At 64.2% G+C, this 57,671-nt stretch carries 50 protein-coding genes and 1 pseudogene (1 of these 51 running past the window's edge); 33 read left to right on the forward strand and 18 right to left on the reverse strand.

Annotation, left to right across the window (positions count from 1 at the left end):
• Positions 1-367: 367 nt before the first annotated feature.
• On the reverse strand, positions 368-1,174 hold the full coding sequence (locus ABFD92_10985) for a LamG domain-containing protein (protein ID MEN6505057.1): 807 nt from the start codon (positions 1,172-1,174) through the stop codon (positions 368-370).
• 114 nt (positions 1,175-1,288) lie between these two features.
• On the opposite strand from ABFD92_10985, the gene ABFD92_10990 reads away from it, so the two are divergent.
• Positions 1,289-2,428: a substrate-binding domain-containing protein gene (locus ABFD92_10990; protein MEN6505058.1), complete on the forward strand. Its 1,140-nt coding sequence runs from the start codon at positions 1,289-1,291 to the stop codon at positions 2,426-2,428.
• A gap of 283 nt (positions 2,429-2,711) precedes the next feature.
• Here the strand turns inward: ABFD92_10990 and ABFD92_10995 are convergent, their stop codons facing one another.
• Positions 2,712-3,854, reverse strand: coding sequence for a hypothetical protein (locus ABFD92_10995; protein MEN6505059.1), 1,143 nt, complete (start codon positions 3,852-3,854; stop codon positions 2,712-2,714).
• A gap of 120 nt (positions 3,855-3,974) precedes the next feature.
• Here ABFD92_10995 and ABFD92_11000 point away from each other — a divergent pair, with 120 nt between their 5' ends.
• From ABFD92_11000 to ABFD92_11020, 5 genes are all read left to right on the forward strand, one after another.
• On the forward strand, positions 3,975-4,205 hold the full coding sequence (locus ABFD92_11000) for a hypothetical protein (protein MEN6505060.1): 231 nt from the start codon (positions 3,975-3,977) through the stop codon (positions 4,203-4,205).
• Between the two features lie 297 nt (positions 4,206-4,502).
• Positions 4,503-5,642 carry a Re/Si-specific NAD(P)(+) transhydrogenase subunit alpha gene (locus tag ABFD92_11005; GenBank protein ID MEN6505061.1) on the forward strand — a complete coding sequence of 380 codons (1,140 nt, stop codon included), beginning with the start codon at positions 4,503-4,505 and terminating at the stop codon, positions 5,640-5,642.
• Positions 5,639-5,971, forward strand: a complete 333-nt coding sequence (locus ABFD92_11010) for an NAD(P) transhydrogenase subunit alpha (GenBank protein ID MEN6505062.1) — start codon at positions 5,639-5,641, stop codon at positions 5,969-5,971. Before ABFD92_11005 ends, ABFD92_11010 begins: the two co-directional genes overlap by 4 nt.
• A 5-nt stretch (positions 5,972-5,976) precedes the next feature.
• Complete coding sequence (locus tag ABFD92_11015; GenBank protein ID MEN6505063.1) at positions 5,977-7,368, forward strand: NAD(P)(+) transhydrogenase (Re/Si-specific) subunit beta; 1,392 nt, start codon at positions 5,977-5,979, stop codon at positions 7,366-7,368.
• A gap of 268 nt (positions 7,369-7,636) precedes the next feature.
• On the forward strand, positions 7,637-8,563 hold the full coding sequence (locus tag ABFD92_11020; GenBank protein ID MEN6505064.1) for an NAD(P)H-binding protein: 927 nt from the start codon (positions 7,637-7,639) through the stop codon (positions 8,561-8,563).
• A gap of 313 nt (positions 8,564-8,876) precedes the next feature.
• Here ABFD92_11020 and ABFD92_11025 read toward each other — a convergent pair whose 3' ends face one another.
• A complete protein-coding gene (locus ABFD92_11025; GenBank protein MEN6505065.1) occupies positions 8,877-9,872 on the reverse strand; it encodes a reverse transcriptase family protein in 996 nt (331 codons plus the stop codon).
• A gap of 422 nt (positions 9,873-10,294) precedes the next feature.
• Here ABFD92_11025 and ABFD92_11030 point away from each other — a divergent pair, with 422 nt between their 5' ends.
• From ABFD92_11030 to ABFD92_11045, 4 genes are all read left to right on the forward strand, one after another.
• The gene (locus tag ABFD92_11030; GenBank protein ID MEN6505066.1) at positions 10,295-10,651 is read left to right on the forward strand and encodes a ferritin-like domain-containing protein; all 357 of its coding nucleotides are present in this window, start codon (positions 10,295-10,297) and stop codon (positions 10,649-10,651) included.
• A gap of 13 nt (positions 10,652-10,664) precedes the next feature.
• Complete coding sequence (locus tag ABFD92_11035) at positions 10,665-11,471, forward strand: family 1 encapsulin nanocompartment shell protein (GenBank protein MEN6505067.1); 807 nt, start codon at positions 10,665-10,667, stop codon at positions 11,469-11,471.
• Between the two features lie 91 nt (positions 11,472-11,562).
• Positions 11,563-12,306, forward strand: a complete 744-nt coding sequence (locus ABFD92_11040) for a class I SAM-dependent methyltransferase (GenBank protein MEN6505068.1) — start codon at positions 11,563-11,565, stop codon at positions 12,304-12,306.
• Between the two features lie 111 nt (positions 12,307-12,417).
• Positions 12,418-12,645 (forward strand): hypothetical protein, encoded by a 228-nt coding sequence (locus ABFD92_11045; protein ID MEN6505069.1) that lies wholly within the window; start codon positions 12,418-12,420, stop codon positions 12,643-12,645.
• Positions 12,646-12,649: 4 nt separating this feature from the next.
• Here ABFD92_11045 and ABFD92_11050 read toward each other — a convergent pair whose 3' ends face one another.
• A complete protein-coding gene (locus tag ABFD92_11050) occupies positions 12,650-14,161 on the reverse strand; it encodes an alpha-L-fucosidase (GenBank protein MEN6505070.1) in 1,512 nt (503 codons plus the stop codon).
• 138 nt (positions 14,162-14,299) lie between these two features.
• On the opposite strand from ABFD92_11050, the gene ABFD92_11055 reads away from it, so the two are divergent.
• The gene (locus ABFD92_11055; GenBank protein MEN6505071.1) at positions 14,300-14,770 is read left to right on the forward strand and encodes a hypothetical protein; all 471 of its coding nucleotides are present in this window, start codon (positions 14,300-14,302) and stop codon (positions 14,768-14,770) included.
• 137 nt (positions 14,771-14,907) lie between these two features.
• Here the strand turns inward: ABFD92_11055 and ABFD92_11060 are convergent, their stop codons facing one another.
• From ABFD92_11060 to ABFD92_11070, 3 genes are all read right to left on the reverse strand, one after another.
• Positions 14,908-15,426, reverse strand: a complete 519-nt coding sequence (locus tag ABFD92_11060; GenBank protein MEN6505072.1) for a DUF1287 domain-containing protein — start codon at positions 15,424-15,426, stop codon at positions 14,908-14,910.
• 212 nt (positions 15,427-15,638) lie between these two features.
• Positions 15,639-17,093, reverse strand: a complete 1,455-nt coding sequence (gltX, locus tag ABFD92_11065; protein ID MEN6505073.1) for a glutamate--tRNA ligase — start codon at positions 17,091-17,093, stop codon at positions 15,639-15,641.
• Between the two features lie 20 nt (positions 17,094-17,113).
• The gene (locus tag ABFD92_11070) at positions 17,114-17,995 is read right to left on the reverse strand and encodes a hypothetical protein (GenBank protein MEN6505074.1); all 882 of its coding nucleotides are present in this window, start codon (positions 17,993-17,995) and stop codon (positions 17,114-17,116) included.
• A 157-nt stretch (positions 17,996-18,152) separates the two neighbouring features.
• On the opposite strand from ABFD92_11070, the gene ABFD92_11075 reads away from it, so the two are divergent.
• From ABFD92_11075 to ABFD92_11085, 3 genes are all read left to right on the forward strand, one after another.
• Positions 18,153-19,844 carry a glutamine--tRNA ligase/YqeY domain fusion protein gene (locus ABFD92_11075; protein ID MEN6505075.1) on the forward strand — a complete coding sequence of 564 codons (1,692 nt, stop codon included), beginning with the start codon at positions 18,153-18,155 and terminating at the stop codon, positions 19,842-19,844.
• Position 19,845: 1 nt separating this feature from the next.
• On the forward strand, positions 19,846-20,565 hold the full coding sequence (locus ABFD92_11080) for a DUF4339 domain-containing protein (protein ID MEN6505076.1): 720 nt from the start codon (positions 19,846-19,848) through the stop codon (positions 20,563-20,565).
• Positions 20,566-20,732: 167 nt separating this feature from the next.
• Entirely contained in the window at positions 20,733-20,948 is a 216-nt protein-coding gene (locus tag ABFD92_11085; GenBank protein MEN6505077.1) for a hypothetical protein, read from the forward strand.
• Positions 20,949-21,007: 59 nt separating this feature from the next.
• On the opposite strand, the gene ABFD92_11090 is transcribed toward ABFD92_11085, so the two are convergent.
• Both ABFD92_11090 and ABFD92_11095 read right to left on the reverse strand, forming a co-directional pair.
• On the reverse strand, positions 21,008-21,454 hold the full coding sequence (locus ABFD92_11090; protein MEN6505078.1) for a hypothetical protein: 447 nt from the start codon (positions 21,452-21,454) through the stop codon (positions 21,008-21,010).
• A 169-nt stretch (positions 21,455-21,623) separates the two neighbouring features.
• Complete coding sequence (locus ABFD92_11095) at positions 21,624-21,935, reverse strand: DUF1232 domain-containing protein (protein ID MEN6505079.1); 312 nt, start codon at positions 21,933-21,935, stop codon at positions 21,624-21,626.
• A 135-nt stretch (positions 21,936-22,070) separates the two neighbouring features.
• Here ABFD92_11095 and ABFD92_11100 point away from each other — a divergent pair, with 135 nt between their 5' ends.
• Positions 22,071-23,909, forward strand: a complete 1,839-nt coding sequence (locus ABFD92_11100) for a trehalase family glycosidase (protein MEN6505080.1) — start codon at positions 22,071-22,073, stop codon at positions 23,907-23,909.
• A gap of 222 nt (positions 23,910-24,131) precedes the next feature.
• Here ABFD92_11100 and ABFD92_11105 read toward each other — a convergent pair whose 3' ends face one another.
• A complete protein-coding gene (locus ABFD92_11105; protein ID MEN6505081.1) occupies positions 24,132-25,235 on the reverse strand; it encodes a uroporphyrinogen decarboxylase family protein in 1,104 nt (367 codons plus the stop codon).
• A gap of 290 nt (positions 25,236-25,525) precedes the next feature.
• Positions 25,526-25,684 (reverse strand): hypothetical protein, encoded by a 159-nt coding sequence (locus ABFD92_11110; protein ID MEN6505082.1) that lies wholly within the window; start codon positions 25,682-25,684, stop codon positions 25,526-25,528.
• A 269-nt stretch (positions 25,685-25,953) separates the two neighbouring features.
• On the opposite strand from ABFD92_11110, the gene ABFD92_11115 reads away from it, so the two are divergent.
• Positions 25,954-26,574 carry a hypothetical protein gene (locus ABFD92_11115; protein ID MEN6505083.1) on the forward strand — a complete coding sequence of 207 codons (621 nt, stop codon included), beginning with the start codon at positions 25,954-25,956 and terminating at the stop codon, positions 26,572-26,574.
• Here ABFD92_11115 and ABFD92_11120 read toward each other — a convergent pair.
• Both ABFD92_11120 and ABFD92_11125 read right to left on the reverse strand, forming a co-directional pair.
• Positions 26,561-27,757, reverse strand: a complete 1,197-nt coding sequence (locus ABFD92_11120; GenBank protein MEN6505084.1) for a DNA methyltransferase — start codon at positions 27,755-27,757, stop codon at positions 26,561-26,563. The two genes, ABFD92_11115 and ABFD92_11120, sit on opposite strands and share 14 nt — an antisense overlap.
• Before the next feature lie 56 nt (positions 27,758-27,813).
• Entirely contained in the window at positions 27,814-28,026 is a 213-nt protein-coding gene (locus tag ABFD92_11125; protein MEN6505085.1) for an alpha helical protein, read from the reverse strand.
• Between the two features lie 116 nt (positions 28,027-28,142).
• Here ABFD92_11125 and ABFD92_11130 point away from each other — a divergent pair, with 116 nt between their 5' ends.
• The 6 genes from ABFD92_11130 (at position 28,143) to ABFD92_11155 (ending at position 36,723) form a co-directional block, all read left to right on the forward strand.
• Positions 28,143-29,207 (forward strand): Gfo/Idh/MocA family oxidoreductase, encoded by a 1,065-nt coding sequence (locus ABFD92_11130; GenBank protein MEN6505086.1) that lies wholly within the window; start codon positions 28,143-28,145, stop codon positions 29,205-29,207.
• A 59-nt stretch (positions 29,208-29,266) separates the two neighbouring features.
• Entirely contained in the window at positions 29,267-30,889 is a 1,623-nt protein-coding gene (locus ABFD92_11135; protein ID MEN6505087.1) for a hypothetical protein, read from the forward strand.
• 82 nt (positions 30,890-30,971) lie between these two features.
• A complete protein-coding gene (locus ABFD92_11140) occupies positions 30,972-33,137 on the forward strand; it encodes a LamG-like jellyroll fold domain-containing protein (protein MEN6505088.1) in 2,166 nt (721 codons plus the stop codon).
• A 409-nt stretch (positions 33,138-33,546) separates the two neighbouring features.
• Positions 33,547-33,924, forward strand: a complete 378-nt coding sequence (locus ABFD92_11145; protein MEN6505089.1) for an acyl carrier protein — start codon at positions 33,547-33,549, stop codon at positions 33,922-33,924.
• 205 nt (positions 33,925-34,129) lie between these two features.
• Positions 34,130-35,443 carry a beta-ketoacyl synthase N-terminal-like domain-containing protein gene (locus ABFD92_11150; protein MEN6505090.1) on the forward strand — a complete coding sequence of 438 codons (1,314 nt, stop codon included), beginning with the start codon at positions 34,130-34,132 and terminating at the stop codon, positions 35,441-35,443.
• Entirely contained in the window at positions 35,440-36,723 is a 1,284-nt protein-coding gene (locus ABFD92_11155; protein ID MEN6505091.1) for a beta-ketoacyl-[acyl-carrier-protein] synthase family protein, read from the forward strand. Before ABFD92_11150 ends, ABFD92_11155 begins: the two co-directional genes overlap by 4 nt.
• A gap of 86 nt (positions 36,724-36,809) precedes the next feature.
• On the opposite strand, the gene ABFD92_11160 is transcribed toward ABFD92_11155, so the two are convergent.
• Together ABFD92_11160 and ABFD92_11165 are read right to left on the reverse strand one after the other, a co-directional pair.
• Entirely contained in the window at positions 36,810-37,199 is a 390-nt protein-coding gene (locus tag ABFD92_11160) for a hypothetical protein (GenBank protein ID MEN6505092.1), read from the reverse strand.
• Positions 37,200-37,302: 103 nt separating this feature from the next.
• Positions 37,303-37,638: pseudogene (locus ABFD92_11165) on the reverse strand (DNA/RNA helicase domain-containing protein).
• Positions 37,639-37,805: 167 nt separating this feature from the next.
• On the opposite strand from ABFD92_11165, the gene ABFD92_11170 reads away from it, so the two are divergent.
• The 7 genes from ABFD92_11170 to eboE all read left to right on the forward strand — a co-directional run bounded on the left by ABFD92_11170 (position 37,806) and on the right by eboE (position 45,174).
• The gene (locus ABFD92_11170; protein MEN6505093.1) at positions 37,806-38,591 is read left to right on the forward strand and encodes a nuclease-related domain-containing protein; all 786 of its coding nucleotides are present in this window, start codon (positions 37,806-37,808) and stop codon (positions 38,589-38,591) included.
• Between the two features lie 138 nt (positions 38,592-38,729).
• The gene (locus ABFD92_11175; protein ID MEN6505094.1) at positions 38,730-39,278 is read left to right on the forward strand and encodes a transcription termination/antitermination NusG family protein; all 549 of its coding nucleotides are present in this window, start codon (positions 38,730-38,732) and stop codon (positions 39,276-39,278) included.
• Between the two features lie 14 nt (positions 39,279-39,292).
• Positions 39,293-40,129, forward strand: coding sequence for a TatD family hydrolase (locus tag ABFD92_11180; GenBank protein MEN6505095.1), 837 nt, complete (start codon positions 39,293-39,295; stop codon positions 40,127-40,129).
• Positions 40,130-40,219: 90 nt separating this feature from the next.
• A complete protein-coding gene (locus ABFD92_11185) occupies positions 40,220-41,203 on the forward strand; it encodes a UbiA family prenyltransferase (protein MEN6505096.1) in 984 nt (327 codons plus the stop codon).
• Between the two features lie 92 nt (positions 41,204-41,295).
• Positions 41,296-42,573 carry a nucleotide pyrophosphatase/phosphodiesterase family protein gene (locus tag ABFD92_11190; protein ID MEN6505097.1) on the forward strand — a complete coding sequence of 426 codons (1,278 nt, stop codon included), beginning with the start codon at positions 41,296-41,298 and terminating at the stop codon, positions 42,571-42,573.
• A gap of 162 nt (positions 42,574-42,735) precedes the next feature.
• Positions 42,736-43,971 (forward strand): 3-dehydroquinate synthase, encoded by a 1,236-nt coding sequence (locus tag ABFD92_11195; protein MEN6505098.1) that lies wholly within the window; start codon positions 42,736-42,738, stop codon positions 43,969-43,971.
• Positions 43,972-43,983: 12 nt separating this feature from the next.
• Entirely contained in the window at positions 43,984-45,174 is a 1,191-nt protein-coding gene (gene eboE, locus ABFD92_11200; GenBank protein ID MEN6505099.1) for a metabolite traffic protein EboE, read from the forward strand.
• Here eboE and dnaE read toward each other — a convergent pair whose 3' ends face one another.
• From dnaE to ABFD92_11215, 3 genes are all read right to left on the reverse strand, one after another.
• Positions 45,175-48,798 (reverse strand): DNA polymerase III subunit alpha, encoded by a 3,624-nt coding sequence (gene dnaE / locus ABFD92_11205; GenBank protein MEN6505100.1) that lies wholly within the window; start codon positions 48,796-48,798, stop codon positions 45,175-45,177. It lies immediately after the preceding gene.
• Positions 48,799-48,927: 129 nt separating this feature from the next.
• A complete protein-coding gene (locus ABFD92_11210; protein ID MEN6505101.1) occupies positions 48,928-51,399 on the reverse strand; it encodes a thiamine pyrophosphate-dependent enzyme in 2,472 nt (823 codons plus the stop codon).
• A 28-nt stretch (positions 51,400-51,427) separates the two neighbouring features.
• Entirely contained in the window at positions 51,428-52,204 is a 777-nt protein-coding gene (locus tag ABFD92_11215; protein ID MEN6505102.1) for a DeoR/GlpR family DNA-binding transcription regulator, read from the reverse strand.
• 243 nt (positions 52,205-52,447) lie between these two features.
• Here ABFD92_11215 and ABFD92_11220 point away from each other — a divergent pair, with 243 nt between their 5' ends.
• The 4 genes from ABFD92_11220 to ABFD92_11235 form a co-directional block, all read left to right on the forward strand.
• Complete coding sequence (locus ABFD92_11220) at positions 52,448-54,553, forward strand: 2-oxo acid dehydrogenase subunit E2 (GenBank protein ID MEN6505103.1); 2,106 nt, start codon at positions 52,448-52,450, stop codon at positions 54,551-54,553.
• 80 nt (positions 54,554-54,633) lie between these two features.
• Positions 54,634-55,005, forward strand: coding sequence for a four helix bundle protein (locus tag ABFD92_11225; protein ID MEN6505104.1), 372 nt, complete (start codon positions 54,634-54,636; stop codon positions 55,003-55,005).
• A 91-nt stretch (positions 55,006-55,096) separates the two neighbouring features.
• Positions 55,097-56,512 carry a dihydrolipoyl dehydrogenase gene (lpdA, locus tag ABFD92_11230; protein MEN6505105.1) on the forward strand — a complete coding sequence of 472 codons (1,416 nt, stop codon included), beginning with the start codon at positions 55,097-55,099 and terminating at the stop codon, positions 56,510-56,512.
• Positions 56,513-56,681: 169 nt separating this feature from the next.
• A protein-coding gene (locus ABFD92_11235; protein ID MEN6505106.1) for a hypothetical protein crosses the window boundary here: on the forward strand, positions 56,682-57,671 show its 5' portion. It continues 291 nt past the right edge of the window; the window shows 990 of its 1,281 coding nt (coding positions 1-990); the start codon lies at positions 56,682-56,684; its stop codon lies off the right edge, out of view.

The following is a 57,671-nucleotide window of genomic DNA, read 5'->3' on the forward strand; positions in this document are numbered from 1 at the left end:
CTGATCGGATCCAAAACAAGTGAAAAGACCCTTTGGGGTAGCAGAATGCCGCCATTGCACCGCCATTCCTGCACAAATCGACCGAAAATAATCTGCATAAATCTATAACTGCGGAAGTTGGGCTAACCCGGAAACCCATGTACTTCCGCTTTTGGGGACCTGGAGAGCCCTCCCGGCCAGCACTCAAATTCATAACTTGTCGTTATACAAAGAGTTATGTAATCGTGCGCCGCGCCCCGTACTCCAATGAGACCTTGAGCTGTCTCGTGTCGCGGGCGTCCGCGGGACCCGTATAGACCTGACAAAAGCGGGCGGCGGTCATGCGACCGGCCGCCCGCTGCGACTGCTGCACTCGTTGCGGTGAGAGTTATTTCCGTTTGCGGCGAATCAGGGCTGCCAGACCGCCCAGCGCCAGCAGGCTCATTGTCGCCGGCTCGGGGATGTCCATCGAAAGCGTCAGGTCGCTCATCGGATCGAACGCGCCGTCGACGTTAAAGACGCGCACATTGTCGATGGCGCCGTCCCAAGGCGAATAGTTACCGGAAACGCCGCCGACGGTGAGGTCGCCGCCGTTGATGCCGCTGTGTTCGAAAGAGTACTTCGACTCGCCGTTGACGTAAAAGGTGGTCTGGCCGCCGACGGTCACGATCGCCAGGTTATACCAGGCGCCGTCTTCATAGTTGAAACTCGCCAGATCGCCCGTCCCTGCCAGATGAAAGTTGATCGTCTGATCGCTGGGGTTCCAAATCCCCAGCCCGCTGGACCAGAAAGCGTCCCGCCGCTGGCCGTTGTTCGTCAGGCGAACCCACATCTCGATTCCGTGGTCGGCGCCCAGCGAGACGGTGTTGGCGTAATAGTACATCGGGTCGCCCGTGCTCATGGACACCGCCAGAGAACTGGCCGCGCCGGCTCCGGGCGCAACGTACGTTGCAAGAATCGGGTTGGCCGGAACCTCTTCCGGCTTGCTTCCAACGGGCCACCATTCGTCGTAAAGAGTCAGGCTGTTGCCGTTGCCGGAGCTGTCTACGCCAGTGGCGTTGACGGCGTTTCCTGCCGTCGCGCCGGGGTCGTCCTCGCCCATCAACCACAACGCCTGAGTGACGGTGCCCGCCTGTGCCGATGCCGCCAGGGCCAATACGCCTGCAAGAGCCAAAATCAAAGTAGACCGGGTCATGTGCTTCTCCTTCGCTTGGAATTAAGGGGTTCGCTCGCTTAGTGACCCTTCCATTGTATTTGGTTTGCCTTTTTAGTAAAGAATCATATATCGGATGACGATGTATCAATTTTCATGGCCCGAAACGTCAAACGCATCCTGCTGGCCGGCAACGACCGCGACGACGTGCGCCGCGGCGTGTGCGATTATGCACAAAAGGCCGGATGGGTGGTGATCCTGGCCGAGGGGCTCAGGCAGACCCCTTCCGAGGCGGCAGAGCTTTGGTCCGTAGCCGGAATCATCGTCAAGGCCATTCACCGCGACATGCGCTTCTGGGTGCGCTCTCGCGTCCCGGTCGTCGGACTGGGGCTGCCTTTCAAAAGGGCTGGCGTCGTGGCGGCGGCCGACGATTACGCGATCGGGCGGATGGCGGCAGAGCATCTTCTGCAGGAACGCTTTGCGCACCTGGCCTACTGCTACGTCGGCGGGTATCTGTGGATTCACCTCCAGCGCGACGGATTTGAAGCGGCTGTGCGGCGGGCGAAGAAGCAGTTCTATCTGCTCGATTGGTCCGCCAGCGAACCTGCCCGGCGCGGGTACACCTCCCGCGCGTTCTGCCGATGGCTGGGCCAGGAACTCACCGCCCTGCCCAAGCCCCTGGGGCTGCTGCTGGACAGCGACTGGACTGCCGTCGATGCCCTCGAAGCGTGCATCGAAGCCAACCTGGCGGTGCCTGAGCAGGTGGCGCTGATCGGGGTGGGCGACTGCCTGGAGATCTGCCAGGCCGCCCCCGTGCCCCTGTCCAGCGTGCGCATTGACGGCTACCAGCAGGGCTACCGCTCGGCCGAGTTGCTCGATGCTCGCATGTCCGGGCGGCCCATTCCCCGCCGGCACGTGCTGATCCCGCCGCCGGGCATTGCGGTGCGTCAGAGCAGCAATATCATCGCCGTGCCGCACCTGCCGACGGCGCGGGCGTTGCGATTCATCTGGGACCACCTCGCCGACAGCGCCCTGACCAGCAACGCCGTCGCCGCGGCCGTCGGGCTCTCGCGCGGCTCATTGGACCTGCATTTCCTCAAGCACCTGGGCAAGACGGTGGCCCAGGAGATCGGCCAGGCTCGTTTGACGCAGGCGAAAATCCTGCTGGGCGGGACAGACAAGACCCTGGCGCAGATCGCCCGCCAGACAGGTTTCAGTTGCGCCCTGCACCTGCGCCGAACGTTCAACCGCGCCGAAAGCACCCCCCTGTCGCGCAGACCGCCGCCGACTACATGAAGGAACTCCCTGTCCCGTTAAGCCGCCGGGCCTGCTCCTGCGGCAGGCGGCCATAATCGCCCATGGTCCAGTTCTCCAAGCTCTGATCCGGGCGGTTTGGGCCACAGAGACACAGAGCTCACAGAGCCGAGCGAAGTCAAGGGCGGCGGCATCTAATTGGGTGGCATGGCGACACGCGTTAGCAGGTCGCCATGGGGTGTTCAGCGCAAGGATCGCAGCAAGCCCCCCTGGAGTGCGGCACCGTTACATTAGGTCGCGAACCATCGTTGAAGTCGATCAAGTATCATCGTGGCGCCTCTCCGGGTTGTGCTGTGTCGATGGACATCTCGGGTATCCAGTTGATTACCTGTCGCCATAGACCAGCATCTAACTCCTTAAGACGGCTTGTCAGCCTTTGCGCCTCGCTTTTATTGCCGCGGCCCCATTCGGCAAGTGCCAAATATTGAATTGCAGTCCCGTTCTGGCTGTCGAGCTCCAGGACCATCCGCAAGGCCTTGGTGGCGCCGGGATAATCCTTCAGGTAATACAAGCTTACTCCAAGATCCGAAAGTACCTCGACGTTCCTGGGCGGGACAGCGGCCACATCCTTCAGTAGTTCGGATGCTTCAGATTCTTTGCCCGACCTGAGCAGGACCCCCGCGAGAAAGCACTTCGCCATAGCGTTCTTTGGATCGATCAGAATCGCTTCGCGCAGGCAGGTCTCAGCAGTTGCATACTCCTGTTCATGCCGACAGATTCTCCCGGTCCAGATCCAACTGTCCAGAAGAACCTGCCGGCCGCGGGCGCTTTCCCAGAAGGCTTCCAGATACTGCCTTGGGTGCCTCTTTGCCTTTCCTCTTTCTTCCCCGGAAAAAGTAGCCGCGGCCACAACGTCCAGTTCAGCCCACCCCTGCGGTCCCTGTCGCTGAATGAAGTTTTTGACCGGGCCAGCCATGGCCAAACCCAAGCCCGGCCCCATCATCCCGCGTGCATCCCAAAAGTTTAAGGCAAATCGAATCTGGTCATCGAGATGAAGCAGCCGTTTCGTCCACACCGAAACGTGGCGGAAGTCCTTATGCATGCACAAGGCACAACCCAATAGATCGCTTTCGACAACGGTCCTTTTCGGATCTTGGCACACGGCCTGATATTCTTCTCTGAGGGCCGGCAGAACTTCTCGGTAGCCACACCTGGAGACCATAACGAGAAGATTCACGCGATCCGTCCCCGTGAAGTGGCTGAAATTCGTCCATAGATAGCGGCCTGCGGACTCATTCAGAAAAGGCCAACCCGGATTCTGATCCCATGGTGTGCTCAGCAGAAGCCTCTGATCCTGCTCGCCCAGTCGGGAGAACTCTTCTTCAAAAGCCCGAAGCCCATCTTCACCTCGCTTCAGAAGCTCTCTTCGAATAGCAAAATCTTCAACGTCACTGTCACCCTTAGCCAAGGCAAGCGACATCCTCAAATGGTCATTTGCTAATTTCCGGCTATCCACTTCTGGAGACGATAAGACAAAGCAACAGATGACGGCAGCAAGTAGAAGTACAGATATCGCCACAAGAAAGATATGCCAGTAGCTACCATGGTTTTTTATCATCTGCAATTCTCAGCACCTTCTGAAGCGCGCCAGATTGTTCGCAATCTCAACCATCCGTCAGAGGCCGCCTTTTATGTCTTCAACATGCCGGCCCTATTTGAGACGAACGAGCGGCAGATTTCTTTTGAAAAAGTTGAAAAAATCTCCATTGCGGTTCTTCAGCAGCAGAAAGGCGTTGTCCGAGGTGGTCACAATTTGTGACCGGCTCCGCTTGGCGGTGGTTTAGCACCCGCCTCGCAGAGGCGGCAGGTTTTAGACGCCACCGGTGGTCGAGAGTCAAAAGCCTTCCGCCTCTGCGAGGCGGGGAGATTATGAAGACGTTCTCCGGAGGCTCGCGCCTGCGGCTAAATTCTGGAGCCTCTTGGAGGCTCATTTTCGGAGCAAAGGCTGCCAAGCCGCCGGCGGCTTGGGGTCGCTCTATTTTCGCGGATTTGCCGGCGAGCTTCTGCATAGGATTAAGCAGGCCTCCGGGCCATGTCCTAAAAAGGAAGCCGCGCGATGAAGATTGCCGTGTTGCGGGAAATCCTGCCGGGGGAGACCCGGGCGGCGGCTGTGCCGGAATCGCTACGGCGACTGGCGCGGGGGGGCACGTCGGTGGCCGTCGAGGCGGGGCTGGGTCGCGGCTGCGGTATCGCCGATGACAAGTACGCCTCCGCCGGAGCGAGCGTGGCGCCCGACGCCGCGGCGGCCCTGGACGGCGCAGAACTCGTCCTGAAAGTGCTGCCGCCGGCGTGGGGCCCCTGCGCCCCGCGCGACGAAGTTGAGTTGCTCCACTCGGGGCAGGTGCTGGTGGGCATGCTCGCCCCGGCGGCCAATCCCGAACTCATCGCCGCCCTGGCACAGCGGGGCGTCACGTGCTTCTCGCTGGACGCCATGCCCCGCATCACCCGCGCCCAGTCGATGGACGTGCTGTCGAGCATGAGCACCGTCGCGGGGTACCAGGCGGTGGTTCTGGCCGCGGCCGCACTGGGCAAAATGATGCCCATGATGATGACCGCCGCCGGAACCATCAAACCCGCCAACGTGCTGGTGATCGGGGCGGGCGTGGCCGGGCTTCAAGCCGTCGCCACCGCCAGGCGACTGGGCGGCGTGGTCAAGGCCGTCGACACGCGTCCGGCCGTCAAGGAGCAGATCCTCAGCCTCGGCGCCAAGTTCGTGCCGCTGGAAGTGGCCCACGACGCCGAGGCCGCCGGCGGATACGCCGCCGACCTGGGCAGCGAGTACTACCGCAAAGAGCAGGAGATTCTCGCCCCGCACGTGGCCGAGGCCGACATCATCGTCGCCACGGCCATGATCCCCAATCGCAAGGCGCCGCTGCTGATCACCAAAGACATGCTCGCCTCGATGCGCGGCGGCAGCGTGATTGTGGACCTGGCCGCCTCGGCCGGGGGCAACTGCGAAGCGACCGAGCCGGGCAAGGACGTGCAGGTCGAAGGCGTCAAGATCCTCGCCCCGCTCAACCTGCCCACGCAGGTGCCCCTCGACGCCAGCCGCATGTACGCCTCCAACATCGCCTCGTTCGTCGCCGAGCTGGTCAAGGACGACCAGGTCAACGTGGATATGGAAAATGAAGTGATCGCCGACACCCTTGTCACGCGCGACGGGCAGGTGGTCGAACACCGAAAGGGCACGCCATGATTGGCCAACTACTCACACTGGCCGCCGCCGAGATGACGCTCACGATGGCCGTCATCGTCTTCGTGCTGGCCATGTTCGTCGGCCTCGAGATCATCACCAAGGTCCCCACCATGCTGCACACGCCGCTGATGAGCGGGTCTAACGCCATCAGCGGCATCACGATCGTCGGGGCCCTGGGCGCCGCGGCGGTGCTCAAGGGCGGCGGGCATGAGATCCTTGCCGCCACGGCCGGCACGCTGGCCGTCACGGCCGCCATGATCAACGTGGTCGGCGGGTACCTGGTGACGCACCGCATGCTGGGCATGTTCAAGAAAGGCCCCAAGCCATGAGCCTGTTGGCCGCGTACATTCCGGAAACGGTGGTCGACTTCGCGTATCTCGGCGCGGCGATCCTGTTCATCTATGCCCTCAAGGCGATGGCCTCGCCGCGGACGGCGCGGGTGGGCAACGCCATCGGGGCGGTGGGCATGCTCGTGGCCATCGTCGCGACGCTGCTGGTGCTGGAGATCATCGACTGGAAGTGGATCGTCGTGGGGCTCATCGCGGGCACCGCTATCGGGGCGGTCGTGGCCTATACCGTCAAGATGACGGCCATGCCCCAGATGGTGGCGCTGCTCAACGGGTTTGGCGGTCTGGCGTCGGGCCTGGTGGCGCTGGTGGAGGTGTACGGCGGGGGCACGACGACCGAGAGCTCCGCCGAGTTCCTGGTCATCGCCGGCATCAGCACGTTGATCGGGTGGCTGACGTTCACCGGCAGCCTGGTGGCGTTCGCCAAGCTCCAGGAGGTCGTCATCGGCGGGCGGCCGATCGTCTTTCCGTTCCAGAAGCTGGTCAACTTCGCGATGCTCGCGCTGGCCGCTGCGCTGATCGCGCTGCTGGCGTACTTGCCGGACTTTCCGCACGTGATCATCCCGCTGATCCTGGTCGCCGCGGTCATCGGCGTGCTGTTCGTGATTCCCATCGGCGGGGCCGACATGCCCGTCGTCATCAGCTTGCTCAACAGCTATTCGGGACTGGCCGCGGCGGCAACGGGGTTCCTGCTCAAGAACAACGGACTGATCATCTCCGGCGCCCTGGTGGGCGCCTCGGGCATCATCCTGACGCGCCTGATGTGCCAGGCCATGAACCGTTCGCTGCTCAACGTGCTGTTTGCGGCCGTCGGTCAGGTGCGCGCGGGCGAGCAAAAAGAACGCCCGCCGGTCAAGCGGTACTCCGCGGAGGACGCCGCCATCGTCATGGAGGGCTCGCAACTGGTGGTGATCGTGCCGGGGTACGGCATGGCCGTGGCACAGGCCCAGCACGTCGTCAAGGAACTGGCCGACCTGCTGACCGCGCGCGGCATCGAGGTCAAGTACGCCATCCACCCCGTCGCCGGACGCATGCCCGGGCACATGAACGTGCTGCTGGCCGAGGCCAACGTGCCCTACGACCAGCTCTACACGATGGAACAGATCAACCCCGAGATGGAGCGGGCCGGCGTCGCGCTGGTGATCGGGGCCAACGACGTGATCAACCCCGCCGCCCGCACCGACAAGGGCAGCCCCATCTACGGCATGCCCATTATCGACGCCGACAAGGCCCGCACGCTCATGATCATCAAGCGCAGCCTCTCGCCGGGCTTCGCCGGCGTCGACAACGACCTGTTCTATGCCGACAAAACCATGATGCTCTTCGGCGACGCCAAGGCCATGGTCAGCGACATCGTCGCGGCATTAAAGGCAGGATGATCGAAGGGTGCCGTGGCGCGCAGGGCCGAAGGCCCGAAGAGCCACGATCCCCGAACCTTGGGGCAGTCGTGGCTGTCGGGCTTCGCCCTCCCGCCACGGCACCCGGCACTTCCATCGCGTGCGGCCCTATGGAGTGCGGCAGCAGCAGCTGCCGCTTTGGATGTTTTTTGGCACAAGCAGTGCCCAACCTTCCGCACCATCCCAACAACAACCAAAGCGGCAGCTAAGGCTGCCGCACTCCATAGTTCTGCCCGCATAAGATTCTTTCATGCCCGAGCCAACAAGATATGTCGTCACCGGCGCCTTCGGTTTCCTGGGGCGCCATATCGCCCGGCGGTTGATCGAGCGCGGCGACCAGGTGCTGAGCCTGAACGGCCGACGGCCCGATATCGGCGACGACCGGCGCATCGCCGTGGCGCGGCTGGACTTCGCCTCGCCGGACAAGCTGGTCGAGTCCCTGCGCGGCGCGGCCGTGCTCTTCAACACGTATTGGATCCGCTACCCGATGCACGGCCTGACGTTCGAGCAGGCGGTGGAGAACTCCCGCGTCCTGATCGCCGCGGCGCGTGAGGCGGCGGTGCCGCGCGTCGTCCACATCAGCATTACCAACCCCTCAGCCGATTCGCCGCTGGGGTATTTTCGCGGCAAGGCGCGGGTCGAGGAGTCGCTGAAAGACTCGGGCCTCTCGCACGCGATCCTGCGCCCGGCGGCGCTCTTCGGCGACGAAGGCATCCTCATCAACAACATCGCCTGGGCCCTGCGGCGCCTGCCCGTCTTCGCCCTCTTCGGACGCGGCCGGTACCGCCTGCAGCCGATCTTTGTTGAGGACCTGGCGGAGTTGGCGATCGAGCAGGCCGCCCGAACGGAGAACGTCACCCTCGACGCGATTGGCCCCGAGACGTTCACCTATCGCCAGCTTGTCAAAGCCATCGCCCGGGCCATCGGGGTGCATCGGTTCATCGTGCCGGCCCCGCCGCCGGTGGCGCTGGCGATGGTGCAGGCGATGGGCTGGATCCTGGGCGACCCGATCGTCACGCCCGAGGAAATGCGCGGCCTTATGGACGGCCTGCTGGCCACCGATTCGCCGCCGGCGGCGTCCACGCGATTGAGCGACTGGATGAGAGACCACGCCGCCGACCTCGGCCGAAGCTACATGAGCGAGCGCGCCCGGCGAAGGGGCCTGGTCTACGATTGAGGTGAAGGCGCATTATCTTCGTGGTGTGAGGTTCTGGGCTTGAGGGCCCAGAAACATTTCACGACTAACGTGGCCAGGATCAGAATTGCCAACCCGGCATCAAATGTCACAACGGCAGCCCGCCCACCCGCAGAGTAGAGCGACCTGTAGATAAATCGCCAGAATGATTGCTGATTCTGTGGGTTGGCCAGTTCCGACTCGAAACAGGTCGCATGGCTGGTCGCAGACCACAGGGACCCAGCTGCACCGGCCAGCAGTAATAAAGAAAACATCCAGTTCCGCAATCTGCTAATTGGCTTGGCAGGCCCTTGAGTCATTGCGGCACGCTTGGCGGCACGGACTGCACCTTGATCATGTGCTGCAAAGCGTCCCAGCCGGCTAACTGCGCAGCCGTCAGCGAGGCCTCTTTTCCTGTCATGAGATGATGCCGCACCGCGCGCAGCCGCCTTCGGGTGGCGCGCGGGAGATTGGCCTTGTCATTAACGACGATGCCCGTGACGCACTGGGCCATGTGGCGCCGGCGCACGCTGCGCTTGCGGCGGTGGTGCGTGCGATAGCCAAAGCCGCTCAGCACCAGTTGCGCCGCCGAGACCAGCATGTTCACGCGGGCCGCGTCCGCCGGTTCGCTGAACGAAAAGGCCATGTCGTCGGCGTAGCGCGTGTACGTGGCGCCCATCTTCGCGGCCAGGGCACTCAGCCGCGCGTCGAGGCGGTAGTTGAGGAGGTTGCTCAGGCACGGACTGGTGGGCGCGCCCTGCGGCAGAGCGCCTTGATGGGTGCAGATCCGCGTCAGGAGGGCGGCGGACGAATCGTCGTAGCCGATGAACCTGAAGTATTCCTCCACGCGCCGGGCAGTGGTCGAGGGGAAGAAGTCGCGGATGTCCAGCCGCACCAGTACGCTGTGCCCCACGTGAGGCAGGGCATTAGTGACAATAGACCGCCCGCGGCGGAACCCGTTAACCGCCGGGTGCGCCTTGAGCCCTCCAAGCACCTTGCGCAGGATGTCACGCTGAAGCGCCTTCAGGCCCGGCTGCGGGGCGTGGATGGTCCGGCGGCCGCCGCTGCGCTTGGCGATGGAGAAAGTCTCGTACTCCACCGCGATCTGTGAGAGGGCGTTGCTGTCGCGGCCGAGCCGAAGTGCCAGGTCGGCCAGGAAGAATTTCGGCGGACGCCGCCGGCTGCGCTTGGGCGGGGAGGGGGCGGCCGCAGCGCTGCCGCGTCCGACAGGACCGTCAGGCGCCCCGGCGGCGCGATACGGATTGGCCTCGCTGCTGCCCAGCAGTCCGCGGATGATCTGCCACAGTCCCATGGTCGCTTCCCTTGGTGCAACATGTGCAGGCGCCCGGCTGGGGATCGTCCGGTCCCCAGCCGGCGCCCGCGGCTGTCTTGCTTCACCGTGCGACGGTGAAACTCCTGCTGAAGGTCTTGTTACCGCGACCCGGCTGACGAAACATCAGCCTTCGCTCTGCATTTGAGCTTTGCCAAGACAGTATGAGTTTTATAGTCGCCGCCGGCGCCCGCTGCAATCGGTCAGAAAAAAATCTGAGATGCGCCCGAGGCGCTACGCCTAGAATGTTCTAACTGTAGCGGATTGGGTTTAGAAATGGCGCAGGCCCTTGTGCCCGATGGGATAACGCAATATCCTATGACAGGCCGAGAGAGCAAGTTTTGAGCCTGGGGCAATGCGATTCCGCCGCAGGATAGACGATCGTTACTACGAAAGGAGACATGATGCCTATTCCGCTTCACGTCCCGCCGGAGTCGTTGACGCCGGAACTGCTGGACATCCACCGCGCCATCGAGAGCTTCAATGAAGAGTTTGAAGCCGTCGCGTGGTACTCGCAACGGGCGGCCGTCGCGACCGATCCGGCGCTCAAAGCCGTTCTCGAGCACAATCGCGACGAGGAACTCGAGCACGCCTCGATGCTGCTGGAGTGGCTGCGGCGAAACTTCCCTCAACTCGCCGAGCCGCTTCGGACCTACCTGTTCACGACGCTGCCGATCACCGAAGTCGAAGAAGCCCAAACCCAAGGCTCCGCCCCCGCCGCCGGCGCGGCTGCGAGCCTCAACATCGGATCCATGAAGTAAAGGAGAACTATCCGTGGCAAGCATACTCAAGCGCGAATTCGCCCCCATCAGCGACCTGGCCTGGAACTGGATCGACTCCGAGGCCCAGCGCACCCTCAAGCAGAACCTCGCCGCCCGCAAGGTCGTCGACTTCTCCGGACCGCACGGATGGGAGCTGGCGGCTATCAATCTCGGTCGGCTCGAAAACGTCAAGAAAGACAACGTGCCCTGGGGCATCCGCCAGGTGCAGCCGCTGGTCGAGACGCGGATTCCCTTCACGCTCGCGCAGTTCGAGCTGGACAACCTGACCCGCGGCGCCAAGGACGTCGACAACCAGCCCATCATCGACGCCGTTGAAAAGGCCGCCCGCTTTGAAGACACCGCCGTCTTCACCGGCTTCGACGCCGGCGCGATCAAGGGCATCGTCAAAACCGCCGCCCACGACGCCATCGCCCTGGGCGAACCGGCCGCCATGGCCTCGGCGGTAGGGCAGGCCGTCAAGACGCTCATCACCGCCGACGTCGGCGGACCCTACACCCTGGTGCTGGGGCAGGATGAATACTTTGCCCTGCTCGCCGCGGCCAGCAAGGCCCCCGTCCCGCCGTACGAGACGGTCAAGCAGATCCTCCAGGGCGAGATCGTGATGTCGCGAGTGCTCAAGGGCGGGCTGGTCGTCTCCAAGCGCGGCGGCGATTTCGAGCTGACCGTCGGCGCCGATTACGCCATCGGCTACAGCCAGCACGACAGCAAGAACGTCGAGCTGTTCATCACCGAGTCGTTCACGTTCCGCGTGATCGACCCGCGTGCGGCCGTCGTCCTCAAGACCGCCAGCACCAAATAGCTGACATCGAACGCATCCACGAAAAGCGCGGCGGGCAACCCCCGCCGCGTTTTTCTTTTGTTACAATGCTCGTTCTTTCAGGAGTACGTTCATGGCCGGTGAGTTTCGCAGCGACGACTGGAACACGTACAAGATGGTCTACCACGAGCCGCACCGGGCGGTCGAGCCGGCGGAAAAGGAGATCGCCGTCGTCGCCGCCGCCCTCGAGGCCCTGTGCGAAGCGCACATCCTCCCGCACGCGCGATACGACCACGAGAAGTTCCTCGCCCACCGCCGCAGCGTGGCGGAGAACTTCGAGATCCCCTGGACGGCCATCACGCCCCGCATGCAGCGGCTGCTCTACGCCATCAACGCGATCATCCAGCCCCAGAACATGATCGCGGCGGGCGTTTTTTGCGGCAACACGTTCATCTCAAACGCCGGCGCGGGCGTTGGCCCCGGGGCGTGCTACCAGGCCCGGGCGCTGATCGGGGTGGAGATCAAGCCCGACGAAGCCGCCCGCGCCGAACGCAACGTGCGCAAGATCGACCCGACGGGCACGGCCCGCGTGATCGCGGCGGACGCCGTGGACGTCGCGGCGAACTTCGACGAGCCCGTCGGCGTGCTGTACCTCGATGCCGACGGCGACAAGGACCGCGGCAAGGGGATTTACCTGGAGATCCTGCGGGCCTGCTACGACCGCCTGCCCGCCGGCGCGGTCGTGCTGGCGCACAACAGCGTCAACGCCGCCCCGCGCCTCGGGCAGTACCTGGCCTTCGTGCGCAGCAGCGACAACTTCCGATCGAGCGTGAATGTGATCTTCGACGGCGAAGGCCTGGAAGTGTCCGCCAGGTAGCGACGGAGGCTCGGGGAGGCTCGGAGGGAATCGTACTGCAAATGCAGTGGCCCGCCCGATCGCGCGGCGCGTTTCACTTCGTACACTGGGATAGAGGAAAGGGGACCAACCATGAAGACATGCCTGATCATCGTCACTGCAATGGTGTTTGTTGCCGCGGCGGCTTTGACATCCGGGTGCTCCGTCAACGTCGAACGCACAACAGGCTATACGCCCTCGCCGTCTAGCTACGAAGCCGAACAAGCGGCCGACCGCACCGCTGAGTATCGCCACCAGAGCGTCGAGCCCGACGTCTCGCACGATACGACGGTCGAAGGAACACCCGCACCGGACCGCTGAGCCGTCATGGACCCGCCGGGCGCGACGAACTGCCTCGCGGCCGCCATCGCTCGTCTGCGCTCGTGACCGGCGAAGGACCCGGACCGGCTCGATAGAACGCCACGCGCGTCAGAGCCCACCGATCCGTCAAGGAGGCCGGGCAGCTCAATCGAATGCCGCCGGCCGTCACGGGCTTGAAGAAGACGATGCGCTTGTGCCCGACGGTCGAGAGCCGGGCCAGTTCCTTCCAGGTCTTGCCGTCAAAATATTCGACGACCAACTCGCTGATATTCTGCCCGCGATGCAGCTCTTCGCTGACGACCATATGGTCGAACGTTTCGGGCGGGTTGAGCATGTGCGTGAATACAGAGACGCGCCCTCGCGGGCCTGTGACAAGGACGGGCGTGCTGAATCGCCGGCGGATCTCGTCGCCGAACTGCTTGGCGCGATTCATGACTTCGTCGGTCATCAGCCCGCGCGGGTCGGGGGCGAAGTTGGGCAGAAAGTTCGCCCCGCGCCCGACGGAGGCGTAGTACTTCTTGATCATCAACTCGACGGGGCAGACGCTCGGGCCGTTCCAGAACCAATGCCCGCTGAATTCGGTGTTGGTCTCCCACACGCGGTAATAGCGCCCCCAGGGCGTGCCCGCCAGGCTTGTCGGGCGCTCGAACGCCGTGCCGTCCACCGTGTCGACGGCGTTCCAGAGCGTCTCGGGCGCCACGCCGGTGTGGCCGTTTTGGATCCACGTGTCGACGCCGAAGATCAGGCACTGCGGCTGCAGGTGCCGCACGAGGGCGTCGATCTTGCGGTAGAGCTCGCTGCCGCGGTGGTGGTCGAACCAGAGGTAATCGATCGGTCCGTAGTTCGTCAGCAGCTCGGTGATCTGCTGGGCCTGCACGCGCTCGTACGCGGCGGGGTCGTCTTTGAACACGCGGCGGCTGAAGGCGTCGTGCGAGGGCGTGTGGTAGAGCCCGACCTTCATGCCGGCGCGGCGGCAGGCGTCGGTGAACTCGCGCACCACGTCGCCCCGCCCGCCGCGCCACGAGCTGGCCTTGACGCTGTAGTCATGGCTGGCCGTGGGCCAGGTGCAGAACCCGCCCTCGTGGCGGGCGGTATAGACGACGTAGCGGGCGCCCATCGCCTTGGCGCACTGCATCCACTGGTCGCAGTTCAGCTCCGTCGGATTGAACAGATCGGGCGACTTCTTGCCGTCGCCGCTGGACTGGCCGGTGTAGGTGTCCAGGCCGAAATGAACGAACAGCCCCATCTCCAGGTCCTGAAACGCCAACTGCTCCGGCGCCGGACGCGCGGGGTTGGCGCGGCGGGTGGACGCCGTCGCCGGCTGCGTCATCGGTCCGGGGCTGTAGTCGGTCAGATCGGCCAGGGCGGGTTCCTCCTGGGGCTCCGACGGCCCGGAGACGTACCCGGGAGGAAGGCTGTGCGTGCTGGCAACAATCAGCAGGGCCCCTGCCGCGATAAGCGCCACCGCGCTGATTGCCACGATACTAATGATGAGTCTACGCGATGCCTTGCTCACTGGCGATGCTTCCTTTCGCCTCCCTGGCGCTGCCAGTTTAACCCCTGCGCCGACCCGGCGGCGGGAGATTCCGTTGGACCGCCCGCCCGTTGAGGGCTACGATTTATGGGTGCCCACTCGGGCAAAGGCAGGTGCGCGATGAAGACTCTCGTGGTGTATTACTCTCGAACGGGCCTGACGGGCAAGGCCGCCCAGGATATCCAGCAGGCCCTGTCAGCCGACATCGAGGAGATCGCCGACGGCGTCAATCACAACGGGGCCTCGGGATGGATCCTCGCCGGGCGCGACGCGGCCACCAAACGTCTCACGCCGATCGGGCCGTTCCAGCACAAGGCCGACGAGTACGACCTGGTCGTCATCGGCACCCCGGTCTGGGCCTTCACCATGGCCAGCCCCGTGCGGACGTGGCTGACCGAGCATGGCCGCGAGTGCAGGAAAGTCGCCTTCCTGGCCACAATGGGCGGCAGCGGCGACAAACGCACCTACGATCACATGGCCGGGCTGTGCGGGCAGGCCCCCGTGGCCACGCTGAGCCTGATCGACAAAGAGATCCGCAAGAATCTGCACGGCGAAAAGGTCGCCATCTTCGTCAAGATGCTCATAGCTTGATGGGCGGGTATGTGGGGCAGGATCATAGTAATTAATCGACCCAACGGCCTTTATGCAGTTGTTGCGATATCTGATGATCGCATCATCAAACTACGTGAACATATGGGAAGCTTCTTATACACAGTAGATTACGAACTCTATCGCTGTGCTTGCTGTGCCGGAACGCGGTAGTGCCCCGTCAGCGGAAACGTGAACAAGCCGTCCTCTTCCCTGGCGCCGCTTCCGATGTTGTGAATGACCAGGGCAATGCCGCGCGGGTTCTTCCTGTCGCTGACGATCATGATGTGGGGGCGGTTGGGAGGAACCGTGCAGGTGACGATATCGCCCGGAAGATAATCCCCCGCCGCTGCCGTCACGGCCAGCGACCATCCCTTCCTCTGGAAATACCGCTGCACGTTGGGCACGCGCCGATGATCGATGTTGGGATCCGGCCTGGACAGCCCCCACGTGTTGGGATAGCTGGCGAAGGAAGATTTCATGTCCTCATGCACCCTCACCTGCAGGTCCATCCCCAGGCCGTCGCGGAAGGCCCGTATCACAACGTCCGTGCATACTCCCCGGTCGATAGGGACATCGCCCAGTGGGTAGCCCAGACGGGCGTACGCGGGGTCATAGATGGTGGTTTTCCCCACTTGGGACCGCGCGGCAGCCACCACCGGCGGCGAAGGCGTATTCGGCGTCTCTGCGGCCGACGCTTGACCAGAACCGCCCGGCGGCGAGCTTGCCGGGCGAGTTTCGCCGGCAGGCCTGGCCGAACGGCTGCAACCGGCCAAGAGACAACACCAGCAGACCACTGCCAGTGCCTGCATCGCGATGTGGGACCGATAGTGCTCCAAAGCCTTGTCCAGCTCTCGCGGCATGGAGTCCCTCAGGGTTTCGGTAGGCAGCGGTCGATTCGCGCCAAGGTCTTTTCCCGGCCCAGGAATAGCAGGGTGTCGACGATCTGGGGGCTGATCGTGCTGCCGGTGACGGCCACGCGCAGCGGTTGGGCCACTTTGCCCATGCCCTGGCCGGTGCGCTGGCAGAAGTCTTCCAGCCACTTGTGGATGCCATCGGCGGTCCAGTCGATCTTCGCCAGCTCCGGACGGACCTGCGCCAGGACGGCGTAGCCGGCGTTATCGCCTTTCTGCAGCACCTTGGCCACGGCGGCGGGATCGTACTCGAAGGCGTCGTCGCCCCCGAAGAGCACGCCGGACTTGGTCACGATGTCGCCGAAGGTTCGCATGCCCTTGTTGGCCTCGAGCACGCGGGCCAACAGGTCATCGTCGGCCGCGGGGATCGGCACTTCCGGGTTGAGCGAGAGGAAGTCCTTGAAGCCGGCCAGCAACCGCTCGGGGCTGGCCGCGGCCATGTCGATCGTTGAAAACGCCAGGAGTTTTTCGCGGTCGAACTTGGCGTTGGTCTTGCCCATGCGCGACACGTCGAAGAGCGTGATCAGCTCGTCCAGCGTGAAACGCTCGATGTTCTCGCCGGGGTTCCAGCCCAGCAGGGCGATGAAGTTCACCAGCGTCCCGGGCAGGTATCCGGCCTTGCGGAAGGAATGCACCTCGACGTCGCCGTCGCGTTTGGAGAGCTTGCGTCCGGCCATGTCCATGATCAGCGGCAGGTGGCAGTACCGCGGTTCGGCAAAGCCCAGCGCCGAGCGCAGCAGCACGTGGCGCCAGGTCTGCCCCAGGAACTCCTGTCCGCGCATGATGTACGTGATGCCCATCAGCGCATCGTCGATCACGTTGGCCAGGTGATACGTGGGGTACCCGTCATCCTTGAGGATGACGAAATCGTCCTGCTGGTCTGCCGGCATGGTCACGTCGCCGAAGGCCTCGTCGTGAATCGTCACGTCCTTGCCCGGGCAGACCAGGCGGATGACGACGGGCTTACCCGCCGCCCGCGCCGCGGCCGTCTCGGCGGCGGTGGGAAAGCTCGCCGGGCGCGGGTAGGAGAAGTTGACCTTGGCGGCCTCGGCGGTTTTGCGCATGGCTTCGAGCTCTTCGGCGGTGTCGAAGGCGTAGTAGGCCTTGCCCGCGTCGATGAGCTTCTGGGCGTAGTCGCGATAGATCTCCAGCCGCTCGGACTGGCGGTACGGCGCGGCAGGCCCGCCGACATCGATGCCTTCGTCCCACTCGATGCCCAGCCATCGCAGGTCGTCGACGATCTTGGCGACGGCCGACTCCTCATGCCGCGCGCGGTCGGTGTCTTCGATGCGCAGCAGGAACGTGCCGCCGCTCTTGCGGGCCATAGCGAAGTTGAACAGTGCGGTGCGCGCCCCGCCGACGTGGAGATAGCCTGTGGGCGAGGGCGCAAAGCGTGTCTTGATAGTATCCATCAGCAGTTCATCCTACTAAATCAGTCATTCAGCGGGGCAAGACCAGACGGAAGAGGCGGGGGCGCGTCGGGGGCCGCCGACAGCGTCGGAAGGGCCTCGATCTGTGCCAGGGCGGTCTGCCACTGGCGGAAGCGCTGGATATGCTCCAGTTTCATCGTGCCGCTCAAGGTTCGCGGGCCCAGTCGAAGCGCGACGGACTCTTTACCATTCTCTTGCGACAATTCCTCCAGGGCAATCTGTTCGGACACGGCGACGATGATCTCGCGGTCCAAGCTGATGCGCGCCGCCAACGCGCCGTCGGGCAAGAGGCTCACCCGCCAGATCTTCGGCCCGGCCGACACGATCTGGATCACATTGCAGTTGGAGAGGGAGCCCTTTTTGCCCAGGAACTTCAGGCTGTCTTTCAGCCAGGCAATCATTTCAGGAGGCAGCGCAGAGGCCTTGGCGCCGCCGACGCGCGCGTACATGCGCGCCAACTTCGCGCCCCAGATGAACTGCATGAGACCAAAGATGACCCAGAAGATCTTTCCCCCGCCGAGCTTCTCGCCCGCGGCAGCTTCTGCGGCAGTCAAGGCGATATTGGACAGACCGACCGCCGCGATCAGCATCCCTCCGACGAGCAGGCCGATACGCGGCTGGTGAATGCAGAACCAGATGCCGCTGGCGAGCATGACCAGGCCCAGGACCCCGGTGCCGATCCAGATCAGCCTCAACGGCGGCGGCGTGTTGGCGTCGCCCAATGACGTCAACGACAGCGTCGCCAGTCCTCCAAAAAGGATCAGGCCGATCCTCAGCGATTGCAGGGCGTGTTGTGTGGCGGCCAACTTGGCGGCGCTGCGAAGCTGTTCCAGATTGTCTTTGATATACATGGCGGCCTCATTACGGCAGAAAGCGCCGGTCATGGTATCGTATCCTGAAAGGATTGGGCATTGCTGATTTCGGATTTCTGATCAGCAGGCACAGGCGGATGGCAGAGATCCCCGCTCCTAATCCGCAATCCGCAATCCCAAATCGGCAATCGTTTTCATCCAGCAGCTTCCCTGCTATGATAATTCACCTATGACTACCAACGAGAACGCTGCACCGCTGGATTTCATCCGCCAGATCGTTACCGACGACCTGAAGACCGACAAGTGGGGCGGGCGGGTGATCACCCGCTTTCCGCCTGAGCCCAACGGGTACCTGCACATCGGGCACGCCAAGAGCATCTGCCTGAACTTCGGCGTGGCGGCCGAGTTCGGCGGGCGCTGCCACCTGCGCTTCGACGACACCAACCCCGTCAAGGAAGAGCAGGAGTACATCGACTCGATTATCGCAGACGTCAAGTGGCTCGGCTGGGACTGGGGCGAGCACCTGTACTACGCCAGCGACTACTTCGAGCAGATGTACGACTGCGCCGTGCAACTGATCAAGAAGGGCAAGGCCTACGTCGACGACCAGACGGCCGACGAGATCCGCCAGACGCGCGGCACGCTGACGCAGCCGGGCAAAAACAGCCCGTTCCGAGGCCGCAGCGTCGAGGAGAACCTCGACCTCTTCACGCGCATGCGGGCCGGCGAGTTCGCCGACGGCAAGCGCGTGCTGCGGGCGAAGATCGACATGGCCAGCCCCAACCTGAACCTGCGCGACCCGGTGATGTACCGCATCCTTCACGCCAGCCACCCCCACGCCGGCGACAAGTGGTGCATCTATCCGATGTACGACTGGGCGCATGGGATCGAGGACTCCATCGAGCGCATCACGCACTCGATCTGCACGCTGGAGTTCGAGAACCACCGCCCGCTGTACGACTGGTTCCTGGACGAGCTGGGCGTGTACCATCCCCAGCAGATCGAGTTCGCGCGGCTGAACCTGACGTACACCGTCATGTCCAAGCGCCTGCTGCTGCGCCTGGTGAAGGAAGGGCACGTGTCGGGCTGGGACGACCCGCGCATGCCCACCATCAGCGGCATGCGGCGGCGCGGGTACTCGTCGGCAGCGATCCGAAACTTCGCCAAGGTCATCGGCGTGGCCAAGTACAACACCACCGTCGACTTCGCCCTGCTCGAGCACTGCCTGCGCGAAGACCTCAACAAGACCTCCCCGCGCGTGATGGCCGTCCTGCACCCGGTCAAGGTCATCATCGACAATTATCCCGCCGACCAGAGCGAAGAGCTCGACGCGGTGAACAATCCCGAAGACGCCGCCGCCGGATCGCGAAAGGTGCCCTTCGGCCGCGAGCTGTACATCGAGGCCGACGACTTCATGGAGACCCCGCCGCACAAGTTCCACCGCCTCTCGCCGGGGCGCGAGGTGCGCCTGCGATACGCGTACTTTGTCACATGCACCAGCGTCGAGAAAGACGCCGCCGGCAACGTCACGGCCGTCCATTGCACGTACGACCCCGCCACGCGCGGCGGCGACAGCCCTGACGGCCGCAAGGTCAAGGGAACCATCCACTGGGTTTCCGCCGCCCATGCCGTTAAGGCCCAGGTGCGCCTGTACGACCACCTCTTCAGCAAGGCCGACCCCGCCGATGTGCCCGAGGGACACGACTTCACCGAGAACATGAGCCCCAACTCCCTGACGGTGCTGGAGGAGTGTTTCGTCGAGCCGTCGCTGGCTGCCGCAGCGCCGCTGGAGCGGTTCCAGTTCGAGCGGTTGGGCTACTTCTGCGTCGACGCCGACAGCGCCGCCGGCAAGCTGGTCTTCAACCGCACCGTGACGCTCAAGGACACCTGGAGCAAGATCCAGCAGAAGGAAGGCGCCTGAAATGGAACCCACGCTTCCGGCGGAGCAATGGTACTGCAATATCATGGGTCACCAGGGCGGGCCTTACACGCTGGAGACCCTGCGGGCGATGATCGCCCAGGGGCGGCTGGACAGGTCGCACTTCGTCTGGCGGGTGGGGATGGAGCAGTGGGCCTGCGCCGGCACCGTCACCGAGCTGTTCCCTGAGGGCGGGCCGCCGCCGCTGCCGTATCCGGCGTATCGTCCGGGCCCGCCGGTGGGAATCTGGCGCAAGGGGCGAACCCTCATCGTCCACCGCAACGCCCAACTGCCCCAGCGCTGCATGAAGACCAACAGCCCCGAGGCCGTCATGGTCGGGCGGACCTTCATCTGGTACAACCGCTGGCTGCTGTTGACGCTTTTGGCGGGGCTTCTGGTCGGGGCCATCGTCGTGGCGATCCTGCAGAAGAAGGCATCGCTGGCGATTGGCCTGACGCGCAAGTTTGTCCTCCGCCGGCGACTGGCCATCGCCGCCGGCTGGCTGAGCCTCGTGCCGCTGATCGGCGGACCGGTATTGGCCGGGATCAAAGAGAACGGCTTCTATGCCTTGGGCGGGCTGGTCGCGTTTCTGGCCTGCGTCATATATGCAGCCGCGGCGTCGCCGATCGTCAGGCCCGTCCGGATCGACGACTACTACGTGCATCTCAAGGGCTGCTGCGATGAATACCTGGCGACCTTTCCGGAGGCGCCGGCGGGTTTGTGACATCCCGCGTCGCGGGGGGCGGTTTTGAGATTTTTCGCTGATTTGCCACCGTTATTCAATCCGCTCCTCTGCCGGACCGATGGAGATAGAGGCGTAATTGTCCCGTGTCTTCGAGGCATGGGTTGCGGCGCCCTGGAGCGAAATCAGTGAGACCCGGTGGAGATCAGATGCTTGTCCTCGACGCCATCATTGTGCGCGACGGCAGCGAAGGATACCTCGCGCGGTGCCCCTCGATGCGGTTGTGCAAGGGCAGCGGAGCGACCACCGAACAAGCCCTCCACAGCCTCAAACAGTCCATCCTGAAAGTGCTGGCCGGAACCTTCAGCATGGACGAATCGACCATCTCCTTCCGCGTCAGCGAACCCCAGTCCCACCAAGCGTGATTCGATTGTGGATTCGGGATTGCGGATTTCGGATTGTGCGCAAGACCGACACGATGGATTCAACGCCGATCGGCCAGCCCGCGCACCAAGGCGACTATTCCGATCACGAACAGGATCGGCGGATAGAAGAAGATGTATCCGGCCATCCATCCCACGACGAACCAGACAACGGCCCCGACCATCATGGCCAGCCCGCCCCAGACGCCCTTGTCGATCCCGCGCTGCCCTGAGCCCCAGCGGATGGCGGCGCGATCTTCCTTCTCGCGCTGTGCGCGGGCCTCCTGCTGCATGCGCAGGCGATCGAGATCCGACTGCGGTTGAGCGGGTGAAACCTGCTGCACGGGAATTACCGCGGGTCGACGCGGCGCAGGCGCGGCCGCCGGAGGCGGTGCAGCGGCGCCGACGCGCGGCATCGCATAGGGATTCGATTGGGCCGCCTTGGCCGCCGCCGCAGGCACGAGCACGCGCGTCCTGCACTCGGGACATTCGTCAAACTTGCCAGCCATGGTGTCCGGCGATTCCAACGTACTCTTGCACGACGTGCATCTATACAAAATCATGTTTTGGCCCCAGAAGAAGTAGACCCTGATCTGCCGGTAATTTATAACCCGCACCCGCTACTGGATAGAAGAATATTGCATATTTATGCATTTCTCCCCGCCTTCCCCTGCGACCTCAGCGGGTACTTTCATCGCATCTGACTTGTTCACGGCAGTGGACCATCACTTCCTTGGGGATCAGCTTCAGTGCCAGCATCACCAACGCCGGCACGATCAGCACGTCGTCCAGGTGGCCGATCACCGGAATGAAGTCGGGGATCAGGTCGATCGGGCTGGCCGCATACGCCAGCGCCGCCCACAACAGCCACCGCGCCGCCCGCGGCGTGCGCGGGTGCTTCATCGCCAGGCGATAGACTGCCAGCTCGCGCATGAGCGTGCGGGCGGCCGTCCGAACGCGATTCACCTTCTTGATGGGTTGGGCGCTCACGCCTGCATTCTAGCGGAGAGCCCCGGAGCCCGCCGCCTCTGTATTCCATTATTCCAACATTCCATTCTTCCCGTTTTTTGCTGGTCTTTCGCCAGTCAACCCGTTAACGAGTTAACCAGTTAACCGGAGATCACAATGCCTCGGACGCTCTCGCCGCAGTTTAAGACATTTACCGCCGACCTGGCGCGCGGGTGGAACACCTGGAACACGCGCAGCGTCACCTCGCACGTGCTGATGCCCTCGGGCCTGGCGATCAACCTCGGCCTCAAGGAGATCGACGAGGCCCAGCACCTCGACGAGATCCTCATCGGCCGACAGGGCGCCCTCGAGGAGCAGGTGACGGTGGGGCCGCGGACGTATGACGGCCGCTACACCGAACTGAAACTCGACTGGCGCGGCGTCACGCTGACGATCCAGACGGCGTTGGACGGCCAGGACTGGGTGGCGCTGGCCCGCGCGAGCACCACGCAGGCCAACGCACCGCTGTTGATCGCCAACGCCGGCGTGATGTTCAATCGCCCCGGCTGCGCCTCGCGCGAGGGCGAAACCCTTCGCCTGCAGGCAGGCGATCTGGAGGTCCGCGTCCATGCCACCGCCCCGCACGTGGACGACCCGTACACCAGATGCACCGGCCCGTACCTGGCCCTGAAGCTCGACGCGCCGGTGGGGCTCTCGACAGGCCGCCCCCGCACGCTGGCCGAAATCGAGGCGGTCATCGCCGGCGCCCGCGCCGCGCAACTCAAGAGCTTTGAAAAGTGGGGCGAACTGGCCGCGCAGTACGAGGCCATGCAGAGCATCCTGGCCTGGAACACCATCTACGATCCGCAGACCGACCGCGTCAGCACGCAGGTCAGCCGCCTGTGGAACACCTGGTGCTGGGGCGGGTGGATCCTGTTCGAGTGGGACACGTACTTCGCCGCGGCGATGGCCGGGGTCGACAACGAGGCGCTGGCCTGCGCCAACGCCATCGCCATCACGCAGGAAGTCACCGAGAACGGCTTTGTGCCCAACGCCGCCGCCGGGCGCGGGTATGTCTGCCGCGACCACTCCGAGCCCCCCGTGGGCGCCATTACCGTGCGCGACCTGTACGCCCGCTGGGGCAACCGATGGCTGCTGGAGGAAACATACCCGGGCCTGCTGTCGTGGAACCGCTGGTGGGCCGCCAAGCGCGACACCGACGGATATCTGTGCCTGGGCTCGACGCCCTTTGAGCCCGTGCTCAATATCCCCCTCGAGACCGGCAACGTCGGAAAGGCCGCCGGGGCGATCCTCGAAAGCGGCCTGGACACCTCCCCCATGTACGACGACGTGCCCTACGACGAGCAGCGTCACCAGCTCAAGCTTGCCGACGCCGGTCTCATGGGCCTCTACGTGGCCGACTGCGACGCCCTGGCCGAGATCGCCCGGGCGATGGGCCGAACCGACGACGCCGCCGAACTGCGCACCCGAGGCGAAAAGTACCGCCTCAAGCTCCAGGACCTCTGGGACGACCAGCGCGGCCTGTTCTACAATCTCCGCCTGGACACGCGCGAGTTCTCTCGCCGCATCTCGCCGACGAACTTTTACCCGCTGCTGGCCCGGGCGGCCTCGCCCGAACAGGCCGACCGCATGATCAACGAGCACTTCTACAACCCCACCGAGTTCTGGGGAACGTGGATCCTGCCCTCGATCTCGCGCGACGACGCGCGATACAAGGAGCAGCACCACTGGCGCGGCCGCATCTGGGCGCCGATGAACTGGCTGGTCTACCTGGGCTTGCGGAACTACGACACCCCCGCCGCCCGCCGCGCCCGGGCCGACCTGGTCGAGCGTTCAACCGCACTGCTGATGAAAGAGTGGAACGAAAAGCGCCACGTACACGAGAACTACAACGCCAACACCGGCGAAGGCTGCGACCACTACATGTCCGATCGCTTCTACCACTGGGGCGCCCTGCTGGCCCTGATGGCCCTGAAGGAAAGTGGCCGAACGTAGACCCAATAGACGTGTCCCGTCGACCGGCTAAAATAAAGTATGGTTTTATTCTAGCCGATGGAACGGTGCCATGACGTACTGCATTCAATCCCCGTTGGAAGTGTGCTCAACGGGGCCTTCGGAACCGCGTCGAGCAAGCTCGGTCGCTAACAATCTTCTTCCAATATTTCCTCAGCGTCCTCAGCGACCTCAGCGGCTAACACCTAATCACAATCGCCGTAATCACGCGCCCCAGAGGCGGCCTTCGTCGACCATCGCCAGGTAGTTCTCGACGGGGATGTAGTTGGCCACGCTGTTGCCGCTGCCCAGGCAGTAGCCGCCGCCTTGTTGGCAGATGTCCAGCGTCTCCCGCACGCGCTGGCGGATAGCCGCCTCGCCGGCGCGGCAGAGAAAGTCCACGTCGATCCCGCCAATCATCGCCGTCCGGCGGCCGTACGTGTGCTTCACCTGCCGCACGTCCTCGATGGTGTCCTCGAAGCTGTGCTTGGCGTCGATCTTCACGTCGTCGATCAGGTCGTCGATGATCGAGCTGAGGTTGCCGCAGGCGTGGAGCAGGTACGGTCGCCCGGCGGCGTGGGCCATCGCGGCCAGTTCCTTGTGCCCGGGCAGCCAGAACTCGCGGACGTCGTCGGGACCGATGAGCGGCTGGGTCTTGAAGCCCATGTCGTCGCTGGCGAAGGCGATCTTCACGCGGTCGAACTGCAGCACCTGCCGCGTCACGCTGCGGAAGATGTCGCGCAGCTTCTGCTCGATGGCCGCGACCAGGTCGCGCTTGTCGTAGAGGGCGTAGCAGAGCGACTCGTAGCCCAGCAGCCACGTCTGATACTCGGCAAAGTGACCGCCGACCATGCCGGTGATGCACATGTCGTCGGGCAGGTTCTTCTGACACCACTCCAGCTCGGCGGTGGCCCCGGGCACGTTGGGGTCCGGCCAGGGGAACTTCTCGAAGTCTTCCCACGTGGCGATGGGCCCGCGGTGCTCGTCGAGATAGCCGCGCCCGTTGGCGTGCGGGCGGTCTGCCGTGTCCTGCGTGAGCTGCCAGTTCAGCGCCGGTCCGGCGTACGCCAGGCCGACGTTGACGTAGTCGAAGCCCAGGAAGCGGTGGAAGTTGATATGGCGCCAGCGGCCGAAGTCGGCGTGGTCGCGAGCGATGTTCTTGGGCGCCAGGTCGAAGCGGTCGACGATGGCCGTCTCGATCTCGCCGTCGTGAAACAGTTCCATGTGGTGGGCGCGTCGCGGCGTGCCTTTGCGAGCAAGATTGTCGACCAGCGCCGGCCAGTCGGGCTTGGACGGCATCGCCAGGCCGCGGTACGTCTGCGTCTGCATGAGGCGGTTCCTTTCGAAGGGATCGTGGGACAGCAGAAGGAACTTCTAACGCAAGGCCGGCGGGTATTCAAGGATCAGCGGGCGGGAAAAAGCGGATTCACCGCAGAGATCGCAGAGGACGCAGAGCGGAAGAGGGGCTAAGAACAGAGAAGACATGGCAGGTTCTCTTCTCGTTTTCTCTGTGCCTCTGTGGTCGGTTTTTCAGATAAGCGAACGCTTGACGGCAAGAGTTGAGCTTCCCTCACATCAGAAGAACTCTGCGAACTCTGCGATCTCTGCGGTGAAAAGGCTCAGCTTCGGCCCTTGAGGCCGCGGCAGCGGGGGCAGATGCGGTTGGCGCGGCTGTTGGACTCGAAGCTCTTGTCGCATCGCAGGCACGTGCGGGTCTTGGCGTCGGCGGTGTCGATCGGTGCTTTCGCGTGTTTGTTCTTGTGTCCTGTCACACCCATGATGGTCTTTCGCCCAGTCGGGCCCGGCGGTACGTGTCGCAGGCGAGAGGGCTGTCAGCCGAACCGCCCGCCTGGTCTTGAGCAACTGCCGATTATGTCAGGAGCGTCAGGCGGAGTTAGTGGCGGGAACAACGTTCTTGCCGATGACTGCGGGTGACGGACCGAACAGGGGCATTGTACCATAACGGTCTCGGCGATGCGGCACAATGAAGCTTATTTTGTGATGACCGAAGATTGTTGTCTGGCGGCATAGATGTTAGATTCCAGCCATGCGCATTAAGCGGAACACAAGCGATCAAGGCGTTTTCAACGAGCATGCCGTTCTTCCATTCAATCTCAGGAACGAGGATTTCCGGCTGGCGATGCAGGATGTTTATGATTTCTTCCACGACGTGAACACGTTGTTGGTGAACAGGGGATTGGATCGCCTGGACGACATGCTCCGTCCTTCAATCATGTCAGGGCTCCTGTCGGACATGCTGACGGCCAGCCTGGCCAAGCATTCGCGCAGCCTGGTTCAGAACGCGTACTTCAACGGGCATCCGGACCTGGTGGTCAAGGGCGTCTATGCCAACAACGCCGTCAAAGCGGGCACGGAAGGCGTCGAGATCAAGACCAGTAGAAAACGCGGCGGGGCTGTCGACACCCATGGCGCTCGTGACCAGTGGATGTGCGTCTTTGTCTACGAAATAGATTCTCTGACCGAACCCGCCACCCGGCGCAAGCCCATGAGCTTCACCGAAGTTTATCTCTCAAAGGTGACGGTGACCGATTTTCGCAGTAACGCGCGCGGCCCGTTAGGAACGCGCACGTCGACACTTGATCGCGACGGGGTGAAGAAGCTCCGACAGAATTGGGTCTATCTGCTTACGCCGGTCAGCGAAGTCTAGACAAAGCCGGCACCGCAGTTTTGGCCATTTCAATATAGCTCTCGTCCATTTCCACGCCAATAGCGCTATAGCCCACTGCTTCAGCGGCGGCGAGAGTGGAACCGGATCCCGCGAAGGGGTCGAGCACCGTTCCTTCCTGCAACGGCAGGACCGCCCGCACGATCTGTCGCAAGAACGCCTGGGGCTTCAAGCTGGGGTGGGGCGCGATGGCCCTTTCGCCGCGGCGCGTCGGACATGAGGCGATGACGTCAGCAAATGGTTTGCCTTCATCGGGACGGCGAAACCCGCCCGTTTTCCATCGGCGAAGATTGTCCTGCACTCGCCCCTCGAGAGGTTTGCGGAAGACAACCCAGGGTTCATACATGGAGCGCGGCATCACGCTGACATGCGGAAACTCCAGGTGCGCGTTCTTTGGGCGGTCGCCTCCTCGCATGGTCATTACCAGACGGATGATCTCACCCCGCCGTTCCAGGCCGGCGCTGGCCAATGCGGCGGAGAGAAGATGTGAAAGCAGCGGATTGGTGGCCACCACCACGTGGGCGCCTGGGACGAGAACCGGCATCAGCAGCCGCGCCCATTGGGAGAAGAATACCACCAGTGCGTCCAGATCGTCTTGACGGAGCGTCGTGAACCGAGGCAGGGGGGACCGCTGGTGTCCGTCAAACGACGGCGGTATGCGCCACACGCCGCCCTGACCGGAGCGGAGCTTCTGCTGCTCCTTCTGCGAATACTCTACCAGTCCATAGGGCGGATCCGTCACGACAGCCTCAATGCTCTGTGCATCGCGCGAGGCCAGCCAGTCGAAACAATTGCCATGGTGCAGACGGACACGTCCAAACTCCAAGGCTGCCGCCATGGGCGCACCAGTTGGCGCGGAGATTTTGGCGGCAGGAGGTCTCAGGCAATACGTTCCCGGCTTGATGCGATCGAACAAGGTGGCGGTATTGAGATTCAGATAGCTTCGCACGGACGAACCGGCAACCTCTTCCCCCAGCCTTCGGTTCACGGCAGTATGTATTTCCGCCAGTGAAGCCTCACCACAGTGCTGAGCGAGATAATCAACGATGGCATCGCGGATTTGGCCGGGCATTATTCTTCGGCTGATCATGAAAGGATCATAGACGTCCAGACGTCGCACTGCAAACAAAAAACGAACTTTTCTTGATGGAAGGGCTCTTTTCATTCTCTCCCCTGCCGGCGCCGGCGCGCCGGCAGGGGGTGTTCTTGCAACCGGTGCGGTTACTCCTCGGTATCGTCCCAGTCCGTGCTGCTGCGGCTGCTCTTGCTGCTCTTCTTTGAGCCCACGCCGGCCTTCTCAACTTCTTCGAAGTCCGTTCCGCCGCAGGGGCATTCGGGAATCTCTTGTCCCTGGTCGATGTGCATCATGGTGTCGCAATCGGAGCAAATGCAATCGACGTCCTTCTTGGTTGTATCGCCCGCATGCATGGTCATTGTCGTCCCTCCCGTTGTTGAAGTTTCGGATCCCGATCCGGCCACGAAGGTATTATAGTCGCCGCCGCATTGCGGAATCGCCGCCTGGCGACTAACGTTCTGTCGGGAGTACTCGTATGCTGAGAATCGCCATTATCGGGACCGGCGGCATGGCCCACACGCATGCCGCGGCTTTCAAAGCGATCGAGGGCGTGGCGGTGACGGCCTGCTGCGACGTCGACCGCCCGCGGGCCGAGGCGTTCGCGGCCCGGCACGACATCGCCGCGGTCTACAGCGATCACCGGGAGATGCTCGATCGCGAAACCCTCGACGGAGTGTCCAATGTCACGCCCGACTCCCAGCACGCGGCGGTCTCTCTGGCAGTGATCGAGCGGGGCGTGAATATCCTGTGCGAAAAACCGCTGGCAACGTCCCTGGAGGACGCGCGCCGGATGACGCTGGCGGCCGCCGCCCGGGGCGTCGTCAACATGGTCAACTTCAGTTACCGCAACTCGTGCGGTCTGCAGGCGGCGGCGGCTGCGGTCAAGTCCGGGGTCATCGGCTCGCTTCGCCACATCGAGTCGAGCTACCTGCAGAGTTGGCTGGCGCAGAGCGCCTGGGGCGACTGGCGCGTCTCCCCAGGATTGACGTGGCGGCTCTCGAGCGCCCACGGCAGCGCCGGGGTGCTGGGCGACCTGGGCTGTCATATCTACGACCTGACGAGCCTGCTGGCGGGGCAGGATATCGTCGAGATCTTCTGCCGCCTGGCGACTTTCGACAAGGGCGTCGAGGGCAACCGCCTGGGCGAGTACGTGCTCGATGCCAACGACAGCTTCGTGGCCAACATCGCTTTGGCCGGCGGGGCGGTCGGAACGGTACACTCCAGCCGCTGGGCCTGCGGGCACCACAACAGCCTGCGATGCCGCCTCTACGGCGACGCCGGGGCGATCGAAGTGGATCTTGACGGCGGCTACGATCATTACAGGATCTGCCGCGGCAAAACCGCCCTGGAGTCCGCGACGTGGGACGTGGTCTCGTGCGACCCGACGCCCAGCAACTATCAACGGTTCATCCAATCGATCCGCACCGGCGTCAACGACCCCAGCGACTTCGCCAACGGCGCCAGGGTGCAGGCCTGCCTGCACTGGAGCATGGAGTCTGACCGGCTTGGCAGGCCCGTGAAGATCGTTGGCGGTTCATGAGGCGGTGACGGGCGCCATGGCCTTGGTATAATGCCCGCAACCGGAAGGAGACCCAGACCATGTGCGCGACACGAACATTCTGCATACTGGCCGCGGCGGGGTTCCTCTGGGCCCCGGCGGCGACGGGGGCCGACGAGCCCTTCAAAACCACGCCCGTTCAGGCGCAGTGGCAGTACAGCATGGACGGCGGCAAGACGTTCTCGCCCCAGGCCCCGACGATCACCTGGAAGCGCACGGCCGACGAGAAAGACGCCGTCGTGGCCACGGCGACGTTCGAGATTGCCGACCCCGCCGCGCTGGGCGTGGTGCGCCTGCGCGTCGGGGATGTTGACGGCGCCTTCGCCGTGACCGACGCCGAGACCATCGACCGCTACAACGTCGGGGCCAAGCCCAACCTGACGAAAATGAAGCTCGTCCTTAACGGCGCCGCCATCGACTCGGGCCTGGCGCCCAATACGCTGTACCGCTGCGTGCCCATCGACGCGCAACTGCTCAAGAAAGGCGCCAACACCCTGACCGTCTCGGGCGTGTACTGGTTCCAGTTGGCCGATCCCATGGCTTGCCCGCTGCGCCTGGAAGCGGTGTCGGCCAACACGCCCGTGCTCGACCGCCTGCCGGTCCTGGGCGCCATCGGCGAGGACTATTTCACGCTGGCCGCCCGTGCGGTTGTGCCCGCCGCCTTCACGATCACCGTCAAGCCCCTTGCCGGGGCGCCCGGCGTGCCGATCCAGCACACCGTCGAGCGGGCCATGCAGATGAAGGCCCGCGTGCCGCTGCCCAGGGGCGTCCGAAGCTTCGAGTATTCCATGAGCGTCCGCGCGGGCGCCGCCGAGAAGACTTACGGGCCTTACCAGGTCCGCATGCCGACCTTCGGCGAGGGACTGCGTTTCGCCGTGCTGGGCAACACAGCCGTCTACCAGGGCAACTCCCAACGGCTTAAGAAGGTGCTGGAGAAGATTCTGGAGGTTCACCCCGACCTGCTGATCCACACCGGCAAGTACGTCGACAGCTCGCCGTGGGACTTCATGTGGACCCACCAGTTCTTTGGGGTGCATCCCGAGACGCTGGCCCGCATCCCGCTGTTTCCGATGTGCGGCCTGCGCGAAATGTCGTCGCCGATGTCCTTCAGCCGCCAGTTCTACTTTCCGCCCGATGATAGCGACTTTGCCCGCTGGACGACGGTGGTCGGGCCGGTGCGATTCGTGGCCGTCGAGTCCTGGTGGATGTCGCAGGACAAGAGTGGGGAGGGCCTGAAGTGGCTGGACAAGGTGCTCTCCGAGGCCAAGGAGCCGTACGTGGTGGTGCTCAATGCGCAGGTGTCGCACTGCTCGGGGCCCAACGCCGGACGAAGCGTGCGCCCGATCATCGCCTACACGGCCAAGAACATCGACCCGCTGCTGGTGAAATACAAGGCCAGCATCGCCATCGGCGGCTACCACACGCACTACGAACGTTCGGAGCCGCCTGCCGGCGCGGGCGTGCCGACGATCATGACCTGTTTTGCCGGCGGCAGCGGCAAACCGCTGCACCAGATCTACGTCGACCAGAACAAGGCCTCCCGCGCCACTTACCGCGGCGACCACTTCGTGCTCTTCGAGGTCCGCAAGGACAAGCTGGTCATGCAGACGATGGACATCGAGGGCAAGGTCGTCGACAAGTTGGAGCTTGCTCCGAGGAATTAACCCAGTAGCACGGGCGTCTCGCCCGTGAGTAGCATGGCCGTCTGGGCCATGCCTGGGCAATTTGCACCAGGAGATGGATCGTATGAACAATCCGTTTCAGGATGCCTTGCACCTCTGGCACATGAACGATGTACGCCCTGCCGCGGGCGGCCTCTCACTTGAGCCGCATGGCGAGGTCGAGCTGGGCGTGGAGCTCTCCGGTCAGGAGCGCGCCGAGTCGCTGGCCCGCGGCGGCGACGGCCGGGCGGCGCGCCTGCGCGGCGGATCATTGTCGCTGGCAGGCGAGGCGCCGCTGCAGCTTGGCAAATCCGCCTTTGCCGTGGCGATTCGCATGAAGGATGTGGACGGGACCTGGCTGCATCCGATCCTGGGCAGCGACGGCGGCGACGGGGCAGTGAGCCTGTCGCTGCGGGCCCTTGACGGCCGAACGATGCCCATGAGCGACCGCAACCTCTTCGGCGTGCGCAGCACGATCTACGCCTGGATGTTCAAGCCGGGCCTGCCTCGCTCGATCGACGGCTGTCAGTCGCTGCTGGAGGTTGTCTGGGGCGCCGACGAGGTCAACGCTCCGCGGCGCGACATCCAGTTGCGGTTTCCCGAGCGAGACTATCCGCTGCTGGAGGACATCCAGAACGCCGTGATGAAGATCTGCTGCCCGGTGCAGAGGATCGGCGCGAGAGACTGGCACGACATCGTGGTGTGCTTTACCGGGCCCAAGCTGCTGTTGTATGTCGATGGCGTGCTGGTGGACGAGGAGTACCCCATCGGCGCCACGCGAGACAGCACGCAGCCGTTCCGGATCGGCGCCGGCCTGGCGGGGCAGAACATCCTGGTCGATCACGTGGCCGTGTGGGACCGGGCGCTATCGGCCGACGAGGTGGCGGCGATCTCCGGCGGTCCGCAGACGGTCTCGCAGCGCGAACTGGAGATCCTGGGCCCGCCGGCAAAGAGCATGCAGTATTTTCGCCCGCGCGGGCACAACAGCAAGGCCGGCGACTGCATCCCCTTCTGGCACGACGGCACGTTCCACCTGTTCTATCTGATCCTGCGCCGCAACATGCACAGCAAGTGGGACGGCGGCCACGGCGGGCTGGAGATCTGGCAGGCGACGACAACGGACCTCAAGACCTGGACGCACCATCCGGTGACGATCCCCATCAGCGAGCAGTGGGAGGCCTGGAACGGCACCGGCGGCGTGGCGGTGCATGAGGGCGTGTACCACTGGTACTATCCCTGCCCGTGCTACGACAAGAAGTGGCCCCATCACGGTATCCAGCTCGCCACCAGCACTGATGGAATCCACTTCACCAAGCAGCAGCCTCACCCGTTCCTGGGCGGCGGCGACTGCGAGGTCTATGCCGATGCGGCAGGCACATATCACCTCATCCGCTACGGCGAGCGGACAGACAAAACCATCCGCCTCGACCGCCTGACCTCGACGGACCTGCGCACCTGGACGCCGGCGGCAGAGCCGTTCATCGAGACCGACGCGCGTTACTGCATCGAGATGTGCCCCAACCTCTTCAAGATGGGCGACTGGTACTACTTCATGGGCGGGCTGAACTGGTGGCGCAGCCGCGGGGAGTTTGGCCCGTGGGAGGAGCACCACCCGCGGAGCTTGGACAACATGAGCGTGCCCAAGGTCGCCCGCTTCGGCGAGGGGCGCTACATCTACGCCGGCTTCCTCGACGATGGCGGCTGGGGCGGCAACCTGATCCTGCGCGAGCTGGTGCAGAACAGCGAGGGCATTCTCGGCGTGACGTTCGTCCCCGAGCTGATCCCGCCCTGCGGCGACGACCTTCCTGTGCAGCCCGCGCTGACGCTCAAGGCCGCCGATCAGCGCGCCGAGGCCGTCATCCCCAACATCGCCGGCGGTGCGCGCATCACGATGAAGATCGCGCCGCAACCGGGGATCAAAAAGTTCGGCCTGCGCCTGCGAGGCGGGGCTCAAGCCGACGACGGCTGCGAGTTGTCCTTTGATCCCATCAATCGCACGGCAATCTATTCAGCCATCGTCGACAGCGCCGGCACGAACTGGGGCACGCCGGGCATCCATGAAGTGGCCGGTCTCGACAAGCCCTTCGAGGTCGACATCATCTGCCGCAACGACATCATCGACGCGGAGCTGACGCGATTTCGCACTGTCACCACGCGGTTCTGGAATCCATCAGCCGACCGCGTGCGGCTCTTCGCCGAAGGCGGCGAGGTGACCTTCAGCGACATCCGCATTCGACCGCTGCTGCAGTAGCATGGGCATCTTGCCCATGAGTAGCACGGGCGTCCCGCCCGTGCAAATTGCCGGGGACATGGCCGGGACGGCCATGCTACTCACGGGCGAGACGCCCGTGCTACGAAGAACGGCCATGGCGACCCGCTGAACAACGCGTGTCGCCATGCCGCCCGGCCCCGGGGTTTCTTCTCTCTGCGTTCTCTGTGATCTCTGTGGCAAAGTCTTTGGAGCCCTCAGATCGACGCCCTGATGAAGGTGCAGAAGATGTGGGAGCGGTTCCACGCCTGATCGGGCGGCGCGTTTTCTCGCGCCGATGGGGTTGACATCGCCGGGCGGAACTTCTATACATAGCCAATTCCTGGGCGGGCGGCAATGTCGCTGCGCCTGTGGTTTGACATAGAACCGGCACTTTAGGAGATACCGGCCGATGAACCAGGCAGAAGTTTTCGAAAAAGTGAAGGCGACGCTGGTCGATGCGTTGGGCGTCGAAGAAGATGAAGTTACGCCCGAGGCCACGCTGACCGAAGATCTCGGCGCCGAGTCCATCGACTTCCTCGACATCGTGTTCCGCATCGAGAAGGCTTTCAGCATCACCATCCCCCGCGGCGAGCTGTTCCCCGACAACGTGCTCAACAATCCCGACTTCGTGCAGGACGGCAAGCTGACCACCAGCGGTCTGCAGCGGCTCAAAGACCGCATGCCGCACGCCGACTTCACGGATTTTGAGAAGGATCCCGACATCAACAACATGTCAAAGCTGTTCCGCGTACAGACGATCGTTAACTACGTCATGACGAAAGTTTAGGTCACTCAGCATCCGCCGACGAGGGGTGCTGCCCCGGCGGCGAGCGGGCGGGGCACGTCGGTGAGGGGGCGGCTTGCGTATCGGGCCGCCCGTTGTGGTCGCGAGGATTGCATGCGGGTTTCCCACCTTGATCGCCGTTGCGGAGGTTCAGCGCCGCCGGCCACCGCGGCGCCTGTAGGCATCTGCGCCGGGCGGGGGCGGCCCCATGGCTGAGCGGCGCGTCGTCATCACGGGGCTTGGTCCGGTGGCGCCCTCGGGCATCGGCATTGAGGCGTTTTGGTCGGCGGCCTTGGCGGGGCGTCGGTGCGTCCGCCGCGTCGAAGACTTCGACCCGTCCAACTTCCCCACGCAGATCTGCGGTCCGCTGACCGACTTCTCCGCACGCGACTTCGTGCCCAAGGACTACCGCAAGGCCGTCAAGGTCATGGCCCGCGACATCCAGATTGCCGTCGCCTGCGCGGACCTGGCGATCCGCGACGCCGGTCTGAGCACGCCTTCGGCGCCGGGGCCCGGCCATGCGCCCGACCCGGCGCGGTTCGGCTGCAATATCGGCTCGGGTCTGATGTGCGCCGACATGAACGAGCTGGGCTCAGCACTGGTCAGCAGCCTGCGCGACGGGCGGTTCGACTTCCACGCCTGGGGCAGCGGGCAGATGGAAAACCTCGCCCCGCTGTGGCTGCTCAAGTACCTGCCCAACATGTGCGCCTGCCACACGACGATCCTGCACCAGTGCAAAGGCCCCAGCAATACCATCGCCTGCGGCGACGCCAGCGGGCACTTGGCCGTCGCCGAGGCGGCGAGCTGGATCCGCCGCGGCGCCGCCGACGTCGTCGTCGCCGGGGCAACCGAAAGCAAGCTCAACCCCATGGGTCTGCTGCGCCAGACGCTCCTGGGCCGCACGTGCGTCTCGCGCAACGACGACCCCGCCGGCGCCTGCTGCCCCTTCGACGCCGCGCACTCCGGAACGGTCATCGGAGAGGGCGGCGGGCTGATCATTCTCGAAGAACTCAAGCACGCCCGAGCCCGCAAGGCGCGCATCTACGCCGAGGTCGTCGGCTGGGCCGCCGCGTCCGACCCGGCCGCCGTCGACCTGCGACGCCCCACCTGCGGCAATGTTGCCGCCGCGCTGCGCCGAGCGCTGGCCAAAGCCGCCCTGGCCCCCGACCAGATCGACCTGGCGTTGCCCCACGGCACTGCCGTGCCCGCCGAGGACGACGCCGAGACCGCCGCCTGGTCCGTCGCCCTTACTGGACGCGCCGCACCCTTGGCCGCCTGCACCGCCACCGGCGCCCTGGGCAGCCTCTTCGCCGGCGCCAGCGGAATCAGCACCATCGCCGCGGCGATGGCGTTGCACACGCAGACCATCCCGCCGACGGTCAACTTCACCGCCCCTGCCGCCCCGAGCTCGCTGACCTTCCAGCCCACCGCCGCCTGGACGCCCCTGCGCGCTGCCGCCTGCGCCTCGTTCACCGTCGGCGGACAATCCGCCGCCTGCGTCCTCAAGAGGTATCCCGCATGAAGCGACGCGTGGTCATCACCGGCATGGGCACCGTCAACCCCCTGGCGCATACCGTTGAGGAAACCTGGGCCGCCCTGCTGGCCGGGCAGAGCGGCTTTGGCCCGATTACAACCTTCGACGCCGCCACCTTTCCCTCGCGATTCGCCGCGATGGTCAAAGACTATCATCTCGAGGACCACGTCCCCGACGCTGCCCGACATGCCACCGCCGGCCGCCACACCCATTTTGCCATCGGCGCCGCCGTGCAGGCCTGGCAGGCTGCCGGCCTCGCCCAGCGCGACACGCTCGACCGCGACGCGCTGGGGCTGTACCTGGGCAGCGGCGAGGGGCGGCTGGACTTCGACAACTTCATGAGCTGCATCACCGACTCCTGGCGCGGCGGCGCGGTGGACACGGCCGTCTGGGCTACCCTCGCCTTCGAGCGGATGGAGCTCTACCGCGAGGTCGAGCAGGAAGCCAACATGGTCCTGGCGCACCTGGCCAACCGCTTCGGCGTCGCCGGACCGGCGTACAACGTCCTGACCGCCTGTGCCGCCAGCACGCAGGCCATCGGCGAAGCCGCCAGCCAGATCCGCGCCGGCGAGATCGACGCGGCCATCACCGGCGGGGCTCACAGCATGGTCCACACGATGGCCATCACGGGCTTCACGCGCCTGACCGCGCTGTCGCGCCGCAACGACGAGATGGAAACCGCCAGCCGCCCCTTCGACCTGACGCGCGACGGGTTCGTCATCGGCGAGGGCGCCACCATCATGATCCTCGAGGAATACCGAGCCGCCAAAAAACGCGGGGCCCCAATGCTTGCTGAGATCGTCGGCTACGGCAGCAGCGCCGACGCCTACCGCATCACCGACCAGGACCCCGAGGGCGCCGGCGCCGCCGCGGCCATGACCGCCGCCCTGGCCGACGCGGGCCTCTCGCCCAAGCAGATCAATTACATCAACGCCCACGGCACGGGCACCAAGCAGAACGACATTGTCGAGACCCGGGCCGTCAAAGCCGCCTTCGGCCGCCACGCGCCGAAGATCCCCGTCTCGTCCGTCAAGAGCCAGCTCGGCCACCTGATCGGCGCCGCCGGCGCCACCGAGCTATTAACCTGCGTACTAGCCCTGCGCGACGGCACTATCCCGCCGACCGCCCACCTGACCACCCCCGACCCCGACTGCGACCTGGACTACGTCCCCAACACGCCAAGAAAAGCCAAGCTCAAATACGTCATGAGCAACTCAATGGGCTTCGGCGGCCAAAACAACTCCCTGATCATCGCCCCGGTGAAATAGCTGTCAGCTATCAGCTTGCAGTTATCAGCCAGACAATGCGATTAGCCGTTTTGCTGGTCCCCAGGCTACTGGCTACCGGCTACGGGTTACTGGCTATCTCGTTTCTGCCGCGTCCAGGCAAACAACGCTCCCGCCAGGGTGACCGCGATCGCGTAGATCCCTACAAGGCCATCAGCATACCGGCCCCAAAGGATGCACGGGGCAGGCACAACGGCGGCAAGCACAGCCGTCAGCCCGCAAGCCCATAACCCCCAGGCCGTCGACGACACCTTCAACAATTTTGGAATAGACACGGCAAGTAAAGCGGCCGCCAGTATCCCCTGCAGCGAAACCCCCGCAAACCACGTCAAGCGAAGGTTGGTATTGAAGTTGGGATTCTCGATGGAGTTGAAGAGATTGGGAACAAACGCGGCCCCAATGCTCACCAGCCCGGCAAGAACCCCAATCCCGATCGCGAACATAATTCGTTTTCCCATGCCATGGATTCTACCGCCAACGCCTGTTAAACGCGATGTGCGAGGCAAAAAGGACTGGGCTGCTACAGGTCTTGCCGTGGAAAGGGATAACCTTGAATGATTTTCAAATTGCGGAAAATCCCACTCGGAGCAGATACTCAAACGTGGGATCATAGTATGCAGCATTGCGCGTGGGGTCGTCACCATGGCCTTCTGGGACCACAATCACCATACCTTGCCGCGCTCTTGTCAGCAGCACGCGATAGGCATTCTTGAGGTACATCTGCCGCTCGGCTTTGCGGATGTGGTTCCAGCGGTCGCCGCAGAATGACCAGTGCTGCCAGCCATCATCCGTGTACCGGAAATCTGCGTCCCAAGTGAGGCAGGCCCAATCCAGTTCGAGGCCCTGCACGTCAAACTCGGTGGCCACGTCTTCAAGGTAGTACGATGATCGCACATCCGCAATCGGATCGGAATAGTAATGCCTTTTCATTGGCAAGGAAGATTATGCCAGGTAGAGGACCGAAGGGCAATTGGTTGTGCCGTCGTATCATCAGTGGTAGTCTTCCACCCCAGAAGTCATTCCCCTGAACAACTGGGTGATGCTTCAGGAACAAGGAGAACTACGTGGCCGTCAAGAAACCAAAACGCGACCTGCCATTCGATCAGCCGCTGCTGCCTCAGGCGGGACAGTCAACTCGCGAGAAGCGCGACAAGATCCTGGGTGAAAAGGTCGATCTTTGGGTGGCCATGTTTGCGGCTGCCCTCATGATGATCATGGTCGCCTGGATGTTAGTATTGAGCAAATCGGTTGTGCAAGGGGCCCTGTCTGTTACCGGGGTCGCAGTTGCGCTGATTGGAGTTTGCATCATAAAGATCGGCCGTGGGATGCGCGAGGCACGTAGTTACAGCCTCGGGGCAAAGGGCGAGGTCTATGTCAGCCAATGCCTGGACAAACTCAAGGCCAATGGCTGGCGGCTGTTCGAAGACGTGCCCAATGAAAAGGGCAACGTCGATCACGTACTGGTTGGTCCTGGCGGCATTTTTACTATCGAGACCAAGACGCATTCGCGCAAGGATGGCAAGAAGGTCGAAGTGACGTTTGACGGGCAAAAGGTGGCGATTAACGGCTTTGAGACTGACGAGCCAATCAGGCAGGCCTTCGCCGAGGCCGGGTTCATCAAGAACCTCGTCGGCGCGACAAAGGCAGACGTGCAGCCAGTGCTGATCTACGTCGGGGCGATTATCAACTATCGCGGTGACAAACAACTCTGGGTCATGCACGAGAACAAATTCCTGTCTTGGATGGAAACGCAGCGAAAGAAGCTCGATCCCGCCCAGGTGTCGCAGGCCTGTACCGCGTTGGATGGATACATCCAAGGCCAAGCCCGGGCGAAGTTGGCACAACAGTAATCCGTGAGCGGTATCCAGCAAACACTGACCATTGTCAGGCATCATAATTGCTCCAGGCACCCGGGGTTGGCCCTGACAGGGCCCGTGGCTACGGGGGCGGCGGGGTGATATACTCGCGGGAGAAGGAATATTTCCCGAGTGCTTAGACTCAGTGACAATCCTCCGATGGTTCATCCGGCCGAGGCGCTGGTGGCGGCGATGCCGGGGCGATGGCGCGTGGGGCATACCAAGGCCCGCTTCGAGAAAGCCTTTGCCTGGGACCTGCTCCGCCGCGACATCGCATACTTTCTGCCGCTGCTGACGCGCGTGCGGGTCAGCGGCGGAAAGAAGCGCCGCGTGCTCATGCCGGTCTTCCCCTCGTACGTCTTCTTCTGCGGCGGCGATGACGCCCGACTGGCCGCCCTGACGACCAACCGACTCTGCCAGGTGATCGAGGTCGCTGACCAGCGGCAGATCGTCGCCGAGCTGGCGGCTGTCCAGCAGGCCCTGGCCGGGGAGGCGGAACTCGATCCGTATCCGTTTGCGGCCGCCGGACGCCGCTGTCGCGTGACGGCCGGTCCGTTCCAGGGTCTTGAAGGCATTGTGGCCTCGCGGGCCAACGTGACGCGGCTGGTGCTGCAAGTGAGCATTCTCGGTCAGGGCGCGGCGATGGAGATCGACGCCGACCTGCTTGAGCCGGTGGACTGAATCGAAGGTAGACCATGATCATCATCGAACCGCACATTCACATGTACTCGCGCACCACCGACGATTACCAGGCGATGCACGCCTCGGGCATTCGCGCATGCGTGGAGCCTTCGTTCTGGCTGGGCGCCAACCGCCGTTACGCGGGCACGTTCCTCGATTACTTCCAGCTCATCCTGGACTTCGAGACCGTGCGGGCGCGGCGGTTCGGGATCGACCACTTCGCGGCGATCTCCGTCAACCCGAAAGAGGCCGAAGACACCGGCCTCGTGCGCGAGGTGCTGGCCGGGATGGACCCGTACCTCGATCACGCGCGCTGCGTGGCCATCGGCGAGATCGGCTTCAACAACATCACGCCCAACGAGGAGGCGGCGTTTGTGGCGCAGCTCGAGATCGCCATGAAGCGCTCGCTGCCGGTGATCGTGCATACGCCGCACGTGGACAAGCTTCGCGGGACGCGCCGCATCGCCGAGATCATCAAAAGCTGCGGCGTTGACCAGGCCCGCGTGATCATCGACCACAACACCGAGGAGACCATGCCCGTCTCGACCGCCACCGACTGCTGGTGCGGCATGACGGTCTACCCGTACTCCAAGCTCACCCCGCAGCGCGTCTCGGCGATGATCCGCCAGTACGGTTCCGATCGCGTGATCGTCAACGGGTCGGCCGACTGGGGCGTCAGCGACCCGCTGAGCCTGGTCAAGGTGGTGAGCTTCATGCAGACCGACGGCCACGACGCGGCGGCGATCGAACGCCTGGTCTTCGCCAACGCGATGGCGTTCTACTCCCACAGCCCGAACTGGAAACCGGATTTTTCAATCCCCCCGGTAGACCCCTCCGTGTTCCAGCGATAGGATTCGATTGTTAGCGACGGAGCTTGCTCCGCGCGTTTCACGGTGCCATGGCGGCTGCGAAACGGCTGCCATAGCACCCAGACGCTCCTCATGAATGATACGTTGCAACAATCCCGCCTGAAGTCCTGGCTGCAGTTGGTTCGCCTTCCGAACCTGCTGACGGTTCCGGGCGATCCCTTGGTGGGGTTTCTGCTGGCCAGCGCGGGCGGGGCAGCCCCGCGGGCGGCATCGGGCTGGGCGGGGCTCTTTCAGGGCGTCCTGATCGATCAGCCCTGGGCTCGCGCGGCGTTGATGGTGGCCGCGGCGCTGCTGTTCTACATGCGCGGGCTGATTACCAATGATCTGGCCGACTTTGCCGAGGACAAGCGCGACCGCCCCGATCGCCCGCTGCCCAGCGGGGCTGTCAACGTCCGCTCGGCCGCCCTGGCCGCCAGCGCCCTGGGCCTGGGCGGGATGGTCCTGGCCACGCTTTGCGGCGCCGCCGGATGCGCCATAGGCATCCTGCTGGTGCTGTCGATGGCCTCGTACAACACGTTCGTCAAGCGCCACCCGGTGGCCGGTCCGCTGAACATGGGTCTGTGCCGTTCGCTGAGCCTGCTGCTGGGCGCGGCCGCCGCCGGGTGGGGCATCGGCATGCTGCCGGTGGTGACAGCCGCGGCGGTGCTGGGACTGTACATTGCCACGACGACGGCCATCGCCGCCGGCGAGACGACGCAGCGCGACCTGGGCCACAAGCGCTGGGGTCCGCCGGTGGTGCTGCTGCTGGGCTTTCCGGCGTTGGCGCACTCGACGACGTGGATGTCGACGAGTCTTCAGTTCGCCGCCATGGGCGTGACGGCCATCGCCGCCTTCTACGCCGTCTGGTGGTCGCTGTTGCTGGCGGGCAAGCCCCACCCGGTGATCGTGCAGATGATCGTCGGCAAGCTCATCGCCGGGCTGATGCTCATCCAGGCAGGCATGGCCGTGATGGCCATTACTGACAAAACCTCCTACGCCCCCTGGATCCTCATCGGCGTGCTGCTCGTCGGGCGACTCCTGTCCCCTGCTCTGCGCCGGCGGTTCTACTCCAGTTAAGCATCCCGCCGCTTGCGGCTTAGCAGTCTTCCGCTTTCTTTTCTTCTCTGCGCCCTTGGCGATTTCTGCGGTGAGATGGATAATAGAGAGTTATGTCCGACAAGCTCTTGGTCATCCAGGTTGCCGCTTTGTCTGAAGATGTGGCTCGGCAGTTGCCTGCCCTGCCGCTGACGTGGGCGGCGATGGACTCGGTCCTGCCGGCGGTGACGTGTACGGCCCAGGCGACGTTCCGCACTGCCTCGCTGCCGGCGCAGCACGGAATGATCGCCAACGGGATCTTCCACCGCACGCTACGCCGGGCGATGTTCTGGGAGCAATCCAGCGCCCTGGTCAGCGGGCGGCGCATCTGGGAAAACTTCAGCCTCGCCGGCAAACGCACGGCGATGCTCTTCTGGCAGCAGAGCCTGGGCGAGTGTATCGACGTGGTCCTCTCGCCTGCGCCGATTCACAAACATCACGGGCGCATGATCCAGGATTGCTACAGCCAGCCGCCGTCGCTCTATGGACGCCTGAAGGACAAGCTCGGTCCGTTCAAGCTGCAGGACTACTGGGGCCCGGCGGCCTCGGCCCGCGCGGGCGACTGGATCGCCGCGGCCACCATCGAGGTGCTGCAAGGCGCCGTCGGGGCGATCGATTTGTGCATGACCTACCTGCCGACGCTGGACTACGACCTGCAGCGCTGGGGACCCTCGCACGAACGAAGCGCCAAAGCCGTCGAACTGCTGGGCGTGCAACTGAGGCAACTGCTCGCCGCAGCACAGAGACTGGGCTACCGGGTGCTGGTCTTCGGCGACTACGCCATCGCCGAAGTCACCGTCGCCGCTGTGCATCCCAACGCCGCCCTGCTGGCGGCGGGCCTGATGGCCGCCCGCAACGTGCGCGGAATGCTCTACCCGGATCTGCACACCAGCCGCGCCTTCGCCGTGGTCGACCACGAAGTCGCCCACGTGTACGTGCGGTTCCCCGACGACATTACGGCCGCCGCCGAGACGCTGGGGAAACTTCCCGGCGTGGCGGCGGTTCTACAAGGACCGCAGTTGGAGGCCGCGGGGCTCAATCATCCCAACAGCGGCGAGCTGGTGCTGCTGGCGCAGGAAGGCGCCTGGTTCGCCTACCCCTGGTGGACGCACCCTCGCGAGGCGCCCGACTACGCCACGCATGTGGATATTCACAACAAGCCCGGATTCGACCCCTGCGAGTTGTTCCTGTCGCTGTGGCCGCCGGGCGTGAGCACTGACGCGCGGAAGGTTCGCGGCACGCACGGGCTGATCGGTCCGGGGCGCAGAGTCGCCTGGGCAAGCACCGCCGAGCTCGGCAAGCCCTCGAACCTGGTCGAACTGTCGCAGGCGGTTGAACGGTACCTGAAGTAGCATGGGCGTCTCGTCCATGCTCCCCGGATGCACGGACGAGACGCTGCACATTCTTTGCGAAGGATCGCACCGAGTTTGTGCAGTACCGGCGTCGCAGTGGCGATGTGCGGGGCTGGAATATGCTATCTTTGAGGTTGGCCCGCCGGTTGCATCGAAAGAGCTATGACTGAACAACATCAAAATGCCGCGTCATCCGCCGCCGGCCCCCAAGGGCACGTGTTCCACCAGCGCTTCAGCGTGTCGTTTGACTACCCCGTGTACTTCACGCGCGGGATTTTTGTGCCGGAAAACGCCCTGCTGATCGACGTGCTCGAACGCCTGGGAGAAAAGCGCCTGCACCGCGCAGCCGTCTTCATCGACGCGGGCCTGGCTGCGGCCCAGCCGCAATTGACTGCCGGCGTCGTGGAGTACTTCCACGCCCACTGCGGCAGGGCGGAACTGGCGTTGCCGCCGCAGCTTGTCAGCGGCGGCGAAGGCGCCAAGCAGAGCTGGGACCTGGTGCGGTCGGTGATGTCCGTCCTGGGCAACGCCCACCTCGATCGCCAGAGCTTCGTGATCGCTATCGGCGGCGGGGCGGTGCTGGACATGGTGGGCTTCGCCGCCTCGCTGGTGCATCGCGGCCTGCGCCTCGTGCGCCTGCCCAGCACGACGCTGGCCCAGAACGACGCGGGCGTGGGCGTCAAGACCGGCATGAACGAGCACGGGGCCAAGAACTTCGTCGGCACGTTTGCCCCGCCCTTTGCCGTGATCAACGACTTCGGCCTGCTGGCCACGCTGACCGACCGCGACTGGAGGGCGGGCCTGGCCGAGGCGTTCAAGGTCGCCCTCATCAAGGATCGCTCGCTGCTGAAACTACTGGTCGCCAAGGCCGCCGCCCTGGCCGACCGCGACGCTGCGGCCATGGAAGACGTCATCCGCCGGACCGCCATTCTGCACCTGGAGCACATCCGCGACGGCGGCGACGCGTTCGAGACCGGCTCGGCGCGCCCGCTGGATTTCGGCCACTGGGCCGCCCATAAGATCGAGACGATGACCGGCTACGCCGTCGGGCACGGACAAGCGGTGGCCATCGGCATCGCCATCGACATGCACTGTGCGATGTCGCGGGGGCTGATCACGCAAGGCGAGTTCGACAGCGTGATGGCGGCTATGATTGCCTGCGGCTTGCCGGTCTGGGACCCCTGCCTGGCCCGCCGCAGCGACGCGGGCGAGTTGGAGATTCTCGAAGGCCTGCGCCAGTTCCAGGAGCACCTGGGCGGCGCGCTGACGATCACGCTGCCAGACGGCCTGGGCCGCAAGTGCCAGGTGCATCACATGGACGCCGCACAGATCGAAAACGCTCTGGCGTGGCTTTCGCGGCGCACCAAAGAGATCACAAATGAGTCAAAGAAGATTTAGCCAACACAAGAAATGCTTATCCGCTCAAAACCTCCGCTGCATCTGACTTACTGCCTCAACGTTCATCCTGGTGAGACGTGGGCGGAGAATTTGACGTCTATCGCCACCAGCGCCATCGCCGTGCGCGACCGCCTGGGTTGGACGGAGCCTTTCGGACTGGGGTTGCGGCTCAGCGCGCGGGCGGCGGGGGAGTTGCTTGAGGGAGATCGCCTTGGCGAGTTCCGCCGTTTTCTGGGCGACAACGGCCTTTATGTGTTCACCATCAACGGCTTTCCATACGGGCAGTTTCACAAGACCGCCGTCAAGCAGGACGTCTACCGCCCGGACTGGCGGCAGGAGTCGCGCCTGACGTACACGCTGCAACTGGCTGACATCCTGGCGGGCTTGCTGGGCGAGGGCGTGACCGGCAGCATTTCCACGGTGCCCGGATCGTACAAGAGCTGGATCTCCGGCGCGTCGCAGGTGCAGACGATGGTCGCGAACCTTGCGGCCGCCGCGATGCACCTGGACGAACTTCGCGCCCGCACGGGGCGCGAGATCTGCCTGGCGCTGGAGCCCGAGCCGGATTGTTATATCGAGACCACCGACGAGGCCATCGCCTTCTTTGCCGGGCCGATGAAGGAAACCGGCGCCGCCTGGCTCGAAGCCGGCGGGCGCGACGAACGCTCCGCCGCCGAGATCCTCGCCCGCCACGTCGGGCTATGCTTCGACACCTCGCACATGGCCGTCGAGTTCGAGGATATCGGTCAGAGCCTCGATGCCCTGACGGCCGCCGGCGTTCGCGTGGCGAAGATCCACCTCAGTTCCGCCCTGTCGGCAGGGCCGGGCGTGGACGCCCCGGCGGCGCTGGCGGCATTCGACGAGCGAGTCTATCTCCACCAGGTCAAGGTCCGCGCCGCCTCGGGCGCCGTCTTGTCCTACAACGATCTGCCCGACGCCCTGGACAGCGCTGACCCGTCCGCCCAGTGGCGCGTGCATTTCCACGTGCCCCTGTTCTTCAGCGGGCGAGGCGACCTTGAGCCGACCACCGCCCAGCTCATCGAGGCCCTGCCCCGCCGCATCGCCGCCGGGACCACCGAGCATCTGGAGATCGAGACCTATACCTTCGGCGTCCTGCCGCCCGACCTGGCCGCCCCCGACCTGCCCGCCGCCCTGGCGCGCGAATACGAGTGGGTTTTCAACCACCTCCTCCCCCGGCCATAACTAATTGAACCGCGTGACGGCGGCGCTGGCGGGGGCATTGGGTTTTCCGTTGCCGTTGCCCAGGGACAGTTGCTTGGGGGCGGTGCGGTAGAATTGCTTTTTGCCGTTGCCGTTTTCTTTGCGGGGCTTGGGGGTCAGGACGAGATAGCTCTGGTCGCCCAGCAGTTCAACCAGCGCGTCGACAAGTTTTCGCGATGGGGCGACGGCGTAGTCTTTGCCCAGGCGCATCTTGGCGACAACGCCGCTGTGCTCGACGGGGTGCAGTTCCAGGTAGACCGACCCGCCGCCGCGATGGGCGCTAAGCAGCGCCTTGAGGCGAGGCAGGATCGGCCCTGAAGCCGGCGCCGGCTGCGCCGCTTGCGGCGCGGCGTCCGTCAGTTCCGGTGCGGCGCCCGGCGGGAGGCGCAGGGTGATCGACCCGGTCAGCTCTTCCAGCGCCTTGTCGATAGGGATGACGTTGTCGACGATGATGTTCGGACGTTCGCGGCGGCGGTCGACCGTCCCGACGATGAAGACCATGCGTTCGACTTCCAGTTCGTCCTTGAACTTCTCGTACGATTCCGAGAAGACCACCGCGTCGGCTTTGCCGGTCAGGTCCTCGATCGTCAGCATCGCCATCTTCTTGCCCGCCGAGCGCCCGGTCTTGGTGACGGTCGCCCGCACGGAGGCGATCATGCACCCGATGGTGACCTGCGCCCCCGCCGCCAGGGCGTCAAGATTCGAGAGCTTCGTATCCTTGGGATAGCTCAAGGCCTCGAGCTCGCGGGCGTAGTGGATCAGCGGATGGCTGGTGACGTAGAAGCCGAGCGTCTCCTTCTCGGCCGCCAGGAGCTGTGCCTCTGACCAGGGTTCGACGTTGGGGAATTTGGCCGGCGCGTCGGCGTCGGCGGCCAAGCCCATCCCGCCCAGCAGGCTCATCTGCCCGCTCTTTCGGTCGGCGGCGGCTTCCTGCCCCATGGCGATGGCCTGTTCGACGACGGCGATCATGGCCGCCCGGCTGGCGCCGTGGGCGTCGAAGGCGCCGCACTTGATCAGCGCCTCGATGACGGAGCGGTTGACGGCATGCAGGTCGGTCTCGCGGCAGAAGTGGAACAGATCGCGGAAGGTCTTGGCGCGGCAGCGGGCTTCGAGGATCGAATGCACGGCCTTTTCGCCGACGCCCTTGACGGCAGCGAGGCCGAAGCGCACGCGGTCGCCGTCGACGGTAAAGTCGCTGGCGCAGGTGTTGATGTCGGGCGGGGCGACGCTGATGCCCATGCGCTGCGCCTCGGTCATGTACTGCACGACCTTGTCGGTGTCGCCGCACTCGAAGGTCAGCAGCGCGGCCATGAACTCGCGCGGGTGGTAGACCTTGAAGTACGCCGTCTGGTACGCCACGATCGCGTAGCGCGTCGAGTGGGCCTTGTTGAAACCGTACCCGGCGAACTTGAGAATCAGCTCGAAGAGTTCCTGCGCCTCAGACTCGCTGATGCCGTTTTCCTTCGCGCCGGTCAAAAAGTTTGGCCGCTCCTCCTCGATGACCTTGGCCTTTTTCTTGCTGATAGCCTTGATGAGCGTCAGGGCGCGGTTGAGCGGCAGCTTGCCCAGGCGGTTGAGCACCTGCATGACCTGCTCCTGGTAGCACATGATGCCGTACGTTTCGGCCAGCATCTCGTCGACCAGCGGGTGCACGCTGGGCACTTGCTCGCGCCCGAGCTTGCGGTGGCAGTAGCTGGGGATCAGCTCCATCGGCCCGGGACGGTACATGGCGTTGGCGGCGATGAGGTCCTCGATGCGAGACGGCTGCATCTGCATCAGGACGCCCTTCATGCCGTCGGATTCAAACTGGAACACGCCGTCGGTTCGCCCTGCGCGGAAGAGCTCGTAGACTTTATCGTCGTCGAGGGGCAGGGCTTCGGGGTCGTGATCGACGCCGGTGCTCGCCGCCACCAGCTCGCGGGCGCGCTGGATCACCGTCAGCGTGCGCAGGCCCAGGAAGTCCATCTTCATCAGGCCGATCTTGTCGCAGGTGGGCCCGTCCCACTGCGTGATGGCGTCTTCGGAGCTGGACTGGCGGTACAGCGGCACGAGCGTCTCGAGGGGCTGCTGGGCGACGACCACGCCCGCGGCATGCACGCCGGCGTGGCGGGCGAGGCCTTCGAGCCGCTTGCCGTGCTCGATCATGTCGTGGATGCGGCTGTCGGTGTCGTAGAGCTTCTTGAGGTCCGGCTCGCTCTCGAGGGCGCTGTCGAGCGTGACGTGCAGCGCGTCGGGCACCTTCTTGGTGATGACGTCCACCTCGGCCACGCTCATGCCCATCACGCGCCCGACGTCCTTGAGGACCGCGCGGGCCTTGAGCGTCCCGTAGGTGATGATCTGCGCGACGTGGCCGTACTTCTCGCGCACGTATTGAATGATCCGCCCGCGCCCTTCCTGGCAGATGTCGATGTCGATATCGGGCGCCTCTTTGCGCTGCGGGTCGGTGAACCGCTCGAACAGCAGGCCGTAGCGGATCGGGTCGACGTCGGCCACCCCCAGCGAATACCCCAGCAAGGTCGCCACGCCGCTGCCGCGAGGGGCGGCGGGAATGCGGTTGGAACGGGCGAACTGCACGAAGTCGTTGACGATCAGGAAATACGAACTGTACCCCTTGTCGGCGATGACCTGCAGCTCCCACTTGAGCCGCTGGACATAGTTGGCGGGAATGTCCCTGCCGGCGAAGCGCCCGGCCAGGCCTTTCCACGCCAGGTCCGCCAGGTAGGCGTCGGGCGTGACGCCCGCGGGCGTGGGGAACGCCGGCAGGTGCGGGTCGTGGTGCAGCTCGACGTTGCACATCTCGGCGATGGCCAGCGTCGCGTCGGCGGCCTCGGGCCAGTTCGCCAGCGCCTGGCGCATCTCGGCGGGGCTCTTGAGATACATCTCGGGCGTGTAGACGACGGTGGTGTCTTCGCCCAGGAGCTTGCCCGTCGAGACGCAGCAGAGCACCTCGTGCGAGGGCTTGTCGCCGCGCGTCAGGAAGTGTACGTCGTTGGTGCCGACCGTGCGCACGCCCAGGTCGGCCGCCAGGGCCGCCAGCATCGGGTTGACGCGATCCTGCTCGGCCAGGCCCTGCTTCTGCAGTTCGATGAAGAACCGCTCGGGCCCGAAGATGTCGCGGTACTCGCCGGCGATCGCCCGGGCCTTGTCGGTGTTGCCGTCCATCAGCGCCGAGGGCACCTCGCCGCCCAGGCAGGCCGTGGTGCAGATGAGCCCGTCGTTGAATTCCGCCAGCAGCTCGCGGTCGATGCGCGGCTTGTAGTAGAAGCCTTCCATGTACGCGCGGCTGGAGAGCTTGATGAGGTTCTTCCAGCCGCCCTCGTTCATGGCCAGCAGGATCATGTGGTAGGCGGCGTTCTTCTGGTTGCGCATCGACTTGTCGCTGCGCGTGGTGGGCGAGATGTACGCTTCCATGCCCAGGATGGGCTTGATGCCCGCCTGGCGGGCGTGGTTGTAGAACTCGATAGCCCCAAACAGGTTGCCGTGGTCCGTGATCGCCAGGGCGCCCATGCCCGTTTCTTTGGCGCGGCGCAGCAGATCGTCAATGCGATTGGCCCCGTCGAGCAGGGAGTAATGCGTGTGCGTGTGAAGGTGTACGAATCCGTCCATGGCGTTGACTTCCGTGCCGCCCACTATAGCACCCCCGCCCGATCGGTTCAAAGAGATAGGACAAAACCTCGACCCGCCAAGGGTCCAGGCGATACCGATCACCGATTACTGATTACCAATTACGGTTTCTCAGATCCCTTCCTTGCTCAGTCGGATGATCTCGGCGGTGGAGCAGTCACGCTTTACGGTGTAACCGGGCAGCGGTTTGATGTGCTCGTGGACGGCGTCGATCAGGTCCACCGGGAAGGGGAAGAACGCGTCTTCGACTTCGTCGGCGGGGGTGATCCAGTTCCGGGCGCCGACGACGGCTGGCGGGGCGTCGAGGTCGTCGAAGGCCACTTGGGTGATCTTGCTGGCCATCGTGTGCAGGAAGCTGCCGCGCTCGCAGGCGTCCGACGCCAGCAGGATCTTGTGCGTCTTTTTGACCGACGCCAGGACCGGCTCGTAGTTGAAGGGCACGATGCTGCGCGCGTCGATCACCTCGCAGCTCATGCCGTACTGGGCTTCGAGCTGCTTGGCGGCCTCGAGGGCTCGGTAGAGCGTCGCGCCGATGGTGAGGATCGTCAGGTCCTTGCCCTGCTTGCGGACGGCTGGCTCGCCGAAGGGCACCTCGTAGCGGCCGGCGGGCACGCCGCCGGGGACGAACTCCTCAGCGTTGCCGTAGAGGCGCTGGCTCTCGAAGAAGATCACCGGGTCGGTCCCGGTCAGGGCAGTATACATCATGCCCTTGGCGTCATAAGGCGTGGCTGGGAAGACGACCTTGAGCCCGGGGATGTGGGCGACCATGCTCGTCCAGTCCTGGCTGTGCTGGGCGCCATACTTGCTGCCCACCGACACGCGAAGCACCAGCGGCATGCGGAGCAGCCCGCCGGACATCGACTGCCACTTGGACATCTGGTTGAAGATCTCGTCGCCGGCGCGGCCCATGAAGTCGCAGTACATCAGCTCGACGATCACGCGCCCGCCTTCGAGGCAGTAGCCCACGGCTGAGCCTACGATCGCGCCTTCGCTGATGGGCGTGTTGAACAGGCGGTGGTAGGGCAGGGCTTCGGTCAGGCCGCGGTAGACGGCGAAGGCCCCGCCCCAATCGCGGTTTTCCTCGCCATAGGCCACCAGCGTCGGGTCGGTGTAGAACTGGTCGAGGACGGCCTCGAAGATCGCGTCGCGCAGGCCGACGCAGCGGGTGTCTTTAAGGCGAGCGCCCTTTTCATCGAACGCCGAGCGCGAGCGCCCCGCCAGCGACTGCACGCGCGGGTTGGCGTCCTTGGGCATGAGCACTTCGACCTGGCGGGTCGTGTCCATCGACTCGACCTTCTGGTTGGAGTACATCGTCGCTTCCAGCAGCGAGCCCTTGGCCTTGAGGTCGGCCCGGGGCGAGATCTTCAGGTCGATGGCCTTGGTGTAGGCGCGGAAGATCGTGTCCTCGGCTGCCGCGGCCAGGGCGTCGACATCGCCCTGCGAGCACACGCCGGCGGCGACGAGGTCGGCGGCGAAGTGCGAGAGCGGGTCCACCGCCTGCCAGGCTTCGACCTCGGCCTTCTCGCGGTAGCTCGACTGGTCGGAGGGGGAGTGACCGCTGTAGCGGTAGGTAATGACATCCAGCAGGACGGGCCCGCGGCCCTGGGCGAGGATTTCTTTCTTGCGTGCGATGGCGTCGGCCACGGCGAGCGGATTGTATCCGTCGACTCGTTCGGCGTGCATCTGCTCGGGGTTGAGCCCCGCGCCCAGGCGGGCGAGGATGCCGAAGCCCATCGTCTCGCCGACGGGCTGGCCGCCCATGCCGTAGAAGTTGTTGACGAAGTTCATGATCAGCGGCAGCCCGCCCTTGTGGTCGCCGTCCCAGAGCGTGCGGTACTGGTCCATGTTGGCCAGGCACAGCCCTTCCCAGACCGGCCCGCAGCCCAGCGACGCGTCGCCGATGTTGGCGATCACGATGCCGCGCTTGTGGTTGATCCGCTTGAACATCGCCGCCCCGACTGCGATATCGCCCGATCCGCCGACGATGGCGTTGTTCGGGAACACACCAAAGGGCGGGAAGAACGCGTGCATCGAGCCGCCCATGCCCTTGTTGAAGCCCGCCTCGCGGCCGAAGATTTCGGCCAGGGCGCCGTAGATCAGGAAGTCGACAGCCAGGTCCTTGACCGAGCCGGTGGCGCCTTGCTCGACGATCTTGAGGCACTGCCCGCCGAAGTAGTTTCGCATGATGTCCAGCAGCGTCGCGTCGTCGGTCTTGCGGATAGCCGACAGGCCCTTGGCGAGGATCTCGCCGTGGCTGCGGTGGCTGCCGTAGATATGGTCATCGAGGTCCAGGTGCATCGCCTGCCCGACGGCCTCGGATTCCTGCCCGATCGACAGGTGGGCCGGGCCCTTGTGGTCGTAGGCGACGCCCTTGAAGTTGCCGCGGAGCTTGACCTCATTGAGCATGTTCTCGAAGGTGCGCAGCAGGAGCATGTCGCGCTGGACGGCGATCAGGTCGGCCTTGCTGTAGCGGGCCAGCTCCTGGGCGATGGTCTTGTTGTAGGCGTTGACGGGGATCGAGGTAAAGTCGATCCGTCCGCTCTTGCGAACCTCTTGCGGCACGATCATCAGATTCTTGGGCATCGGTTTACTCCTGGAGCCTCGCCGGGCGCTACGGCTGCGAGGCGGTTTCGGGGCAGGTAATCTCTATGTTTCGCGACGCGAGGAACTCGCGCCAGGGTTGGTCGGGCATTGTTTCGGTGACGACGCGGCTGACGGCGTCCCAGTCGACGATCTTGTACAGCGAAGGCGCGGCGAACTTGCTCGAGTCGGCCAGCAGGATCGTCTGCCGCGCGTTGCGCACGGCCAGGCGGTACAGGGCGGCCGAGTCGATGTCGCCGGCAGTGAGACCGAAGTCCATCCCCAACCCGTCGGCGCCGATCATCGCCACGTATCCGCGAAGCTGCTCGAGAGCGGCGGTGGCCATTGGCCCGATGGTGTCCATGCGGGCCGGGCGGTACTGCCCGCCCAGCAAGATCACGCTGATAGCCGGCGAGTCAAGCACCTCGGCCAGGCGCACCGAGTTGAGGATGATGGACAGCCCGCGTTTGCCCCGCAGAAACGCTGCCGTGGCGAAGCACGTCGTGCCGCTGTCGAGAAAGAGCTGGTCGCCGTCGGGGATCAGCCCCGCGGCCAGGCTGCCGATGACCTGCTTGGCGTAGGTGTTGCGGGCGGCCTTGGAGCGGAACGAGAAGTCCATCTTGCGGGCCAGGCTGGCCCCGCCGTAGGTCAGGGAAAGATCGCCCGAGTCGGCCAATGCACGCAAATCCCGCCGGACAGTGGCCGACGAAACGGCCAGCGCGTCGGTCAGATCCTTCACGCTAACATGCCCTTTCTCATAGGCTTGAGAGAGTATGCTGTCGCGTCTTTGTTGGGATGATGCGTTCATCTTTTAAGGACTGCGCGGCTCTTGTCGCAGTCTATGGCTCAAGTTAATCATAATTATGCACACAGATCAACATAAAAGTGCAAACTTTTTGCTTGATGTTGAACATTTCATCCAGTATCCTTTTATGGAGTGCGGCAGCCTTAGCTGCCGCGTTGGAAGTTTTTCGCAAGCCGGAAGAATCCAAAGCGGCAGCTATGGCTGCCGCACTCCAAGAGGCCGTGCCCTGTATACTGAGGTGCATAGATGCTGACATTGCGGATACCGCAGCGTTCCAAGACCGTTGAGGAAGTAACCGTGGGCCGATGGTCCAAGGCCGAGGGCGGCAAGCTCAAGAAGGGCGAAACGATCGTCGAGATCGAGGCCCCCGACGCGATCTATCAGATCGCCGCCGCCGCCGACTGCCGGTTGCTCAAGGTGCTGGCCGGCGAAGGCACGGTCGTGGCCGTTGGCGAGCCGGTGGCCCTGCTGGGCCAGCCTGGCGAGGACACCGCCAAAGCGCTGGCCGAGATCGCCGCCCAAGCCGCCGCGGCTGCCCCCGCCAAGACGGTCAAGCTCGCCGTGGCGGCAGCCCGTGTGGATACATCCCCGCCGGCGCCGGCGGGTGCCACGCACAACTCCGTTGTGCGTGTCCCTGAATCCGCGGCGACCGCTGCCCCTCATGGCGACCCGCAGACAACGCGTGTCGCCATGCCACCCGTATCGGCCGGTTCGCCTGTCGTGCCCGTGCTCATGCCCCAGGCCGGGCAGAGCATGGAAGAGGGAACCATCGTCGCCTGGCGCGTCAAGGAAGGCGACCAGATCAAAGCCGGCGACATTATCTTCGATGTCGAGACCGACAAGGCCACCATCGAAGTTGAAGCCGTCGACGCCGGGCGCGTCGCCCGAATCGTCGTGCCCGAGGGGCAGACCGTCGAAGTGAAAGTGCCCGTGGCGTATCTGGCGGACAGTGCGGGCGCTGTCGATGCGTTCCTGCGCGGCGAGGCTGCCCCCGCGGCGGGTGTCCCCGAAGCTCCGACCGCCGCACCCCATGGCGACCCGCAAACAACGCGTGTCGCCATGCCACCCAGTGAACTGCCGGCCGGCGTGACACCCATCCTCATGCCCCAGGCCGGGCAGAGCATGGAAGAAGGCACCATCGTCGCCTGGCGCGTGAAAGAAGGCGACCGCGTCAAGGTTGGCGATATCATCTTCGATGTCGAGACCGACAAGGCCACCATCGAAGTCGAAGCCGTTGACGCCGGGCGCGTCGCCCGCATCGTCGCCCAGGAAGGCGAAACGCTCGAAGTGAAAGTGCCCGTGGCGTACATGGCCGAGGACGACGCGGCGGTCGATGCATTTCTGCGCAGCGGCGCCGCCCAAGGCGCCACACTCGCCGCGCAGGGTGCCACGCTCAACTCCGTTGAGCGTGTCCCCGAAGCAGCGCCGGGGACTGCCCAGGGCCTCAGGGACACGCACACCGGAGGTGTGCGTGGCACCCTCTCAGGTGACGGTCGGGTCAAGGCCTCGCCCGCGGCGCGCAAAGCCGCCGCCGAGCGAGGAATCGATCTGTCCGCCGTGCCTGCCGGCAGTGGACCGGGTGGGCGAATCCTTTCGACCGATGTGGCCATCGCCCCGACTGGCGCGGCTGCGCCCGCTGCGGGCAAAGTCCCGGCCAAGCCTGCCTTGGGCGAGCCCAAACGTACGAAGATGTCCGGCATGCGAAAGGCCATCGCGAAAAATCTACAGGCCTCCAAGCAGACCATCCCGCATTTCTACATCAAGCAGACGGTGCGGGCCGACGCCCTGCTGGCCAAGTACAAACAGCTCAAAGCCGCCGGCGAGTTCAAGTGTACGATCAATGACTTTGTAGTCGCGGCCGTGGCCAAGGCTGTCGCCGAGAAGCCCAGCTTCCGCAGCCAGGTTGACGGGACCGATCTGCTGGAATATCCCAACGCCAACGTCGGCATGGCCGTGGGCGTCGAGGGCGGGCTGGTGGTGCCGGTCATCGCTTCGGCAGACAAGCTGAGCTTCCGCGACCTGGCTGCCCAGACGCGGCGCATCGTCGAGCAGGCCCGCAGCGGCAAGATCGAGAACATGGGCCAAGGCGCCATCACCATCACCAACCTGGGCATGTTCGGCATCACGGAGTTCTCCGCGATCATCAACCCGCCCGAGGCCGCCATCCTGGCCGTCGGGGCGGCGCACGAAGAAGCGGTCGTCGAGAACGGCCAGGTCAAGGCCGCCCATGTGATGACGATGATCCTCAGTGTGGACCATCGCGTGATCGACGGCGTGATGGCGGCGGAGTTTGTAAACAGGCTTAGGGAACTGCTGCAAGACCCCGAAGGCTTGTTAAATCCTAAACTCTAATTTCTAAATTCTAAATAAGACCAAATGACCAAAAATCAAAATACAAAAAGGGATTGGGAGCTGTAGCTGGAGCGATCGCTATGTCAGAAATCCAGCCCAGAAGACAATACGATCTGGAGGCAAGGACGCTTGCCTTTGCCAGAGGCGTGCGGCAATTTGTTGCCCGATTGTGCAAAACGCAGGCGAACATTGAGGATGGCGGCCAACTCATCCGCTCCTCGGGCTCAGTCGGGGCTAACTATATTGAAGCAAACGAGGCTTTGAGCAAGAAAGACTTTGCGATGAGAGCCAAGATTTGTCGCAAGGAGGCAAAGGAGAGCCGGTACTGGCTGGACATAATCGATACAGGCAAAGACGGTGCGTTGGAGACCGACCGGAAACGATGGCGGCAAGAAGCCGATGAACTCACCAAAATCTTTGGCGCCATCGTCGAGAAGACTAAGCCATCGTAAGGCCGCTGCGGGCGAATTTTGAGCTTTTGAATTTGTCGTTTGGGTTTTATTTAGGATTTAGAGTTTAGGATTTAGGATTTGAGGTTCCACAATGGCAAACAAGTATGACGTAGTCGTGATCGGTTCCGGTCCCGGCGGGTATGTTGCGGCACTCAAGGCCGGCGCGATGGGCGCTTCCACCGCAATTATTGAAGAGGCGCCGAATCTTGGCGGGACATGCCTGAACTTCGGGTGCATTCCGTCCAAGGCGCTGCTGGCGTCGGCTGAGCTGCTGCATCACATTGAGCACGCCGGCGAGTTAGGCGTGAACGTTTCGGGGCCGATCAGCTTCGACTGGTCGAAGATCCAGGCACGCAAGGACAAGATCCTCAAGGGCCTGCGCGGCGGCATCGAAACGCTCTTCGCCTCGCGCGGGGTCCAGATCGTCAAGGGCCACGGCTCGCTGGCCGGTAAAGGACAAGTGCTGGTTACCGACGGCGGCAGCAAGACCACGCTGGCGGCGGGCAACGTGATTCTGGCTGTCGGATCAGCGCCACGGCGGATCCCGGGTTGGCCGACGGATCCCGAGCTGGTCTGCACCAGCGACGAGGCCCTGCACTGGACGACGTTGCCCAAGCGGCTGCTGATCGTCGGTGGCGGCGTCATCGGCTGCGAGTTCGCCTGCATGATGCGCGAGTACGGCGTGGCCGTGACGGTCGTCGAGATGATGCCTAACCTGCTGCCGGAGATGGACGCGCAGCTCGGCCGGGCGATCGAAAAGATCTTCACCCGCCGCGGCATCGCGTGCATCACGGGCGTCAAGGTCGAGAACCTAACGGGCACCGCGGGCAATCTTACCGCGACGATCACCGGCGGCCTGAGCGTGCAGGTGGACAAGGTGCTGGTCGCGACGGGTCGGCGGCCCAAGACCGAGAACCTCGGCCTCGAGAGCGTGGGCATCGAGACCGACCGCGGATTCATCCGCGTGGACGACCGCATGGCCACGTCGGCCAAGGGCGTGTACTGCATCGGCGACGCCAACGGGCGTTGCCTGCTGGCGCACGCGGCCAGCGCGCACGGCGTGGTGGCGGTTGAAAATGCGCTGGGACACAAGAGTACGATCACGCCGGCGATTCCCTGGGCGGTGTACACGTTCCCGGAGATTGCGGGCGTGGGGATGACAGCCAGGCAGGCGCGGCGCGACGGCGTGCCGGTCTCGGTCGGGCTGTTCCCGCTCAACGTGCTGGGCAAGGCCCAGGCCGTCAACGACACCGAGGGCTTTGTCAAAGTCATCCGCGGTCGCGACGACGGCAAGCTGCTGGGCGTTCACGCCCTGGGGCACAACGTGACGGAAGTGATCGGGGCGGCCGGCGCCATGATCGGCACCGGCGCCAGTGTCAAGGATCTCGCCGAGACGGTCTTCGCTCACCCGAGCATCAGCGAGAGCTTGCGGGAATCGGCGGAAGATGCGTTGGGCATGGCGCTGCACCTGCCGGCGCGAAAAATGGTTCAGATTGTGGCGGAGTAAAACAAGCACTAAATCCTAAACCCTAAATTCTAAACAAAAACAAAATCCAAAATACAAATGATCGAAACGAGCACGCGCGGGGATGGCTCTTGTACCTTAGTATTTTGAGCATTGAGATTTGTTTAGCATTTAGAAATTAGAATTTAGGATTTCAAGAAATGGAGCCGCTATGTCGGACACGCTGGCGACGATAAGAGGCCTGGGCACAGTCCAACAATTGCAGCAGGCAGCGTCCAAAGGACTCGCTCCTGCGGCGGCGCCCAAGAGCAACTCGCACATCCACCTGCCGCCGAACTTCTCGGCGTTCAAGGACGTCGAGCAGGCAGTCTCGCTGGCGACCGCTCAGGACGTGCGAGTGCTGGGGCTGAGCAACTACTACGACTACCGCGTCTACTGCGACTTCGTGGCAGCCTGCCGGCGGGCGAACATCTTCCCGACGTTCGGCCTGGAGATCATCGCCTTGGACGAGCCGATGGCGGCTGCGGGCATCAAGGTCAACGATCCGGGCAACCCGGGGCGGTTCTACATCTGCGGCAAGGGCATCACGAAGTTCGACCCGATGGACCCGGTCGCCGGCGACATCATCAACACCATCCGCCGCAACGACGCCCAGCGGATGCGCGAGATGATCGGCAAGATCGCGGCGATCTTCGCCCGCGCCGGCGTGGACCTGCACCTGGGCGAGCAGGATGTCATCGCCATGGTCGTGCAGCGCCACGGCTGTGCCGCCGACGCGGTCACGCTGCAGGAGCGCCACGTCTGCCAGGCATTCCAGGAGGCGTTCTTCGCCCACACGCAGGCCCACGAGCGAGCGGCGCTGCTGGAGAAGATCTTCGGCGCCGCGTGCAAGGCCAAACCCGACGACGCTGTCGGCGTCCAGGGCGAAATCCGTACGCACCTGATGAAGGCCGGCAAACCCGCCTTCGTCACCGAGACCTTCGTCAGCTTCGCCGAGGCGTACCGCCTGATCCTGGCCCTGGGCGGCATCCCGTGCTACCCGACGCTGGCCGACGGGGCCAACCCGATATGCCAGTACGAGCAGCCCGTCGAGACGCTGATCCAGAACTGCCGCGACCGCAATATCCACATGGCAGAGCTGATCCCGATTCGCAACGAGCCCGACGTCTTCGCCCGCTATGTGACAGCCTACCGCAAGGCG

The organism is Planctomycetaceae bacterium, assembly GCA_039680605.1.
Taxonomy (GTDB): domain Bacteria; phylum Planctomycetota; class Phycisphaerae; order SM23-33; family SM23-33; genus JAJFUU01.

Excerpts from the sequence above, each read along its gene's own strand:
- ABFD92_10985 (MEN6505057.1), bottom strand. The coding sequence starts at position 1,174 with ATGACCCGGTCTACTTTGATTTTGGCTCTTGCAGGCGTATTGGCCCTG.
- ABFD92_10990 (MEN6505058.1), top strand. The coding sequence starts at position 1,289 with ATGGCCCGAAACGTCAAACGCATCCTGCTGGCCGGCAACGACCGCGAC.
- ABFD92_11000 (MEN6505060.1), top strand. The coding sequence starts at position 3,975 with ATGCCAGTAGCTACCATGGTTTTTTATCATCTGCAATTCTCAGCACCT.
- ABFD92_11005 (MEN6505061.1), top strand. The coding sequence starts at position 4,503 with ATGAAGATTGCCGTGTTGCGGGAAATCCTGCCGGGGGAGACCCGGGCG.
- ABFD92_11010 (MEN6505062.1), top strand. The coding sequence starts at position 5,639 with ATGATTGGCCAACTACTCACACTGGCCGCCGCCGAGATGACGCTCACG.
- ABFD92_11020 (MEN6505064.1), top strand. The coding sequence starts at position 7,637 with ATGCCCGAGCCAACAAGATATGTCGTCACCGGCGCCTTCGGTTTCCTG.
- ABFD92_11025 (MEN6505065.1), bottom strand. The coding sequence starts at position 9,872 with ATGGGACTGTGGCAGATCATCCGCGGACTGCTGGGCAGCAGCGAGGCC.
- ABFD92_11030 (MEN6505066.1), top strand. The coding sequence starts at position 10,295 with ATGCCTATTCCGCTTCACGTCCCGCCGGAGTCGTTGACGCCGGAACTG.
- ABFD92_11040 (MEN6505068.1), top strand. The coding sequence starts at position 11,563 with ATGGCCGGTGAGTTTCGCAGCGACGACTGGAACACGTACAAGATGGTC.
- ABFD92_11045 (MEN6505069.1), top strand. The coding sequence starts at position 12,418 with ATGAAGACATGCCTGATCATCGTCACTGCAATGGTGTTTGTTGCCGCG.
- ABFD92_11055 (MEN6505071.1), top strand. The coding sequence starts at position 14,300 with ATGAAGACTCTCGTGGTGTATTACTCTCGAACGGGCCTGACGGGCAAG.
- gltX (MEN6505073.1), bottom strand. The coding sequence starts at position 17,093 with ATGGATACTATCAAGACACGCTTTGCGCCCTCGCCCACAGGCTATCTC.
- ABFD92_11070 (MEN6505074.1), bottom strand. The coding sequence starts at position 17,995 with ATGACCGGCGCTTTCTGCCGTAATGAGGCCGCCATGTATATCAAAGAC.
- ABFD92_11075 (MEN6505075.1), top strand. The coding sequence starts at position 18,153 with ATGACTACCAACGAGAACGCTGCACCGCTGGATTTCATCCGCCAGATC.
- ABFD92_11080 (MEN6505076.1), top strand. The coding sequence starts at position 19,846 with ATGGAACCCACGCTTCCGGCGGAGCAATGGTACTGCAATATCATGGGT.
- ABFD92_11085 (MEN6505077.1), top strand. The coding sequence starts at position 20,733 with ATGCTTGTCCTCGACGCCATCATTGTGCGCGACGGCAGCGAAGGATAC.
- ABFD92_11090 (MEN6505078.1), bottom strand. The coding sequence starts at position 21,454 with ATGGCTGGCAAGTTTGACGAATGTCCCGAGTGCAGGACGCGCGTGCTC.
- ABFD92_11100 (MEN6505080.1), top strand. The coding sequence starts at position 22,071 with ATGCCTCGGACGCTCTCGCCGCAGTTTAAGACATTTACCGCCGACCTG.
- ABFD92_11105 (MEN6505081.1), bottom strand. The coding sequence starts at position 25,235 with ATGCAGACGCAGACGTACCGCGGCCTGGCGATGCCGTCCAAGCCCGAC.
- ABFD92_11110 (MEN6505082.1), bottom strand. The coding sequence starts at position 25,684 with ATGGGTGTGACAGGACACAAGAACAAACACGCGAAAGCACCGATCGAC.
- ABFD92_11115 (MEN6505083.1), top strand. The coding sequence starts at position 25,954 with ATGCGCATTAAGCGGAACACAAGCGATCAAGGCGTTTTCAACGAGCAT.
- ABFD92_11120 (MEN6505084.1), bottom strand. The coding sequence starts at position 27,757 with ATGAAAAGAGCCCTTCCATCAAGAAAAGTTCGTTTTTTGTTTGCAGTG.
- ABFD92_11125 (MEN6505085.1), bottom strand. The coding sequence starts at position 28,026 with ATGACCATGCATGCGGGCGATACAACCAAGAAGGACGTCGATTGCATT.
- ABFD92_11130 (MEN6505086.1), top strand. The coding sequence starts at position 28,143 with ATGCTGAGAATCGCCATTATCGGGACCGGCGGCATGGCCCACACGCAT.
- ABFD92_11135 (MEN6505087.1), top strand. The coding sequence starts at position 29,267 with ATGTGCGCGACACGAACATTCTGCATACTGGCCGCGGCGGGGTTCCTC.
- ABFD92_11140 (MEN6505088.1), top strand. The coding sequence starts at position 30,972 with ATGAACAATCCGTTTCAGGATGCCTTGCACCTCTGGCACATGAACGAT.
- ABFD92_11145 (MEN6505089.1), top strand. The coding sequence starts at position 33,547 with ATGAACCAGGCAGAAGTTTTCGAAAAAGTGAAGGCGACGCTGGTCGAT.
- ABFD92_11150 (MEN6505090.1), top strand. The coding sequence starts at position 34,130 with ATGGCTGAGCGGCGCGTCGTCATCACGGGGCTTGGTCCGGTGGCGCCC.
- ABFD92_11155 (MEN6505091.1), top strand. The coding sequence starts at position 35,440 with ATGAAGCGACGCGTGGTCATCACCGGCATGGGCACCGTCAACCCCCTG.
- ABFD92_11160 (MEN6505092.1), bottom strand. The coding sequence starts at position 37,199 with ATGGGAAAACGAATTATGTTCGCGATCGGGATTGGGGTTCTTGCCGGG.
- ABFD92_11180 (MEN6505095.1), top strand. The coding sequence starts at position 39,293 with ATGATCATCATCGAACCGCACATTCACATGTACTCGCGCACCACCGAC.
- ABFD92_11185 (MEN6505096.1), top strand. The coding sequence starts at position 40,220 with ATGAATGATACGTTGCAACAATCCCGCCTGAAGTCCTGGCTGCAGTTG.
- ABFD92_11190 (MEN6505097.1), top strand. The coding sequence starts at position 41,296 with ATGTCCGACAAGCTCTTGGTCATCCAGGTTGCCGCTTTGTCTGAAGAT.
- ABFD92_11195 (MEN6505098.1), top strand. The coding sequence starts at position 42,736 with ATGACTGAACAACATCAAAATGCCGCGTCATCCGCCGCCGGCCCCCAA.
- eboE (MEN6505099.1), top strand. The coding sequence starts at position 43,984 with ATGCTTATCCGCTCAAAACCTCCGCTGCATCTGACTTACTGCCTCAAC.
- dnaE (MEN6505100.1), bottom strand. The coding sequence starts at position 48,798 with ATGGACGGATTCGTACACCTTCACACGCACACGCATTACTCCCTGCTC.
- ABFD92_11210 (MEN6505101.1), bottom strand. The coding sequence starts at position 51,399 with ATGCCCAAGAATCTGATGATCGTGCCGCAAGAGGTTCGCAAGAGCGGA.
- ABFD92_11215 (MEN6505102.1), bottom strand. The coding sequence starts at position 52,204 with ATGAACGCATCATCCCAACAAAGACGCGACAGCATACTCTCTCAAGCC.
- ABFD92_11220 (MEN6505103.1), top strand. The coding sequence starts at position 52,448 with ATGCTGACATTGCGGATACCGCAGCGTTCCAAGACCGTTGAGGAAGTA.
- ABFD92_11225 (MEN6505104.1), top strand. The coding sequence starts at position 54,634 with ATGTCAGAAATCCAGCCCAGAAGACAATACGATCTGGAGGCAAGGACG.
- lpdA (MEN6505105.1), top strand. The coding sequence starts at position 55,097 with ATGGCAAACAAGTATGACGTAGTCGTGATCGGTTCCGGTCCCGGCGGG.